The organism is Alloyangia pacifica, assembly GCF_003111685.1.
Classification (GTDB): domain Bacteria; phylum Pseudomonadota; class Alphaproteobacteria; order Rhodobacterales; family Rhodobacteraceae; genus Salipiger; species Salipiger pacificus_A.
In genome coordinates, this window is sequence record NZ_CP022194.1 from 57672 (window position 1) to 115342 (window position 57671).

At 66.4% G+C, this 57671-nt stretch carries 41 protein-coding genes and 1 pseudogene (2 of these 42 cut by a window edge); 20 read left to right on the top strand and 22 right to left on the bottom strand.

Annotated elements, in window-relative coordinates; genetic code table 11:
• Positions 1–1882, top strand: the 3' portion of a protein-coding gene (locus CEW88_RS23595) for a DUF4214 domain-containing protein (protein ID WP_108970834.1). 77 nt of this gene lie to the left of the window's left edge; 1882 of the gene's 1959 nt are visible here — the last part of the coding sequence; its start codon lies off the left edge, out of view; its stop codon occupies positions 1880–1882.
• Positions 1883–2181: 299 nt separating this feature from the next.
• On the opposite strand, the gene CEW88_RS23600 is transcribed toward CEW88_RS23595, so the two are convergent.
• A complete protein-coding gene (locus CEW88_RS23600; RefSeq protein ID WP_108970835.1) occupies positions 2182–2547 on the bottom strand; it encodes a hypothetical protein in 366 nt (121 codons plus the stop codon).
• Positions 2548–2865: 318 nt separating this feature from the next.
• On the opposite strand from CEW88_RS23600, the gene CEW88_RS23605 reads away from it, so the two are divergent.
• Positions 2866–3432: a hypothetical protein gene (locus tag CEW88_RS23605; RefSeq protein WP_108970836.1), complete on the top strand. Its 567-nt coding sequence runs from the start codon at positions 2866–2868 to the stop codon at positions 3430–3432.
• An 18-nt stretch (positions 3433–3450) separates the two neighbouring features.
• Here the strand turns inward: CEW88_RS23605 and CEW88_RS23610 are convergent, their stop codons facing one another.
• Together CEW88_RS23610 and CEW88_RS23615 are read right to left on the bottom strand one after the other, a co-directional pair.
• Positions 3451–4278 carry a sulfotransferase family 2 domain-containing protein gene (locus CEW88_RS23610; protein WP_108970837.1) on the bottom strand — a complete coding sequence of 276 codons (828 nt, stop codon included), beginning with the start codon at positions 4276–4278 and terminating at the stop codon, positions 3451–3453.
• Positions 4279–4288: 10 nt separating this feature from the next.
• A complete protein-coding gene (locus tag CEW88_RS23615) occupies positions 4289–5323 on the bottom strand; it encodes a replication initiator protein A (RefSeq protein ID WP_108970838.1) in 1035 nt (344 codons plus the stop codon).
• 428 nt (positions 5324–5751) lie between these two features.
• Between CEW88_RS23615 and CEW88_RS23620 the strand changes: the two genes are divergently transcribed.
• The 4 genes from CEW88_RS23620 (at position 5752) to CEW88_RS23635 (ending at position 11781) form a co-directional block, all read left to right on the top strand.
• On the top strand, positions 5752–7140 hold the full coding sequence (locus tag CEW88_RS23620) for an AAA family ATPase (protein ID WP_108970839.1): 1389 nt from the start codon (positions 5752–5754) through the stop codon (positions 7138–7140).
• A 105-nt stretch (positions 7141–7245) separates the two neighbouring features.
• A complete protein-coding gene (locus CEW88_RS23625; protein WP_108970840.1) occupies positions 7246–8286 on the top strand; it encodes a ParB N-terminal domain-containing protein in 1041 nt (346 codons plus the stop codon).
• Positions 8287–8410: 124 nt separating this feature from the next.
• Positions 8411–10960 (top strand): glycosyltransferase, encoded by a 2550-nt coding sequence (locus tag CEW88_RS23630; RefSeq protein WP_108970841.1) that lies wholly within the window; start codon positions 8411–8413, stop codon positions 10958–10960.
• A complete protein-coding gene (locus tag CEW88_RS23635; RefSeq protein ID WP_108970842.1) occupies positions 10957–11781 on the top strand; it encodes a Stf0 family sulfotransferase in 825 nt (274 codons plus the stop codon). The genes CEW88_RS23630 and CEW88_RS23635 overlap by 4 nt, the downstream gene beginning before the upstream one ends.
• Here CEW88_RS23635 and CEW88_RS23640 read toward each other — a convergent pair.
• Positions 11778–12605 (bottom strand): ABC transporter permease, encoded by an 828-nt coding sequence (locus CEW88_RS23640; RefSeq protein WP_108970843.1) that lies wholly within the window; start codon positions 12603–12605, stop codon positions 11778–11780. The two genes, CEW88_RS23635 and CEW88_RS23640, sit on opposite strands and share 4 nt — an antisense overlap.
• Positions 12606–12956: 351 nt before the next feature.
• On the opposite strand from CEW88_RS23640, the gene CEW88_RS23645 reads away from it, so the two are divergent.
• Positions 12957–14030 carry a hypothetical protein gene (locus CEW88_RS23645; RefSeq protein WP_254694600.1) on the top strand — a complete coding sequence of 358 codons (1074 nt, stop codon included), beginning with the start codon at positions 12957–12959 and terminating at the stop codon, positions 14028–14030.
• Between the two features lie 13 nt (positions 14031–14043).
• Complete coding sequence (locus tag CEW88_RS23650) at positions 14044–14706, top strand: ABC transporter ATP-binding protein (RefSeq protein WP_108970844.1); 663 nt, start codon at positions 14044–14046, stop codon at positions 14704–14706.
• Between the two features lie 48 nt (positions 14707–14754).
• Here the strand turns inward: CEW88_RS23650 and CEW88_RS23655 are convergent, their stop codons facing one another.
• On the bottom strand, positions 14755–15699 hold the full coding sequence (locus CEW88_RS23655; RefSeq protein WP_108970845.1) for a glycosyltransferase: 945 nt from the start codon (positions 15697–15699) through the stop codon (positions 14755–14757).
• A gap of 186 nt (positions 15700–15885) precedes the next feature.
• Between CEW88_RS23655 and CEW88_RS23660 the strand changes: the two genes are divergently transcribed.
• From CEW88_RS23660 to CEW88_RS24655, 4 genes and pseudogenes are all read left to right on the top strand, one after another.
• Complete coding sequence (locus tag CEW88_RS23660; protein WP_108970846.1) at positions 15886–18663, top strand: DUF4214 domain-containing protein; 2778 nt, start codon at positions 15886–15888, stop codon at positions 18661–18663.
• Between the two features lie 248 nt (positions 18664–18911).
• Positions 18912–19421: pseudogene (locus tag CEW88_RS25275) on the top strand (CAP domain-containing protein); the annotation flags it as partial.
• Between the two features lie 443 nt (positions 19422–19864).
• On the top strand, positions 19865–20935 hold the full coding sequence (locus CEW88_RS23670) for a DUF4214 domain-containing protein (protein ID WP_108970848.1): 1071 nt from the start codon (positions 19865–19867) through the stop codon (positions 20933–20935).
• Between the two features lie 191 nt (positions 20936–21126).
• On the top strand, positions 21127–22137 hold the full coding sequence (locus tag CEW88_RS24655; RefSeq protein ID WP_159099722.1) for a DUF2793 domain-containing protein: 1011 nt from the start codon (positions 21127–21129) through the stop codon (positions 22135–22137).
• 10 nt (positions 22138–22147) lie between these two features.
• Here CEW88_RS24655 and CEW88_RS23680 read toward each other — a convergent pair whose 3' ends face one another.
• The 4 genes from CEW88_RS23680 to CEW88_RS23695 all read right to left on the bottom strand — a co-directional run bounded on the left by CEW88_RS23680 (position 22148) and on the right by CEW88_RS23695 (position 28504).
• Entirely contained in the window at positions 22148–24715 is a 2568-nt protein-coding gene (locus tag CEW88_RS23680; RefSeq protein WP_108970849.1) for a glycosyltransferase, read from the bottom strand.
• Between the two features lie 43 nt (positions 24716–24758).
• Positions 24759–25772, bottom strand: coding sequence for a GDP-mannose 4,6-dehydratase (gene gmd, locus CEW88_RS23685; RefSeq protein WP_108970850.1), 1014 nt, complete (start codon positions 25770–25772; stop codon positions 24759–24761).
• Between the two features lie 201 nt (positions 25773–25973).
• Complete coding sequence (locus CEW88_RS23690; protein ID WP_159099723.1) at positions 25974–26462, bottom strand: hypothetical protein; 489 nt, start codon at positions 26460–26462, stop codon at positions 25974–25976.
• A 5-nt stretch (positions 26463–26467) separates the two neighbouring features.
• Positions 26468–28504: a glycosyltransferase gene (locus CEW88_RS23695; RefSeq protein WP_159099724.1), complete on the bottom strand. Its 2037-nt coding sequence runs from the start codon at positions 28502–28504 to the stop codon at positions 26468–26470.
• Positions 28505–28729: 225 nt separating this feature from the next.
• On the opposite strand from CEW88_RS23695, the gene CEW88_RS23700 reads away from it, so the two are divergent.
• Positions 28730–30643 (top strand): rhamnan synthesis F family protein, encoded by a 1914-nt coding sequence (locus CEW88_RS23700; RefSeq protein WP_159099725.1) that lies wholly within the window; start codon positions 28730–28732, stop codon positions 30641–30643.
• Positions 30644–30652: 9 nt separating this feature from the next.
• Here CEW88_RS23700 and CEW88_RS23705 read toward each other — a convergent pair whose 3' ends face one another.
• The 10 genes from CEW88_RS23705 to rfbC all read right to left on the bottom strand — a co-directional run bounded on the left by CEW88_RS23705 (position 30653) and on the right by rfbC (position 45354).
• The gene (locus CEW88_RS23705; protein WP_159099726.1) at positions 30653–33985 is read right to left on the bottom strand and encodes a hypothetical protein; all 3333 of its coding nucleotides are present in this window, start codon (positions 33983–33985) and stop codon (positions 30653–30655) included.
• A gap of 50 nt (positions 33986–34035) precedes the next feature.
• Positions 34036–36681: a rhamnan synthesis F family protein gene (locus CEW88_RS23710; protein WP_108970855.1), complete on the bottom strand. Its 2646-nt coding sequence runs from the start codon at positions 36679–36681 to the stop codon at positions 34036–34038.
• Positions 36678–37727, bottom strand: a complete 1050-nt coding sequence (locus CEW88_RS23715) for a glycosyltransferase (RefSeq protein ID WP_108970856.1) — start codon at positions 37725–37727, stop codon at positions 36678–36680. The genes CEW88_RS23710 and CEW88_RS23715 overlap by 4 nt, the downstream gene beginning before the upstream one ends.
• A gap of 193 nt (positions 37728–37920) precedes the next feature.
• Positions 37921–38727: a glycosyltransferase family 2 protein gene (locus CEW88_RS23720; protein WP_108970857.1), complete on the bottom strand. Its 807-nt coding sequence runs from the start codon at positions 38725–38727 to the stop codon at positions 37921–37923.
• The gene (locus CEW88_RS23725; protein ID WP_108970858.1) at positions 38724–40637 is read right to left on the bottom strand and encodes a glycosyltransferase; all 1914 of its coding nucleotides are present in this window, start codon (positions 40635–40637) and stop codon (positions 38724–38726) included. The genes CEW88_RS23720 and CEW88_RS23725 overlap by 4 nt, the downstream gene beginning before the upstream one ends.
• 68 nt (positions 40638–40705) lie before the next feature.
• A complete protein-coding gene (locus tag CEW88_RS23730) occupies positions 40706–41935 on the bottom strand; it encodes a hypothetical protein (protein ID WP_159099727.1) in 1230 nt (409 codons plus the stop codon).
• 22 nt (positions 41936–41957) lie between these two features.
• The gene (gene rfbA, locus CEW88_RS23735; protein ID WP_108970860.1) at positions 41958–42851 is read right to left on the bottom strand and encodes a glucose-1-phosphate thymidylyltransferase RfbA; all 894 of its coding nucleotides are present in this window, start codon (positions 42849–42851) and stop codon (positions 41958–41960) included.
• Positions 42852–42864: 13 nt separating this feature from the next.
• A complete protein-coding gene (locus tag CEW88_RS23740) occupies positions 42865–43698 on the bottom strand; it encodes a sulfotransferase family 2 domain-containing protein (protein ID WP_108970861.1) in 834 nt (277 codons plus the stop codon).
• 13 nt (positions 43699–43711) lie between these two features.
• Positions 43712–44782 (bottom strand): dTDP-glucose 4,6-dehydratase, encoded by a 1071-nt coding sequence (gene rfbB, locus CEW88_RS23745; RefSeq protein WP_108970862.1) that lies wholly within the window; start codon positions 44780–44782, stop codon positions 43712–43714.
• Positions 44779–45354: a dTDP-4-dehydrorhamnose 3,5-epimerase gene (gene rfbC / locus CEW88_RS23750; RefSeq protein ID WP_108970863.1), complete on the bottom strand. Its 576-nt coding sequence runs from the start codon at positions 45352–45354 to the stop codon at positions 44779–44781. The genes rfbB and rfbC overlap by 4 nt, the downstream gene beginning before the upstream one ends.
• Positions 45355–45566: 212 nt before the next feature.
• Between rfbC and CEW88_RS23755 the strand changes: the two genes are divergently transcribed.
• Positions 45567–46886: a UDP-glucose dehydrogenase family protein gene (locus CEW88_RS23755; RefSeq protein WP_108970864.1), complete on the top strand. Its 1320-nt coding sequence runs from the start codon at positions 45567–45569 to the stop codon at positions 46884–46886.
• A gap of 88 nt (positions 46887–46974) precedes the next feature.
• On the opposite strand, the gene CEW88_RS23760 is transcribed toward CEW88_RS23755, so the two are convergent.
• Entirely contained in the window at positions 46975–48537 is a 1563-nt protein-coding gene (locus tag CEW88_RS23760) for a DUF4214 domain-containing protein (RefSeq protein WP_108970865.1), read from the bottom strand.
• 939 nt (positions 48538–49476) lie between these two features.
• On the opposite strand from CEW88_RS23760, the gene CEW88_RS23765 reads away from it, so the two are divergent.
• The 6 genes from CEW88_RS23765 to CEW88_RS24670 all read left to right on the top strand — a co-directional run bounded on the left by CEW88_RS23765 (position 49477) and on the right by CEW88_RS24670 (position 54573).
• Complete coding sequence (locus CEW88_RS23765) at positions 49477–50448, top strand: KpsF/GutQ family sugar-phosphate isomerase (protein ID WP_108970866.1); 972 nt, start codon at positions 49477–49479, stop codon at positions 50446–50448.
• A gap of 5 nt (positions 50449–50453) precedes the next feature.
• Positions 50454–51242, top strand: a complete 789-nt coding sequence (locus CEW88_RS23770; RefSeq protein ID WP_108970867.1) for a 3-deoxy-manno-octulosonate cytidylyltransferase — start codon at positions 50454–50456, stop codon at positions 51240–51242.
• Between the two features lie 89 nt (positions 51243–51331).
• Positions 51332–52183 carry a 3-deoxy-8-phosphooctulonate synthase gene (kdsA, locus tag CEW88_RS23775; RefSeq protein WP_108970868.1) on the top strand — a complete coding sequence of 284 codons (852 nt, stop codon included), beginning with the start codon at positions 51332–51334 and terminating at the stop codon, positions 52181–52183.
• Positions 52184–53473: 1290 nt separating this feature from the next.
• Complete coding sequence (locus tag CEW88_RS24660) at positions 53474–53857, top strand: hypothetical protein (protein ID WP_159099728.1); 384 nt, start codon at positions 53474–53476, stop codon at positions 53855–53857.
• 19 nt (positions 53858–53876) lie between these two features.
• The gene (locus CEW88_RS24665) at positions 53877–54077 is read left to right on the top strand and encodes a hypothetical protein (protein ID WP_159099729.1); all 201 of its coding nucleotides are present in this window, start codon (positions 53877–53879) and stop codon (positions 54075–54077) included.
• A 352-nt stretch (positions 54078–54429) separates the two neighbouring features.
• Positions 54430–54573 (top strand): hypothetical protein, encoded by a 144-nt coding sequence (locus tag CEW88_RS24670; RefSeq protein WP_159099730.1) that lies wholly within the window; start codon positions 54430–54432, stop codon positions 54571–54573.
• 204 nt (positions 54574–54777) lie between these two features.
• On the opposite strand, the gene CEW88_RS23785 is transcribed toward CEW88_RS24670, so the two are convergent.
• Both CEW88_RS23785 and CEW88_RS23790 read right to left on the bottom strand, forming a co-directional pair.
• Complete coding sequence (locus tag CEW88_RS23785; RefSeq protein ID WP_159099731.1) at positions 54778–56157, bottom strand: hypothetical protein; 1380 nt, start codon at positions 56155–56157, stop codon at positions 54778–54780.
• Positions 56154–57671, bottom strand: the 3' portion of a protein-coding gene (locus tag CEW88_RS23790; RefSeq protein WP_108970871.1) for a hypothetical protein. Its footprint extends 351 nt past the window's final position; only the last 1518 of its 1869 coding nucleotides appear in the window; its start codon lies off the right edge, out of view — the gene reads right to left on this strand; the stop codon is at positions 56154–56156. The genes CEW88_RS23785 and CEW88_RS23790 overlap by 4 nt, the downstream gene beginning before the upstream one ends.

The following is a 57671-nucleotide window of genomic DNA, read 5'->3' on the forward strand; positions in this document are numbered from 1 at the left end:
CACCGCCCTGAACAGCTCCGGCGTCAAGGCCTCCGCGGTCCTTACCATGGCCACCGAGGAGGATGGCAGCGCCTATCTCAACGTGGCCATCGCGGCCAGCGGGATGACCCCGTCGCAGACCCATGCGCAGCATATCCACGGGCTCTTCGACGAGGGCGGCAACCCGATCGACTCGACCGCCCCCACGCTGGCCGATGACGCCGATGCCGACGGCATGGTCGAGGTGATCGAGGGGCTCGGCCAATACGGCGACGTGCTGCTGCCGCTGGTCTCGGCCGCGGATGGCGCCATGCCCATGGCCGACAGCAGCGGCATGCTGGCCTTCGTCCAGAGCTACGACTTGGGCAATGACGAGAATTTCTTCAGCCCGGTGTCGATGACCGATTACACCGCCGAGGATCTCATGCCGCTGACCCTGCGCGAGATCGTGCTGCACGGGGTGCAGGTGCCTGACGGCATCGGCGAAGGCACCGGCGGCGAGGTCGACGGCGGCACCAACGGCTATACCGGCATCCTGCCCGCCGCCGCCGGCGACATCGAGAGCGCCAGCTTCGAGGAGGCCATGGCGCTCTTCGCCGCGCAGCGCGCCATGACCTCGGGGCGCATCACCCTGACCGAGGGCGACGACAGCTTCAACGCCGGCCCCGGCGATGACTTCATCGACGCCCGCGGCGGCAACGACAGCATCGCCGCCGGTGCCGACAATGACACGGTCTCGGGCGGCACCGGCCGCGACGTGCTGCATGGCGGCGCGGGAGAGGACCTCGTCGATGCCTCGGTCGAGGACGACAACTTGGCCGATGCCGCCGATGGCGGTGCCGCGGGCGGGCTGATGCTCTCGGACTACGACAACGGCCTCGCCGGGGGCGCGGGCAATGACGTGATCCGCGGCCGCGCCGGGGACGACATCCTCACCGGGGACGACGACAGCCGCGTCGCTGACGCGCTTGGCCTGACCTTCGACGCCAGCGCCGACGGCTCCGACACGATCTACGGCGGCGCCGGCAACGACGAGATCCACACCGGCAGCTGGGCCGACGGCGACCAGGGCCTGGTCAATGCCTCGACCGGCATGATGGCCGACTGGGCCTCGGGCGGCATGGGCAACGACATCCTGCGCGGCGCGGGCGGCAATGACACGCTCTACGGCGACCAGGGCGCGGACAACATCGGCGGCGGCGGCGGCGATGACATGATCTACGGCGATTTCGCCACCACGGGCAGCGCCGAGGTGGAAAGCGGTCAGATCATCCGCCTCTACCAGGCCGCCTTCGACCGCGCCCCCGACGCGGGGGGCTTCTACAACTGGACCGAACGGCTGGAGACCGGCGAGCTCTCGCTCGGGCAGGTGGCCTCGGGCTTCACCGGCAGCGCCGAGTTCACCCGCGACTACGGCGGGCTGGACAATGCCGCCTATGTCGACGCGCTCTACATGAACGTTCTGGACCGCGGCGCCGACGCGCAGGGTCTGGCGAACTGGACCGCCCGTCTCGACGGCGGCATGAGCCGGGCCGAGGTGCTGCTCGGCTTCTCCGAAAGCCCCGAGTTCCGCATGTCGATGGCCGATGACATCACCGACTGGGTGATGGAGCAGGGCACCGACGACGTGCTGATGGGCGATGGCGGGGCAAACACGCTCTCGGGCGGGCTGCTCTCGGACCGCTTCGTCTTTGGCGCCGAGGCCGGCAGCAGCCATGATGTGACCGATCTCGAGAGCTGGGACATGCTCGACTTCAGCGCCTTCGGCTACGGCAGCGCGGAGGCGGCCATGGAGCAGATGACCGAGGTCGGCGACGATCTGGTCTTCATGGATCAGGACGTCACGGTCACGCTGCACGACACGGCGATGGCCGATCTGAACGCCGGTATGGTGCTGGTCTGAGGCGGCGGGCCCTCCGGCCCAGCTCACCCCCCTCAATCCTCCAAGGGATCGCGGCCCCGCCGCGGTCCCTTTTTCATGCCCGGCGTGGTGAAAAGCACCAGAGAGTTCTGCCCTTTTCGTCAGAGGCACTGCCTCTGGCCGGACTCCCCATGGAGACGCGGCCCCTCGCTGCCCCTGGCGCGAGTGTCCACAGTGCGGACCACAGCGGCACTGCGCTGCGGCTCCGCCAACGACAGCTTCTGGAGTCCGCCAAAAGACGACGCACGACCCACATAGAAAAATCAGGTTAAAAACTCGACTTAGAGGGCAGCTCCACAACGCCCATCTTCAATCGCGTAGGCTTCCAATACGTATCGGCCCACCACGCCTCCTGAAACTATGCGGACTGCGATGAATTCCGGTTCTTCGATGTCTGTCTGCTGCTGCACAAATGGAATGACAAACGGCGCATAGTGATTGCAAAGCCCCAGCAAAAGATCATCCAAGTTGCCACCGCCGAACAAACCTTCTGGGACTGGATCAGGTTGTATGCGCATCTCAATGCCCTTGCCGTGAGACGCGTGGTCCAAGACACCAGTATCAACCAACTTCCACTCAATATCCTGCGCTGAGGCGTTCGAGGCAGCCAGAACCAATATGCTTGCTAGAACTCTACCGATCTTCATTGGAAACCCTTCTGGTGTAAGCTACTTAGACTTCCCTGTTTAGCCACCTTGCGGTCATTGAAGCAACGCGCAGTATCCGTAGCTGTGGGCTTCCCGTGTTGCCGTTCGCCGCGCGCTGCGCGAACGGCAGTGACCTGCCCCGAATCCCTGAAACAGATCGCCATGTGGTCAAAATGGCCGCAGCCCCCCGGAAATGCCGAAGCCTCCCAGCCCTTGCTTGACCGGTGCGGGAGCGGCTTCGCATAGTTGGGGTCAGGGAGCGGCCCCGAATGTTCTGGCAGCGCCGGGGCCGGGCAGAGCAGGCAGGGAAGACAAAAGATGAAAATCGTGATGACCGCAGAAGAGATCGCTCTGCTCGAGAATTTCATGCGCCAGAGCCAGAGCTACTTCGAGTTCGGCATGGGCGGCAGCACCTGCCTCGCGGCCCGCACCGTGCAGCGGCGGATCTCGGCGATCGACAGCGACCTGCAATGGGTGGAGAACGTGCGCAGCGCGATCGGCGCCGCGGCCCCGGCGGACAAGGAGATCGTCCTGAACCAGGTCGACATCGGCCGCACCGGTGAATGGGGCACCCCCATCGGGCGCGAGTCCGAGGACAAGTTCCCCGCCTATTCCAAGGCCATCCTCGCGCAGCCCGACGATGTCGATCTCTGCCTGGTCGACGGGCGCTTCCGGGTGTCATGCTTTCTCACCAGCCTGCTGCACCTGCGTCCGGATGCGGTGCTGGCCATCCATGACTACATCCGGCCCGAGTACTTCGAGATCGAGAGCTTTGCCCGGCCGATTGCCGGCGTCGACACGCTGAAGCTCTTCGTCCGCCGGGCAGACGCGGACCTCGCGGCGCTGCAGAGCCGCGCCGAGGCAACCCGGCTCGATCCGCGCTAGGCGCGGCCGGCCCCGGCGTCATCCGCGGGACAGGCGCTTTGCCTCTTCGTAGATCACCCGGTCGAGCCGCGTCAGCCGATCGAGCTCGGCGTCGATCTCGGGGGTGATCGCCTCGCGCACCACCTCTTCCATGTCCGGCAGGGCGCCATAGCTGCGCGACGAGCGGGCCCAGGGCAGCTCCTCGGGCATGGCGAGCCCGAGCCGGGCGCTCACCCGGCGGAAGAGCCCCGGCATGTCCTCGGTGATGCCCACCGTGTCGAACTCCGCCAGGTGGCTCAGCGCCGCGCTGAGCGCCTCCTCGTCGCTCAACCGCATCTCGCCGCGGGGGCCGACCCAATGCCGGCCAAGCAAGCTGCGGGCATAATAGTTGTCGGTGTCCGAGGGCAGCCCGCCGGTGCGGTGGCGCAGGAACTCCAGCAGCCCCAACTCCTTGGCCCTCCGCGGGCCGTGCAGGCCGCGCTCTTCGATCACCCGCCAGGAATGCGCCCGCCAAAAATAGTAGAGCGACAGGATCCGCGCCTTGGGCTCGCGCAGCAAGGTGATCGCGTAGCGCGGCGCCGGGATTAGCCGGAAGCGCTCGTAATCCATGTGCGCCGAGACATAGCGGTAGGCCGCCAGCTGCGCTGGATCGAGCCGGTCGAGGTTGCGCAGCCGCTCGGGGCAGATCGTCTCGCGCAGGAAGTGCGGTACCAGGAAATCGTGCAGCGAGGTGCCGCCGGTCTTCGGGAAGTGGAACAGCACCACCCGCTCGCGGATCGGCTCGGGCGGGCGCGGCGCCCCCCTGCCCCGGCCGAGCAGCCGTCCGGCCTTGTTTCGCAGCGAAACAATTCTGTCGAAGGTCAGCATCTCTTCACCTTCACCGTTGCGCCTTCACCCAGCCAAGGAAGGCGGCGTCGGCATTGCCGAGGCGCGGGCGGCCGGTCTCTTCCCACCAGCCGCGCCAGCGGGCGGCGAGCGCGTGGACGTCGGCGCCGGGACGCAGGGCGCGGGCGGCCTCGAAGGCATCCTCCGACAGATGCGGTCCGGTGGTGGTGGCCGCGCGAGTGGCGCGCAGGCGCTCGATGACGATGAGGTCGCCCGGCAGCTCGCGCAGCACGTAGTCCGGCAGCGTCGCCTCGGCGATCATCTTGCGCAGCGCGGCGCGGAACACCCGCAGCGGCGCGGCGGAGCCGGACTTCTTGTGCAATGTGCCGACCGAGACCTGCCAGCTCGCCTGCTTGCCGCAATGCTTGCGCGCCAGCTCGTAGAGGCGCCGCTCGAGCGGCTTGCGCAGGCGGAAGTAGTCGCGGCTGAGGGTCAGTACCGATTTTGCCAGCACCGCGCGGAACAGCCATTCCGAGAGCGTCACCGTCACCGAGATCATCCGCCCGCCGCGCGAGCGGCGCACGATCTCCCAGCTCTCGATGAGGCCGAAGCCGCGGGTGGTCTCGAGGCCGCCGGTGGTCATGTTGGTGGTGATGCGGGTGCCGGCGAGCCGCTCGAAGGCGTCCTTGAGCCGGGTGTAGCCGTCGCCCGAGGTGTCGCGATTGGTGGCGACCAGCAGGTCATGCGCCTTGAGCTGCAGCGTGCGCGAGACCTCGCGGCCGGCGTTCAACGCCGCCATCAGCTGGCTGACGCAGTAGATGAGGATGTCCTTGTCGTGGATCGTGGCGCGGCCCTTGACCGAGGGGATGACGTCGATCTGCGTGCCGTTGTGCGCGTAGCTCAGCAGCCGCCGGTCGGGCCGAGTCGAGAGCGAGAAGATCGGGTGCTCCATCGAGCCGAGATCGTCCTTGGGCGCGGCATCGAAGATGTCACAGACGAAGAAGTCGGCGGTCGGATGACGGTCGGGCAGCAGCCCGCCGCCGGAGTGGTCCGCCCCCTGCGCGGGAGGCTGTGTCGCTGCGCTCATCGTCTCGTCCTGCCTGCCCGGCCCCCGGTTTTTCGCGGCGGATCTGCGCCCGCCCGCTTTCGGGGTTTCAGTGACGCTCAGCCTAGTTTTATCCACAGTCCCCGTCCAGCCCGAGTTCGGGGGATCGGAGTCGCTTTGCCGTGGGTTCAGAGTCGGCTCAACGTGGGTTCAGAGTCGGAGCTGCGCGCAGCGATGCATTTTTGCCTTTCAGTATCAGGTGCTTAGAAAAGCACTTCCAAGACCGTAACGTATAAACTAACAAAAAATAACAACACCGCAGAAAAGGGCTGCCCTGGCTCGCAGCAATCTGCCCTCTCCCAAAGCCGCGAATTTGCTGAGAAAATCTGTAGATGTGCAGCTTTTGCTTTCATGTGCGCAGTTTTTCGTTATCCTGCAAAAAACGCCACACATAAAGGCCGAGCAGGGACATGAAAGCCGAGATCAAGACCGAGCTCCCCCCCTATTTCAACATCGATCCCGATGCCGCGCTGAGCGCCCTCGGCGGGCCCTTCGAGACCTCCGGGTTCTCCGCCATCGCCCAGGCCTGCGAGGCGGGCCGGGGCGATCTTGCCGGGCGCGGTCTCGAGGAGAACGGCGGCCGCAGCTTGCGGCTCTTCTCGACCTGGGAGATCACCCGCTATCTCATCCCCGTCGCCATGGGGCATTTCCGCCGGGTGCTGAAGCAGAATCCCGAGCTGCCGCAGGGCCGCTCCGAGACCGAGGGCGGCGCCAAGTGGTTCACCTTCGAGGAGGTGCTGCGGCTGCGCGCGCATTTTGCCGCCGGCGGATCGAAGACCAAGAACTACCTGCCCTGGCGCCCCGAGGGGCTGCCCGCCAAGATGGTCGCCGTGGCGAACTTCAAGGGCGGCGTCGGCAAGACCTCGACCTGCGCGCACTTGGCGATGTCGGCCGCGCTCGACGGCTACAAGGTGCTGGTGATCGACCTCGACAGCCAAGGCTCGATGACCTCGATCTTCGGCGGCAAGGTCGAGGACGAATGGCAGACGGTCTTCCCGCTGCTGGCGCGCCACTACGGTCGTCACCTGCGCGGCGAGAACCAGCGCCGGCTCGACCGCGGCGAGGCCCCCCTGCCGCTCGACGACACGCTGACCGAGGCGCTGGAGGTCAAGGCCCCGGACCTCGTGCAGAAGACCCATTGGCCGAACATCGATCTCATCGGCGCGCAGCTCAACCTCTACTGGGCCGAGTTCCAGATCCCGGTCTGGCGCATGCAGGGCCGCGGCTGGAAGCTCTGGGACGCGCTGACCGAAAGCCTCGAGGAAGACGGCATCCTCGACCAATACGACGTGATCTTCCTCGATACGCCCCCGGCCCTTGGCTACCTGACGATCAACGGGCTCGCCGCCGCCGACATCCTGCTGGTGCCGCTCGGCGCCTCCTTCCTCGAGTTCGACTCGACGGGGCGCTTCTTCGACATGCTGCATTCGACCTTCTCCTCGATCGAGGATGCCGAAAACATGGCCGCCCGGGCCCTGGGCCGCGACGGGCTGTCGTTCCAATGGGACGCGGTGCGCGCGGTGATCACCCGCTACGACGGCACCCAGCAGGCCGAGCTCGCGGCGCTGATGCAGGCCTACCTCGGTCCGGTGCTCTCGCCGCACCGGCAGGATTTCACCGCGCTCATCGGCCAGGCCGGCGAGCAGGTGCGCGGCATCTACGAGGCGGACTACCGCGACTTCAACCGCGAGACCTACGCCCGCGGCCGCGAGACCTTCGACGCCACCTACGCGGCGCTGAAGCAGCTGCTGCTCGGCAGCTGGCGGCGCGACGAACAGGCTCTGAAGGCCGCCGAATGAGACTCTGTTTCGCTGCGAAACAATTTTCTGCGCGACGGGCTTACCCCGTCTTAACCAAGTTCGGGCCGGCTTGTCGCCGGACCCTTTCCTGACAGGAGCAGACGGATGGCCAAGCGCAAGAGACTGACCCCGCTCGAGACCGGCCCGCAAAGCAGCGAGCCCGCAGCCGCGCTCGAGACCAAATCCATGTTCACCGCCCCGCGGCGGGCGGCGCCGATCGCCGACGTTGCGGCGGGGGCCGCGGCCAGCGCCGCGCTCGAGGAGCTGTCGGAACGCTGGGAGGCCGCGCGGCGCGAGGGCAAGCTGGTGCTGGAACTGCCCCTCGAGCAGATCGAGATGACCCACCTGGTGCGCGACCGCATCGCCGAGGATCCGGAGGAGGCGCAGGCCCTGCGCGACAGCCTGCGGGCGCGCGGCCAGCAGACGCCGATCGAGGTGGTCGCCCTGCCCGGCCGCGCCGCCTACGGGCTGCTCTCGGGCTGGCGCCGCTGCCGGGCGCTGGCGGCGCTGCGGGACGAGACCGGCGAGGCGCGCTTCGGCACGGTGCAGGCGCTGCTGCGCCGCCCCGAGGACGGCCACGCGGCCTATGTCGCGATGATCGAGGAGAACGAGATCCGCGCCAACCTCAGCCATTACGAGCGCGCGCGCATCGTGGTGAAGGCCGCCGAGCGCGGCGTCTTCGCCTCGGAGAAATCCGCCTTGGCCACGCTCTTCGCCTCGGTGCCGCGGGCGCGGCGCTCGAAGATCAATTCCTTCATCGCCATCGTGAAGAGCCTCGACCGGGCGCTGCGCTTCCCCGAGGCTCTGAGCGAGCGGGCCGGACTGGAGCTGGCGCAGCAGCTGCGCGACCGTCCGGGACTCGCGCAGGAGATCGCGCAGGCGCTGAAGGCCACGCCCCCCGCCGACGCCGCGACGGAGCGCGAGATCCTGACCCGCTGCATGGCGGCGAAGCCGGTCTCCGAGCCTGCGCCGATCCAGAGCCAAACCCCCGAGGTAGAGCCGAAGCCCGCGCCCGAGACCCTGGCGCAATGGCCGGGGCTCACCCTGCGCCGCCGCGGCTCACGGCTCGAGATCGACGGGCCGGGCGCGGATGCCGAGCTGGGCGCGGATCTCGCCGCCTGGCTCTCGGCCCGGTTTGGCGGATAAACACCATGACAGGCTCTGTTCCGGCATTTGTTTCGCTGCGAAACATTTTCGCGCGGCGCCGGGCAGGGCCTGTTACAAGACGGATCGCGCTGTAAGCGGGCCGGAAGACTGAAGGAGACGACGCGTGCTGCTGGGCCGGATCTACCGCATCTTCGAGCGCTATGCCGAGATGAACATCGCGCGGGATCTCCCGGGCACCTCGCTCACCGATGAAGGCGGCGCCGCCTACGGCGAGATCACCCGCATCGCCCTGCGTCGGCACCGTATCCATGTCGAGGGCTGGGCCGAGGCCGAGCGGATCGGGCTGGCGGTGAACCGCACCCGCGCCTGGACCGTGCCCGACCTGGTGCAGGGCGGCAGCGCGCGGCGCGGCTTTGCGCTCGACATTCCCTGCGAGACCGGGCCGATCGATCTCATTGCCGAGCGCGGCGAGGGTCTGCCCAAGGCCGGCCAGAGCCTGCCCGGCTTCTCCCGGGCCTCGCTTATGCGGGCGCGGCTGCCCATGGCGCTGCGCTTCGTCGCGACGCTGGGGGCGCTCGCGCCGGTGATCTACCGCTGGAAATGGCAGGGCGATCTCGGCGCGCGCGAGGTGGTCAAGGAGCGGCTCGGGCTGGTGCCGCGCTCGGAGGCGGTGGAGATGATCTCGGCGCTGCTGCCAGAGGCGCTGCCGCCTGCCCCGCCCGAGCGCGCCGCGACGCTGATCCTACCGGTCTACAATGCCTTGCACCTTCTGCCCGAGGCGCTGGAGCGGATCGCGACACATTCCGGCACGGGCTGGCGTCTGCTGCTGATCGACGACGCCTCGCCCGACCCCGAGGTGCTGCCCTTCCTGCGCGCCTGGGCCGAGGGGCGGCCCGAGGTCACCCTGCTGGAGAACCCCGAGAACCTCGGCTTCATCGGCACGGTCAACCGCGGCTTTACCGAGGCGCTGGCGCGCTGGCCCGAGGATCCGGTGGTGCTGGTCAATTCCGATGCCATGGTGCCCGCCGGCTGGCTGCCGCGGCTGCTGGCGCCACTGGCGGAGCCCGATGTCGCCTCGGTCACGCCGATGTCCAACGACGCCGAGATCTTCACCGTGCCGGTGATCTGCCAGCGCAACGATCTGGCGCCCGGCGACGTCGATGCGCTCGACCGCGTGGCGGCGGGGTTCGACCCGCGCGCCGGGCTCGCCGAGGCGCCCACCGGGGTCGGCTTCTGCATGGCGCTGGCGTCGCGCTTCCTTGCCCGCGTGCCACAGTTCGACACGGTCTTCGGCCGCGGCTACGGCGAGGAGAACGATTGGTGCCGCAAAGTGGCCGAGCTTGGCGGGCGGCATCTCTGCGCGCCCAATCTCTTCGTCGAGCACCGCGGCGGGCAATCCTTCGGCAGCGCCGACAAGCAGCGGCTGCTCGAGCGCAACCTGCGGGTGCTCGCCGGGCGCTACCCGGGCTATGACGCCGAGGTGCAGGAGTTCATCCGCCGCGACCCGCTCAACACCCCGCGGCTGGCGCTGGGGCTGGTGCTGGCGGCGCGGCGGCAGGCCGCGCTGCAGGCGGGGCCCGTGCCGGTCTACCTCGCCCATGCGCTCGGCGGCGGTGCCGAGACCTACCTGCAGGGGCGCATCGCGCAGGAGGTGGCCGCTGGCGGCGCGGCGCTGGTGCTGCGGGTCGGGCAGGGCCATCGCTGGAAGCTCGAGCTCTACGGGGCGACGGGGCTCACCCAGGGCCTGACCAACGATTTTGCCCTTGTCGAGAGACTGGTGGCGCTGCTGCCCGAGCGGCGCATCGTCTATTCCTGCGGCGTGCATGAACGCGATGCCTCGGAGCTGCCGGACCGGCTGCTGCAGCTGGCGGACCGCGAGGACGGGCAGGGCAGGCACCCGGTCGAGATCCTGCTGCACGACTTCTTCCCGGTGAGCCCCTCCTATACGCTGCTGGGCAAGGATGGCCTCTACCGCGGCGTGCCGGTGGCAGGCGGCCCGCTCGAGGCCGACCCGGCGCATGTCTACGAGCGGCCCGGCGGCAAGCGCGCCTCGCTGCGCGACTGGCAGGAGGCCTGGGGCCGGCTGATGCAGGCCGCCGAGCGGGTGGTGGTCTTCTCCGGCTCGAGCCGGGACATCCTGCTTCAGGCCTATCCGCAGATCGCGGGGCGCATCGCCGTGGTGCCGCATGTGCTGCCCGCCACGCCGCCGCGCATCGCGCCGGGTGCGGGGGCCGACGGCGCGCCGGTGATCGGCGTGCTGGGCAATATCGGCGAGCAGAAAGGCGTGGCGCTCTTGCAGGAGCTGAGCCGCGATCTGGCGCGCTCAGGCGCCGCGCGGCTGGTGGTGCTGGGCCATATCGATCCGTCCTACAAGCTCGCCCCGCCGAGCCTCGTGCATGGCAGCTACGAGCTGCGCGACCTGCCGGGGTTGGTGGCGCGCTACGGGATCTCGGGCTGGCTGATGCCCTCGATCTGGCCCGAGACCTTCTCCTTCACCACCCACGAGATGCTGGCCACCGGCCTGCCGGTGGTGAGCTTCGATCTCGGCGCCCAGGGCGAGGCGGTGGCCCGCGCCCTGGCGCAGGGCGCGCCCGGGGCGCTCTTGCCGGTGCCGCAGGGGACGCGTATGGAACCCGCCGATCTGCTGGCGGCGCTCGAGCGTCGGGGGGAGGCGCGCGGATCGGACCGAAGCAGCTTAGGATTTGCGGGATGAAGAGCTTCCTGAAGAAACGGATCGGCAGGAGCACCACGCCGGCCACCCCGCTGGAGACCCTGTCGCGCCCTGGCGGGCACGAGCGCCGGCTGCGGGCGCTCTACGGAGAGGATGCGGCCTATCTCGAAACCGGGCCGGTCTTCGACAAGCCGCTGGTGATTGTCGGTTTCACCAACCGTTCGGGTTCGAATCTGCTGGTGGATTACGTCCGCCAGGCGGGCCGGGCGAATGGCGGCGGCGAATACCTCAATGGCGACGTGCTGGAGACCCTGCACGCGCAGCACGGGTTCAAGCGCTTCCCCGGCTACCTGCTCTTTCTCTACAAGACCCAGTGTAAGCCGGGGCAGAGCCTGATGCTCAAGGCGTCCTGGGACCAACTGGCGATGCTGGTGCGGCTCAACATTCCTGCGATGTTCCCCTCGGTGACGGTGCTGCACACTCAGCGCGGCGATCTTCTGGCGCAGGCGGTGTCCTATTCCATCGCGCTGCAGACCGGGCGCTGGACGAGCCTGCAGGGCGAGTCCGAGGTGGAGCCCACCTTCGAGTTCGACAAGATTCTGCGCGCGATGGAGGGCTTCCAGAGATCCAACCTGCTGATCGACCTGATCTGCCGCACGCATGGCTTCCCGCGCATTCCGATCGGCTACGAGCAGGACACGCACGACCCCGCGGCGGTTGGCGGGCTGCTGCAGCAGGCCGGGCTGGCGGCACCGGGCTGGCAGCCCGGTCCGCCAAAACTGAAAAAGCAGCGCGACGGGCGCAATGCCGAGTTCGAGGCCCGTTTCCTAGAGGAGTGCCGTGGGGCCTTCGGACGCGCCTAGCGGGTCAGGATCTCGGCATGGTAGCGCCAGAGCAGCAGCAACCCGAGGGTCAGGCTGATCAGCGCGATCGAGAGCACGTAGACCGGCGAGGCGTAGCTGGCGTCATAGGTCGGGTAGAAGCCTTTGCGCATGATGCCGACCACATGCACCAGCGGATTGTACCACAGGTAGCTCTGGTAGGGATCGGGGATGGTCTCGTAGAGGAAGAACACCCCCGAGACCAGGAACAGCGGCTGCATCACGATGCCCCAGGCCTTCTGCGCCAGCGGAAAGCGGGTGAAGACGTAGCAGGTCAGCGTGCCGAGCCCGAGCCCGAGCAGCGCCGCCATGGCGAAACTTTCGAAGATATGCACGAAATCCAGCGTCACCCGGGTCTCGTAGATCAGCATGATGCCGCCGAAGATCAGGTAGCTGACCAGCAGCTTGGTCATCACAGCCAAGATGAAGCGCCCGGCGATGGCATCGATGAAGGTCACGGTGGGATAGGCCAGCAGCGGCTTTGAGAAATTCAGCGCGCTGGAGATTTTGCCCTGCAGGTCGATGTACATGACGAAGGGCATCATGCCGGTGGCGTAGAACATCGGGAAGCTGACCCCGAGGCTGGGGTTGCGCAGGAAGGCCGAGAAGGCCAGCGAGAGCATCACGATGCCGCCGATCGGCTCGAGGATGGCCCAGATGTAGCCACCCGGCGAGCGGCCGTAGCTGGTGGCCATCTCGCGCAGGATCAGCGCCGCGATGGAGCGTGCCCCGGGAAACGAGCGGCGGCCCGAGACGGTGCCGCGGGCAGGGGTCTGGGGGGGCGGCGCAAAACCTTCGGTGCTCATGCGGGGGGCCTTTTGGAAACTGGTATCTTGTGCGTCTGAGGTGTATTAGCATCACGTCGAAGTAAATGACATTCCCATGGGGCCCGTTTGACACAACCCGCCAAGGATCAGACTGCGCCGCAGCCGCAGCAGGGGGGGCAGGCCCCCGCCCAGCCCACTCCAGCCCAGCCCAATTCCGCGCAGCCCGGTCCTGCAGGCGCTCCGGAGCAGAAGGCTGTGCCGCGCCCCGCCGTGGTACCCACACCGGGACCAAACCCGTCTCCGCAGCCCGGCCCGAAACCCGCGGCGCAATCGGCCCTGCCGTCCCGCCCGCCGGCGGGGGCCGCGAAACCGCGGCGTCGGCACAAGCTGATGCTGCTGAGCTTCCTGGGCTGTGTCGTGCTGCCGGGTATTCTCACCGCGCTCTACCTGTGGCTGGTGGCGGCGGATCAATACGCCTCGAAGGTCGGTTTCACCGTGCGCCAGGAGGACGCCGCCTCGGCAGTCGACTTGCTGGGGGGGCTGACGAACCTCTCGAGCTCGAGCTCCTCGGACACCGACATCCTCTACGAGTTCATCCAGAGCCAGAAGCTGGTCTCGGATATCGACAAGAAGATTGACCTGCATGCGATCTGGTCGCCCGAGGGCTGGGACCCGGTGTTCAAGCTCGAGAAGAACGCCTCGATCGAGCAGCTTCTGGCCTATTGGGGTGACATGGTCCGCATCTCCTACAGCTCGGGGCTGATCGAGATCGAGGTGCGCGCCTTCCGTCCCGAGGATGCGACGCTGATCGCCCAGACCCTGCTCGACGAGAGCGCGGACGTGATCAACGAGCTCAGCGCCGTGGCCCGGGCCGATGCGATCAGCTATTCGCGCGACGAGCTCGAAGAGGCGGTCGAGAAGCTCAAGGTGGCGCGCGAGACGGTCACCCGCTTCCGCAACGAGACCCAGATCATCGACCCGCAGATCGACCTGCAGAGCCAAGCCGGGCTGCTCAGCAACCTGCAGGCCCAGGAAGCCGAGCAGATCATCGAGCTTGACCTCTTGCGCGAGACCTCGCAGCAGAACGACCCGCGCGTCGCCCAGGCAGAGCGCCGGCTCGACGTGATCCGCGCGCGCATCTCGGCTGAGCGCCAGAAGCTCGGCTTCGAGGGCTCGGGGGCGAACGGCCAGGTCTTTGCCGATCTCGTGGGCGACTATGAGCGGCTCTCGGTCGACCGGGAGTTCGCCGAGCGGGCGTACCTCTCGGCGCTGGCTGCCTATGACAGCGCGCTCGCCGAGGCCAAGCGCAAGAGCCGCTATCTTGCCGCCTACATGAAGCCGACCAGCGCCGAGACCGCGGAATACCCGAGCCGGGGTACGCTGTTGATGGTGGTCACGCTCTTCCTCTTCCTGCTCTGGTCGACCTCGGTGCTGGTGGCCTATTCGGTCAAGGACCGCCGCTGAGGGCGCGCCGGAGATGATCCGCTTCGAGAATGTCAGCAAGACCTTCGTCATGGAAGGCAAGCGCAAGACTATCATGGAGAATGTCTCCATGATCTTCCCCACCGGTCGTTCGGTGGGGCTCTTGGGGCGCAATGGCGCGGGCAAGTCGACGCTGCTGCAAATGATTGCTGGCACCATGCCGCCCACCTCGGGCCGGATCCGATCCTCTGGCTCGATCTCCTGGCCGGTGGGCTTTGCCGGCTCCTTCCACCCGGAACTGAGCGGCGCGCAGAATTGCCGCTTCATCGGGCGGATCTACGGCGTCGACACCGACGAGCTGATTGCTTTTGTTGAGGACTTCGCCGGGCTCGGGGTGCATTTCCACCTGCCGCTGAAGACCTATTCCTCGGGGATGAAATCGCGACTCGCCTTCGGCACCTCCATGGGCATCGCCTTTGACACCTACCTCGTGGACGAGATCACCGCGGTGGGGGATGCCTCGTTTCGCGCGCGCAGCGATGCGCTCTTCAAGGAGCGTATGCGCAACGCCGGATCGGTGGTGGTGAGCCATTCGATGGGGCAAATTCGCCAGCTTTGCGACGCGGTGGTGATCCTCGAGGAGGGGCACCTGACCTTCCACGACGACGTCGACCGGGGCATCCGCGAGCACGAGGAGAACATGAAGCGGCGCGCCTGAACCTGCCCGCCGCCTGGTCATATTGCCCCTGATTAGAGCCTGTTTCGCTTACACCCGCCCCAGCGCTGCAGCGAGGTAGAGGCTCGCCGTGGTCAGCCGGGTCTGCCGGTGCAGGCCGAGTCGGCGGAAGGTCAGCATCCGTGACAGCCCCGGATGCGGACGCTCCGCGCGCAGGGTTTCGATCAGGGCGCGGTTCTCCGGTGTGAGCAGCCCTGAGACCCGGTCGAGGGCCGCGAGGTTGGCGGCCATCCAGTTCGCGTAGGTCCGCCCCAGCACCTGCCGCGCCCGCAGCAGCCGCGCCGAGAGACCCTGATGCGCGCCCATCGCGTTGCTGAGGTGCTGGCGGTAGTAGAGCACCTTGGCCGGGTCGATGACGATCTCGCCGCCGGCGCCGCTGACCAGCTGGTAGAGCCACCAGTCGTGGTAGGGGATGCCCTCGGGCACGCCCGCGCGGCGCACCAGTTCGAGCGCCCCGGCGCTGAGCGTGGCGCTGTGTCCGCTCACCACGTTCTGGGTCAGCGCATTGCCGAAACAGGGCCTGCCGCGTGGCGGGCGCGAGCCGCCGATGCGGCGCAGCGCCTGGTCGGTGTGGATGCTCTGCGCGCCGTAGAGCGCCACCGGCCCAGCATTCTTCAGCGCCGCGAGCGCCAGCGCCAGCTTGCCGGGCAGCCAGACGTCGTCCTGATCCGAGAGCGCGACCGGACCGGCGGGCAGCTCGGGGTGGCACAGCAGCGACAGGAAGTTGGCGGCATGGCCACGCCGCGGCCCCGCGACGATGCGCACCTCGCGGCGAGGCCTCTCGGCGGCGCGGAAGGCCTCGAGGATCGCCAGCGTGGCATCGCTGGAGCCGTCGTCGCTGACCCAGAGATCCCAGGCCTCATGGGTCTGCGCCCGGTAGGAGTCGAGCTGCTCCTGCAGGTGCGCGGCGCCGTTCCAGGTGGCCAGCAGGATGGTGATCCGGATCTGCCCCGAGGGGGGCTGGGGCGCGCGCATGGAGGGTCTCTTTGCCGGGGCTCTTGCCCTAGGTCATGCCGGAGCGCGGCGGGGCGCGCAACCGCGCGCGGCAGTTCGAGACAATGCGAGACATTTTGCGCGGATTTCAGGGCACGGCGTTAACCACGTGGCGAGGGTCGCGCGGGCATAGCTGGAGCTCATGCCGGTCAGGACCGAGGAGCCGAGATGGCGCAGCTCCGCCATGTGACGACGCAGTTTGCCGGGGGCGCACTCGCTCCGGCGGGCGCGGCACAGATGGTGGGGATATCGGCGCTGCGGGCGTGGCCTGCGGAGGGCGGCCTGCATCTCTACAGCGCCGGGTCCGGGCTGCTGGGCTGGTCGGCGGGGCTGGGGATCACCGCGGTCCAGGGCTATGCAGGCTCTTATTCTGGGCTTCCCGCCCCACGCCGGCTGCTGGCCGCAGAGATCGGCGGCGAAGATCTGCTGCTGGTGCCGGGCGGCGGCGCCGCGGGGATCGAGGGCTGGCGGCTCGGCGCGGGTGGCGCGCTCGCGGAGCGGGTTTCGCTGCGATACGGCGATGGCGCGGCGCGGGCGCTGGCGGATCTGGCGGTGCGTCCGGGGCAGGGCGGCGGCGCCGTTCTTCTGGTCGGCGCGGTGCTGCAGGGCAGCGGGATCGAGGTCTGGCAGGCCGGATCCGGGGGCGTGCTGCGCGCGGTGGCCGCGGCCCGGGACATCGGCCCGATCTCGGCGCTGGCGGTGGCGGAGCTTGGCGCGCAGGGCCGGGTGCTGGCGCTCTCGCCCGGGGAAAACAGTCTCTATTCCTGGGAAATATTCCCCTCCGGCGCGCTCGGCGACATGCGCCAGCTGCGGGTGTACGACGGGCTCTTTCTCGACACGCCGTCCCTGCTCGAGGTCACCCGGGTGGCCGGGCAGAGCTATGCGCTGATCGGCGCGGGTTCGGGGCACCTGGCGGTGGTGGCGCTGGCGGCGGAGGGCGGTATGCGGGTCACCGATCTTGTCGGCGACGATCTGGACACGCGCTTTGCCGGGGTCACCGCGCTGGCCAGCCTCACGGTGGACGGACAGCTCTACCTGGTGGCGGGTGGCCGCGACGACGGCCTCAGTCTGCTGACCCTGCTGCCGGGCGGGCGGTTGCTGCACCTGGCAACGCTGGCCGATGACGCGGGCATGGCGCTGAGCGATCCCGCCGCGCTGGCTCTGGCGCGCAGCGGCAGGGGGGCCGGCACCGCGCTCGAGGTCTACGTCGCCGGCGGCTGGCCCGAGGGGCCGCCGGGCGCCGGGGGCGGGATCAGCCTGCTGCGCGCCGAGCTGGGGCAGATCGGCGCAAGGCTGCAGCTTGGCGCCGGGGCGGACATCTGGCAGGGCGGCGTAGGCAACGACCAGGTCGCGGGCGGGGCAGGCGATGACACGCTGCGCGGCGGCGCCGGGGATGACGTGCTGATCGACGGGCCGGGGCGGGACCGGCTGCACGGCGGCGCCGGGGCGGATGTCTTCGTGATCGGCGGCGATGGCGAGCTTGACCGGATCGACGATTTCGAGCCGGGGGTGGATCGCATCGACCTCTCGGCCATGGGGCGGTTCTACACGGTGGCGGCGCTGACCATCACCCCCAGTTCCACCGGCGCGCGGATCAAGATCGGCGGGGATGTGCTGCAGGTGCGCAGCGCCGCGGGCACCCCGCTCTCGGCGGCGGATTTCGACATCGGGGACCTGCGCGACCTGTGGCATCTGGACACCAGCCCGATCCCCGAGCCGCAGCCGGTGGAGGAGGTGCCGGAGGAGGAAGAGCCCGGATCAGAGCCTGAACCGCCGGACGAGCCGCCAGAAGAGTCGCCGGGGGAAGGTCCGGGGGGCTCTCCGGGGGAAACTCCGGGCGGAACGCCGACCGCCGCCGGCAGCCTGCTGCTCGGCGGGCCTGGGGACGATGTGCTGAGCGGCGCGGTGAGCGATCCCGGCTTCGATGCGGTCGCGGCGTCGGTCTACCGGCTCTACCGCGCCACGCTGGACCGTGCCCCCGACGCGACCGGGCTTTGGAACTGGAGCACGCGGCTGCTCTCGGGCGAGCGCGATCTTGTCTCGGTGGCGGCGGGATTCACCGGCGCGCCCGAGTTCCGCCAGACCTATGGCGCCCCCGATGACGCCGGTTTCGTGACGCTGCTCTATCGCAACGTGCTGGGCCGGGAGCCCGAGCCGCAGGGGCTGGGCAATTGGACCGCGCGGCTCGAGGCAGGCCTGAGCCGCGAGCGGGTGGTGCTGGGGTTTTCCGAAAGCCCCGAGTTCATCGCCGCCAGTGCCGCGGGGGCGGCCGGGCACAGCCGCGAGGCGCTGCAGCAGGGCTGGGTGGATGATGTCTTCCGGCTCTACCAGGCGGTTCTGGACCGCGCCCCCGACCTGCCGGGTCTGCTGAACTGGAGCGCCCGGCTGGCGCAGGGCCGGCCGTTTCTCGAGGTGGTCGAGGGGTTCACCGCCAGCGCCGAGTTCCGCCAGAGCTACGGCGCGCTCGACGCGGCGGGCTTTGTCGCGCAGCTCTATCGCAACGTGCTGGGCCGCGAGGGCGACGCGCCGGGGCAGGCCAACTGGACCGCGCGGCTCGAGGCGGGGATGACCCGCGCCGAGGTGGTGCGCGGCTTTTCCCAGAGCGCCGAGTTCACCGCCCGCAGCGCCCCGGACCTGCTGGCTTTCCTGCGCGGGCCCGGAGAGGACGACCTGCTCGACGGCGACGGCGGCGCCAACCTGCTGGTCGGCGGCATGCTCTCGGACCGCTTCGTCTTTCGCGCCGAGGCGCGGGGCACCCATGTGGTGGCCGATCTCGAACGCTGGGACCTGCTGGTCTTCGAGGGCTTCGGTTTCGGCTCGGCGGCGGAGGTCCGGGCGCATCTGGAGCAGGGGGAGCAGGGGGTGGCGTTTTCCGCCCAAGGCAGCAGCGTCACCCTGCAGGGGGTGCTTCAATCTGATATTCACGATGACATGTTGCTGGTCTAGGGCCGGCCAGTGCCAAGCCAGTGTCGGGCCAGCGTCATGCCAGAGCCGGGCCCGTACGGGGCGCGTGCGAAACCCCGCCAAGTTTGTGGTCGATGAGGGGGGAGTGAGCTAGCTTTGGCAGGTTAGGCCTACCTGTAAGCCAGGCTTCCAGGGTTTCAGAGTTCAGAAGTTCGGAATTTCCCAAGCACCAGAGTAGAAAAACGAAGGACATCATGTCGACCCAGACCCCCACCGCCTTTGAACAGCAGATGCTGGAATACATCAACCGCGCCCGCCTCGACCCCACGGGGGAGTTCGACGCGCTGATCACTGACGCCGCCAGCGGCACCGGCGCCCAGGCCAACATCACCCAGGCGCTGGACTACTTCGGCGTCGACCTCGATCTCTTCGCCGAGCAGCTTGCCGCCTATGACCCGGTGGCGCCGCTGGCCTGGAACAGCGCCCTGGCCGATGCCGCCGACGGCCACACCCAGCTGATGATCGACACCGAGACCCAGGCGCACCAGATCGGCGACGAGCCGGTGCTGCGCGACCGGGTCGTGGCGGCGGGCTACACCGGCTGGACGCGGCTCAACGAGAACGTCTTTTCCTATGCCGAGGATCCGCTGCACAGCCACGCGGCCTTCTACATCGACTGGGGCGCCGGCCCCGGCGGCATGCAGAGCCCGGCCGGGCACCGCAACGCCATCCTCTCCTCGGGGGTGACCGAGATCGGCATCGGCGTCGCCGCGGCCTCGGGCAAAATCGGCCCCTATGCGATGACGCAGGATTTCGGCACCCGCGCGGACTACCAGTCGCAGCTGCTGGGCGTGGTGATCGACGATGCCGACGGCGATGACTTCTACGACATGGGCGAGGGGCTGGGCGGCATCACCGTCACCGCCACCGGCGCCGCGGGCACCTACACCACCACCAGCTGGGGTGCAGGCGGCTATCAGCTGGTGCTGCCGGACGGGGTCTACGAGGTCAGCTTCTCGGGCGCGGGGATTTCCGGCGACCTGAGCTACACGGTGACCATGGATGGCGAGAACCTCAAGCTCGACGCCATCGCCGACGAGGCGGCGGCAGGAGACCTCGTCTCTTCGGCGGCGCTGATCCAGGGCACGGCGGCGGACGAGCTGCTGCAGGGCACCGGCACGGTGGATCAGACCCTGATCGGGGGGGCGGGTCGGACACGCTGCTTGGCGGCGCGGGCGATGACGTGCTCTTCGGCGATCATGCTCTCGAGCGCCCGGCCGAGGGCGACACGGTCTACCGGCTCTACCTGGCGACGCTGGATCGCGCCCCCAACCTCGAGGGTTACGGCAACTGGTCGGAGCGGCTCGAGAGCGGCGAGATGACGCTCGAGCAGGTCGCGGCCGGCTTCACCGGCAGCCCCGAGTTCCAGAACACCTACGGCGCGCTCGACAACGAGGGCTTCGTCACCCTGCTCTACAACAACGTTCTGGACCGCGACCCCGATGCCACCGGGCTGGCGAACTGGACCGCGCGGCTCGACGATGGCTCCTGGAGCCGCCCCGAGGTGGTGCTGGGCTTCTCGCAGAGCCCCGAGTTCATCGGCAACACCGCGGCGGATGCGGCGGCCTACGGTATTCACCACCACGCTATGACCGGCGAGACCGTGGCCTCCTGGGGGGATGATGTCTTCCGGCTCTACCAGGCGACGCTGGACCGCGCACCGGATGTCACCGGCTTTGACAACTGGAGCGGCCGGCTGGCCGACGGGCAGTCCTATCTCGGGGTGGTCGACGGATTCGTGCAGAGCCGCGAGTTCCAGAACACTTACGGCGCGCTCGACAACGGTGATTTCGTCAACCTGCTCTACAACAACGTGCTGGGCCGCGAGGCCGATGCCACGGGGCTGGAGAACTGGACCGAGCGGCTCGACAACGGCATGAGCCGTGCCGAGGTGGTGCAGGGCTTTGCCCAGAGCGCCGAGTTCACCGCCGGTACCGAGGCCGATTACGAGGCCTGGATGCGGAGCCAGGGCACCGATGACGTGCTCGAAGGCGGCACCGGCGAGGATGTTCTGGTCGGCGGGACCCATGCGGATCTGTTCATCTTCACCAGCGGCGGCAGTGCCACGATCGCCGATTTCGAGGGCTGGGACACGCTGCGCCTCGAGGGCTTCGACTTTGCCGATGCGGCAGAGGCGGAAGCGGCCTTCGTACAGGACGGCGACGACCTGCTGCTGACCGCGGGCGGCTCGGACCTGGTGCTGCTGGGCACCGATCTCGAGCTGATGACCGGGGCGCGGCTCGAGCTGGCCTGAGGGCCGGAGCCGAAAACAGTCTCTGATCCGGGCGATCTCGCCCGGATCGATCCTTTCTCGAGGCCTCCCCAAGGGGCGCCCGGGCCGTTGCGCTTCGCGCGCGCGGCGGCGCAGGATCCGCTTAAGGGCGCTGCGCCTACCCTGCCTGCCATGAGCCTCCGCGAGGGGGGCGCCGCGCAGGGAGCCGCCGCATGTCCGATCTGTCCGCCAATCTCTCGCTGCCCTATCTCGCCCCGGCGCAGGCGCAGAAGCACGTCATCCACAACGAGGCGCTGCTGCGGCTCGATGCGCTGGTGCAGCTGGCGGTGCAGAGTCGCAACCTTTCCGAGCCGCCCGCCGCGCCCGCGCCCGGCGCGCGTTACCTGCTGCCCGCTGGGGCGAGCGGCGCCTGGTCGGGGCAGGGCGGGGCGCTGGCTTTCTGGGACGGCAGCGCCTGGCAGTTCCTTGCGCCGGGGCCGGGCTGGCGCGCTTTCGTGCTCGACGAGGCGGCGGCGCTGGTCTGGCAGGGCGGCGATTGGCAGGAGATGCCGCTGCCCGGCCGGGGCCAGATGCTCGAGCTTGGGGTGAATGCCGCGCCCGACGCGGTGAACCGGCTGGCGGTGGCTTCGGAGGCGACGCTGTTCAGCCACGCCGGCGCCGGTCACCAGCTGAAGATCAACAAGGCGGCGGCGGAGGATGCCGCCAGCCTGCTCTTCCAGTCCGGCTGGTCGGGCCGGGCCGAGATGGGCTGCGCCGGGGGGGATGATTTCGCGGTGAAGGTCTCGGACGATGGCGCGAACTGGCGGACCGGGCTGAGCGTTTCGGCGGCCACGGGGGTGGCGCATCTGCCGCAGGGCGCGCGGGTCGATGGCGCGCTCTCTGGCTCGGGTGTGCTCGGCACGGTGGCGCAGGCGGCCGGCGAGAGCACCGGCGCGCTGCTCGAGCAGGGCTCGGGCGCGGCGGGCAGCTATTTGCGGCTGGCGGACGGCACGCAGCTTTGCTGGCATAGGCTGACCAGCAGCGCGGCGGGGGTGGTCGGCTGGAACTACCCGGCGGGGTTTGCCGCGCCGCCCGTGGTGAGTGGCAGCTGTGCCTCGGGCGCGGCGCAGCTGCTCTCGGTGGGCGCCGTGGCCGCGGGCAGCGCCGAGATCTCGGCCTGGGACCTCAGCGGCGCGCGGGTCGCCACCGCCTGCGCGGTTCTGGCAGTGGGCCGCTGGGTCTGACGCCCCGGGCTCAGCGCGCCCGCGGCGCCTGCAACTCGGCGAGGATCTCCCGCAGCCGCCCGCCGTAGCGGCCGGCGATGGCGTCTACCGAGAAATTCTCCCGAATGTGGGAATAGGCCGCCTCGGCCTTGGCGCGGCTGGCCTCCGGATTGTCGCGCGCAGCGCGCAGCTGGCGGGCGGCATCGGCGACCGAGGGCTCGGCCCAGAGCGAGCCCTCGCGCACGAAGATGTAATCGCCCTGCTCGAGCGGCACCTCCTCATAGTCCACCAGCCAGGCGGTCTCGTCGGAGCAGAAGTCCATGTTGCCGGAATAGGCGGTGCAGATCACCGGCACCTTCAGCGCCATGGCCTCGATCATACCAAAGCCCCAGCCCTCGGACTTGTGCAGCGAGATGTAGCAATCCGAGCCGGCCTTGAGCTGCAGCAGGTCGCGGTAGCTCAGCGTCTCGTTCATCACCACGATGCGCGGATCGCTCTCGATGATCGCGTCGACGCGTTTCCAGAGCGCCACCTGCACCGGGTCGAAGACCTTGGTGCGGTTCTGCGTCTTCACCACCAGCCGCGCCTCGGGCACGCCCTCGAAGGCCTGCTGGAAGGCTTCGAGCACCGCCACCGGGTTCTTGCGCTGCACGAAGGAGAAGCTGTCGAAGGCGACGAGGCAGACGTGGTGGCTCGCATCGAAGCCGAAGCGCGCCTCGACGAAGCCGCGGGCGGTCTCGCGGGTGATGTCGGGGTGCTCCTCGTAGCACATGCCGACGTTGACCACCGGCTTGCCCTCGGCCCCCGGCTTGTAGATCCGCAGCCCGTAGTCGGTGGAAACCCAGATCTCATCGAGCAGCGACATGCCGAGGTAGTGGCAATAGGCCGGCATGTCGAGTTCCCAGAAGAAATAGCCGATGTTGTAGGCGCCCGAGAAGACATCGGGCTGGTAGGCATAGGCCAGCGGCACGGATTCCGCGTTGAGATGCAGCAGGTTGATCTTCGCCGGGCCGTAATCCTCGATCAGCGTCTCCGAGGAGAAGCCCTCGGGCGCCGGGTTGTCGAGGTCGAAGTCGACGCCGCGCACGTCGAGCCCGGTGGCGCGCAGGATCTCGGCCGAGAGCCGCGTGGCCTGGCCGAGGCCCGAGGCCTTGGCGAGCGGGCCGATGAGCTGCACGTCGACCTCGCGGCGGGTGGGATCGGGCAGCGGCATGGCGGCGGCCTCGAAACGGTTGCCGGCCTGGTCGAAGGTCAGGAAGGCGCGACTGCCGAGATCGAAGTACTTGCGGCGCAGCGCCGCGGCGTAGCGGGCGCGGGGCAGGGCAATGGGCTGGAGGGTGGGCTCATCACCCTCTTCGAGGAGGGCGTTGATGAAGAGTTCGAGTTCCGAGGCTCCGCCGGAAGCGCCCGGGGCGAGCAGCGCGTCGATCTGCTCCTGCGGGATGTAGCGCAGCAGGTCGGGGCGCTGCGCCGCCTGCAGCAGCAGCACCAGCATCAGGGTCTTGCGGCCCTCGGCGGTTTCGATGTCGAGGAACTTCAGCTTTGGGTTCTCGGCGTGGAAGCGCGCGGCGAACTGGCTCAGCGGGAAGGCGGCGAGCCGGCGAGCCGGGGGCACCTCGCGCAGCGCCTCGGCGACCTCCTCCGGCACCAGGCAATCCTCGAAGTAGAGCGTGGCCACGTCCTGATGCACCCACCAGAACAGCACGTCGAGATAGGCGTCGCGGTCGTTGAGGTTGAGCCGCCCCAGCATGTCGGGCCGGCCCATGAGCCGCCACCACATGACGCGGGTGAGCGTGCTGGTCTGCCCGCCCATGGTCTGCGGCGCGTTGAGATAGGCGATCTGCTGCGCCGAAAGCGGGATGCGGTGCTTCTCGCCGCTGCGGTAGGCGGTCATGTACCAGTAAAGGTAGTGGTCCTGGCACTCGAGCCCGGGCTCGACCGGGTAGCGATCATCCAGCCGGTAGCGGTAGCGCACGTAATCGAGATAGGCGGGCTGGCCGCTCTCGGGGATGTCCGGCACCAGCCGGTCGGTGGTGAAGAGGTTGCGGTGCCGGTCCAGCGCGGGGCGCGGCTCGGGCGCTGCCGGCAGGGCCTCGGCGGCAGGCGTCCCCTCCAGCAGCGCGTGCATCGCTGCCAGCTCGCGCTTCAGCGCAAAGCGGCAGCGGGTCATCAAATCGGCGCCGACGCCGGGGGTGTCTTCCTCGACCGCGAGCTGCAGCCGCCCCAGCTCGACCGCCTCCGGCCCCTCGGTGCGCAGCTGCAGCGCGCCGCCAGCCTCGGCGATCTTCTGATAATGGGTCTCGGTCAGGCCGAACTGGAAGCCGCAGGTCGCCTCGCCGCCGGTGGCGACGCGCACGTCCTCGCGTAGCTCGTCGGCGATGCGCGCATCGAGCAGGGTGGTCCCGGCATAGAGCCCGACCGGCACCCGGCCCTTCTTGCTCTCGCGGTGGATCACCCAGCCACGGATCACCCCCTCGTCGGAGAGCCCGTCGAGATTGCCGCGGAAGGCGCCGTGGTACTGGTGGCCATCGGGCGGCGGCGGCGGGCCCTTCAGCACCCGGCGGGCGGTGGAGCGGAGCTTGGAGAGCAGCGGGCTCATCGGGATTTCCTTGGGCAGAAGGGCAGTCGGTGGGTCAGGCGGCTCAGGCGAGCGCGTCGTAGTCGGACTTGGCCATCATCCGCGCCAGCGCGCGAATGTCGGTGCGCGCCTCCCAGCCGAGCTTCTCGCGGGCCTTGGTCGCATCGCCGATCAGCAGGTCGACCTCGGCGGGGCGGTAGAACTTCGGGTTCACCTTCATCACCAGCTTGCCGCTCTTGCGGTCGGTGGCGGTCTCGGCTTCTCCCTCGCCTTCCCAGGCCAGTTCCATGCCCAGCTCTTCGGCGGCATAGGTGAAGAAGTCGCGGATCGTCGTGGTCACCCCGGTGGCCAGCACGTAGTCATCGGCCTCCTCCTGCTGCAGCATGCGCCACATGCCCTCGACGTAATCGCCGGCAAAGCCCCAGTCGCGCTGCGCGTCCATGTTGCCGAGCTCCACCGCCGCCTCGCCGCCGCGGGCCAGCGCCGCCAGGCCGAGGGTGATCTTGCGGGTGACGAACTCGGCGCCGCGCAGCGGGCTTTCGTGGTTGAACAGGATCCCCGAGCTGGCGTGCAGGCCGAAGCTCTCGCGGTAGTTCTTGGTGATGTAATGGCCGTAGACCTTGGCCACGCCATAGGGCGAGCGCGGGTAGAGCGGCGTGGTCTCGCTCTGCGGCACCGCCTGCACGAGGCCGAACATCTCGGAGGTCGAGGCCTGGTAGAAGCGCACGTCCGGGCGCAGGCTGCGCAGCGTGTCGAGCACCCGCACCACGCCCATGGCATCGACGTCGGAAGTGTAGATCGGCAGGTCCCAGGAGGCGCCGACGAAGCTCTGCGCCGCGAGGTTGTAGAACTCGTCCATCTCGATCTTCTGGATGGTGCGGAAGATGTTGTTCTGCTCGGTCAGGTCGAACTCGTGCAGGGTGACCTGATCGGCGATCCCCAGCAGCTCCAGCCGGAGGGTCTCGGAATGGGAGATGCGCCGCACCCCGCCGTGGACCTCGTAGCCTTTCTCGAGCAGCAGCTTCGCGAGATAGGCGCCGTCCTGCCCGGTGATGCCGGTGATGAATGCTGTCTTCATGGGGTCCTGCCTCTGAAAGTCCCTGTCCGGGCGGTATGCGCCGCCTTCTTGGTCCCTCTCCTGCGCCCCCGTGCGGGAGGCAAGATCAGGTCCTGCGATGTGATAGAGGCCCGGTGGGGGGGGATCAAGCGCACAGGGCCCGCGCCGTGCCCCGGGGGCAGGGTGCTACATGCAAGACACGGCTTGGGGGCAGAGGCAGGCTCAGCCGCGGCGCAGCCGGGCCAGCGCGCCGCGCAAGCGCTGGTGCAGCGGCCAGCGCGGGGTGATGGCGTGCAGCGCGAGGCCGATCTGCCGTTCGTCGGATCCGGTGCCGTCCAGAAGCGGGCTGGCGAAGATGTCGATCTCGAGTGTGAGCGCGGTGCTTTCGGCCCCCGGGGCGTGGCGCGGCGAGGCAAGGCGCAGGGTCACCGGCTCGGCACTGGTGAGCACGCGTTGCAGCACCGGCTGGCCGGGGCTCAGCAGGCGCAGCGTGGCGGGCCGGTCGGGGCGGGCGGTGACGGCCTGCAGGGTCAGGCGCAGCGGCACCGGCTGCGGGAAATGCCCGGCCGAGATTTGCAGCATGGCGTGCGGGCTGCGGCTCAGGGCGGGGCCCGTGTCCCCGGGGTGCCAGCCGAGGCCAAGCCGGATTCCGGTGCCGAGCTCGCGCCCTTCCATGGGCTGCTCGAAACGGCTGTGAGGCGGCAGCAGCATGGCGTTCATCCCTCCGGCGTCAGGCTGAGGTCGAAGAGCCCGAGCCCGGCCAGGCCGCGCTCCTGCCCGAGGCCGAGAACCGCCGGGGTGGCCGAGGAGAGCGGCTCGATCAGCAGCACCGCGGGCGCGGCTTGCAGGTCGGCCGCCTGCAGTTCGAGGTCGAGCTCCACCGGGGTGCTGCTTTGCCAGCGCGGTTCGGCCAGCAGCCTGCCGTTGCAGGAGATCCGCGCGCCCGAGGGGGCCTCGGGGCTGGCCACCGGGCGCAGGCTGAGCGTGAGGCGCTGCGCTGGGGCGCCGGGCAGGATCGGCAGGAAAAGCGCCAGTTGCGGCGCGCGCGATCCGGCGCCCCAGGCGGCACTGGCCTGGAGGCCCGGGGCGAGCAGGGCGCGCTGCGCCGCGAGGCCGAGGTCGATCTCCTGCGGCAGCAGGCCAAAGCTCCAATCCTGCGGGTTGGGAAGCAGATAGAGCGGGTTGCAAAGCTCGGGGTCGAGCAGCCGCGCGAAGCCGAGACCGAGGCCGGGGGGCAGTTCGAGCACCAGCGGCAGCTCGCCCGCCCCATCGAGCGCGCTGGCGGGCAGGCGCAGCAGCAGGTCGCCGGGCAGGCCGGTGCCGGTGACCGGCGCGGCATAGAGGCAGGCCCTGCCGCACTGGACGCGCAGCTCGGCGGTCTCGCCGTCGGCGCGTGTGCCGCTGATGCCTAGGTGCAGCAGGAGCGCCTCCTGCCCGGGGCGCAGCGCGCGGTCTCCGCGCAGCCAGAGCTCGGCGCGCGGCGCGGAGGTCCGGCGCAGCCCCTCTTCCGGTGCCTGCCAGCCGGCGCCGAAGCGGATCTTCTGCTCGGTCGCCTCGCTGCCGGCCTGGGCGATCTCGCCGGCGAGCAGCGGTGGCAGGATCTGGTCGGGAGACGTCTCTGGGGGCGTTTTGGGCGGGCTCTGCAGCGCGCGCTGGTAGGCCTCGGCGGTGGCGTGGGCATAGCCCTCCCAGGACATGTGCCGGGCGACATGCGCGCGCAGCGCGTCGGCACGGTCGGCGGCGTCCGGGTCGGCCAGCGTGGCCGCGAGCGCGGCGCGCAGGCTCTCGGGGTCGGCGGGATCGCAGTAGCGCGCGAGGTCGCCGAAGTATTCGCGCTCCGAGGAACGCTCCGAGAGCACCAGCGGCACGCCCGCCGCCGCCGCCTCGAGCGCCGCGAGCGAGGCGCCCTCGGCCCAGCTCGGCAGCACGAAGGCGCGGGCGCCTGCCAGCGCCGAGCGCAGCATCTCGCCGCCGGGCTCGAGCCGCCCCGGGCGGATCAGCCGCTCCCCGAGCTCAGAGCGGATCCGCGCGGCATAGCCGGGATCGCCGTCATGGCCGACCAGCACCAGATCGAGCGGCAGGTCCCGCAGCGCCCGCGCGAGGCTGAGCTGGTTCTTGCGCGGCTCGACGCGGCCGATGCAGATCACGTAATCGCCGGCGCCCGCGGGCAGGTGGGCCTGCCGGAAAAGCGCCGGATCGCCGCCCGGCCAGAGCGCCGCATCGACCGGGTTGTGGACCAGGCTGGCGCGCTCGGGCGGCACCTCGGCGCCGAGTGCCGCCAGCGCCGCGCGCTCGGCCTCGCTGAGGAAGATCACGTGATCGCAGAGCGCCAGCATCTCGCGCACCATGGCGTGATAGCCCGGGGCGATCTCGTGGTGCTGGCCGCGGGTCTGCAGCTGGCGGCGCAGCGCGGCGCGGGTCTGCGGCGGCAGATCCGGCTGCTGCAGGGGCTCCCAGAGCGGCATCTCGCTGAAATCGAGGTAGATCGGCGAGAAAACCACCCGCTTGCCCGCGGCCCTGAGATCGCGCAGCGCCGCCAGAGCGCTCTCGGGCGGCCAGACGTTGAAGAGATGCACGGTCTCCTCGGGGATCTCCGCGGCGCTTTCGTAGAGCCCGGCCTCTGCGGGCCAGCCGATCTGCCGCAGCGCCTCGGCGCTGCGCGGCACCCGCACGCTGGGGCCGCCGAGCGTGCGGTCCTCGCCGCCATGCAGCAGCAGGCGCACGGGGGCGAGGGAGGGGTCGGTTTCGGCCATGCGTCTCTGGGGTGTCTCTTCGGGCGAGGGATGTGCCAAGGTTCTCGCAGAGCCCGCGCGCAGCGGCAAGCGCAGGGCACGGGGCGGCGCCTGTGGCGTGGCTGCCGCGGCACGCAAGGCTGGCGGCGCGGATCTGGCAAAGCCGGGGCGGGGCGGATAGCTAGGAGCAAAAGCATCCGGCGCCGCGCCTTTCGGGGGCGGAGCCGGGCGGGACGGGAGCATCTCTTGAAGCGATTTCTGGCAGCGGCGCGCATCGGACAGAGCCCCTATTTCGACCGCTCCTGGTACGTCCGGCGCTACCTGCCGGGCGCGCGCCCGGTCTTTGCGGCGCTGCACTACCTGCGCGAGGGCGCGGCCGCCGGCTTCGATCCGGGACCGGGGTTCAGCACCCGCGGCTATCTCGCCGCCCATCCCGATGTCGCCGCCGCCGGGGTGAACCCGCTCTTGCACTACGAGCGCTACGGCCGGGCCGAGGGGCGCGAACTGACGCCGCCGCTGGGGCCGGTCGCCCGCCCGGAGCGGGAGGGACAGCAGGCCGCCGAGATGGCGGTGATCGTGCATGCCTATCATCTCGAAGTCTTCAACGAGCTGCGTCGGGCCCTGGAAGCCTTCCCCGAACACGCCGATATCTATGTCAGCTACCCGCGCGGCTCGAAGGCCCATGACGAGGCGCTGATCCGCGCGAACTTTCCCGGCGCGGTGCCTGTGGCGGTGGACAACCTCGGGCAGGACGTGGGCGCCTTCCTGCAGGTGCTCGAGCGGATCGACCGGCGCGGCTACCGGGTCTTTTGCAAGCTGCATTCGAAGATGGGCGACAAGCTGCCCGCGGTCTGGCGGGAGATGCTTCTTCGCGGCACGGTCGGCTCGGCGGCGCGGGTGGCGGAGTTTGAAGCGATCTTCCGCGACCACCCCGAGGTGCTGCTCGGCGGCGCTCGCGAGCTCTTTCTGCACGGGCCGAGCTACCTGCTGGGAAATGCCGCGGCGCTGACCGGGCTGCTGGAAAGGGCCGAGGTTCCTCCCGACGTGCTCGAGAGCGATTGGGGCTTTTTCGGCGGCACCTTCTGCTGGCTGCGCGCCGAGCTGGTCGAGCGGCTGATGGCCTGCCTCGGTGCCGGGGAGTTTCATCCCGGGCCGGTGCAGCGCGATGGCCAGTTGGCGCATGCCGGCGAGCGGTTGCCGGGGCTGCTGGCGCAGGCGATGGGCGGGCAGGTGGCGCTGGCCTCCTGCCTCGATCCCGAGGCGCCGGTCACGGTGCTGCCCGGGCTGCCGCCGGAGGCGCCGCGCCGCAACATCCCGATGACCGAGCTGCTTGGCGGGCTGGGCACGCGCTGGATCACACCGGCGGTGGCGGCGATGGCCGCGGGGCAGGCGCCGGGGCTCGGCGCGGACCGGCGCTACAGCCCGGCGGCGCGGGCCGCGGCACCGGTGGGCGATTATGCCATTCTCACCCCGACCGGCGACCGGCCCGAGGCATTTGCCCAGTGCCTGCGCATGGTGGCGACCCAGAGCCTGCAGCCAAGGGAATGGATCGTGGTGGACGACGGCGCGCGCCCGCTTACCGAAGATATCGCGCTGCCGGACTGGGCGCGCTACGTACGCCGCGCCCCGGGCCCGCAGGATCCGCCGCACACGCTGCCCTGCAATGTGCTGGCGGGACTAGAGCACCTCAGCGCCGAGCGGGTGCTCATCTTCGAGGATGACGACTGGTACTCGCCGCTCTACGCCGAGTTCCTGCTGCCTTGGCTGGACAGCTTCGATCTCGTCGGGCTCAACCTGATCCGCTACTACCACCTGCAGGGGCGCGCCTGGAAACATGGCTTCCAGCCCGCCCATACCGCCTTTGCCCAGAGCGGCTTCCGCCGCGGCCCGGCCTCGGAATGCCTGGCGCGGGTCTGCCGCTCGGAGAACGACGAGCTCCGCCGGCAGGGGCTGGTCGACCGCCACTGGTGGCACGGCTTCGAGGGGCCCAAGTACCTCATCCAGGACCACCCGGCCCTGCATCTGGGGCTGAAGGGCGGCTCTGGCCGTCCCGGGCTCGCCTCGGGCCATGACCGCGCCGAGGTGGATTACATCCCTGACCCGGAGGGGGCGTATCTCGCCGGGGTGCTGGGCCCGGATAGGGTGTATTACGAGGGCTGAGCGGGGCGCCTACTGCGCAGGTTGGATGGGAGCAGTGCAGTCTTCTCGAGTGAAGCCGAGCTTCTGTAGGAACTCTCGTGCAAATGCGGAGCGGGGTGACGTCATCGCCCGCCACGCCTCGAAGAACGCCGGATCCTCGCGCAAGTTCGGTCCGCCCTGCAGTTCGGTGTACAGCGAGAAGGCATGCGCGTCGCTGTCAGCAGTCACCCGGGCGAGATATCTTTCCGCGTTGCCGGTAAAGATGATGTCGGGCGCGACGAGCTCGACGATCTCGGGGTGCAGGAAGGGCGTTCTGAGATGGACAACTCTGCTAAACACGGCACTCAGCTGCTTCAGCATCATGCGGAAGAAAGAATCTCCGAACATGAGGACAGTCCCGTCGTGTTCGGCCCCGGGATTGAACAGAAGGTCAATCATCCCGTTGTTGAATCCCCCCGGGCTGCGCAATTCGGTTACCGGCCAGTTGGCGTCTAGAACCACCCCCTCCTGAAACAGCCGGGGAGTGAACTTGTTGCCCAGATCGCCGCTCCAGCGCTGGGGCTTCATAATCCGGGCTTCGATCTGTGTGAGCGCACGTTCTGCCTGTATGTCCACGCGGGCCAGCATCAGGCGCAGCACGGCAAGCGAGCCGTGATCCGTCAGATGCGTGTCGAGCTTCTGGAAGGCTGGCTCAGGGGCGTCGTGCAACTGATCGGCGGGGTAGAGGACAAGGGGGCGGGTCCGATCGCCCAAGTGCGCCGTGTAGAGATCTCCAAGCCGCGTCACCGGCTGATAGGGAAAGGCCTCGGTCATCACCGATTGCTTGTCGGGAAAGATCACATGTGCAAAGCGGGCCCCTGCAGCGGATGCGATCTTGCCGCGCGAGGCGATATTTCTTTCGAAATTCGCCAGCGAGTCCGGGCCGGGCCGCCAAGCCCCGGTGGCATATTTCAGCACCGAATGATTGCCGCCGATGAGGAAGGCGACGCCGTCCTCCGTCAATAGAGCGTCGCCCTCGATGGTGATGCCAGATGTGGCGACCGGGTTTGAAACCTCGACTTTCTGGGCGGGTGGCTTGGTCGCCGGAGCTCCTGTGGCGATGCGTTCGAGAACATGGCGGATCCCTGCCCAGGACGGCATGCCGAGGGGCCCCTGCTCCACCATCGAAGAGACCAGTCTCAGCTCTGCAGTTTTGCTCGCCTTGGGGCTACCGGTCGGTTTGTAGCGATGTCTCGGGGTCTCGTTGCGCGCGGTGATCGGCGTCTCGGTCGCGGTTTCCCAGTCGATCACTTCTGCGCTTTGCCAGAATTCGGGTTTCGTCCCAAAGCGGGTGGCAAGCTGCGGCGAGAGATCCGCGCCACCAGCAGCCAGGATGATCGGGTGACAGCTTTCCACGGTATGTTGCCTGAGACAGTCCTCGAGTGGCGGTTGCCCGGGGGCGGGATCGAGTGGCATGACGATCAGCCCCGCATCGGCCAGCTTTCTGCTGCCGGTGGCTCCGAGCAATGTGACCAAGATATCCAGCCAGACCGAACGCCCGGTCAGCACAACAGGCCTTCCGGCGCTGTTCCTGATCTTCTTAGCGAGGGCGACCATATCCGCCTCGACCGTCGCCACTGCACGCTCGTATGCGGTCAACGCGTCGAGCCCATCGAACAGCATGCCGCTCAATAGCAAATAGCCGATCTGGGAAGGGTTGGAGGAGGGATCAATGAAGAGGCGGCGGACATCATGCATCGGCCTTCTGAGCAGCGGCGCCAGATCGACAACATCAAGATCGGGAAGCCGTGCAACGATCTCCTCATAGGTGAAGACCGGATGCTGGTAGCGGCCGTCCGTGATGTGCTTGCCCGCCATACGGTCATGCACCTGCCGTCCGAACAGGCACCAGAAAACATAGCGTGCTCGGTTCCCGAACCGGTCGTGCCAAGCCTGCAGGGCCGCCATGCTGCGGTCAAGCATGGCCCTGTCGTGCTCCGGGGTCAGCGCCTCCGGGGCGATCGCAAGAAATCCATCCTGCAGCAGTGGCCCGGACTTGGCTTCGGCATCAAGAAGGATGCCGTTGCCAAAGCGGAAGTCCGGAACGAGAAGGGCGAGGTGGCCATGTTCGCCAAGCGTGGCAGTTGCCCGGTCGAACAACATGCGGGACCAGACAGGCGCGCCGCCAAGGCCGCAGAACTTCTCGGGAGGCAGCGGGCCGGGAACCACGCCGTCCCGCAGGTGCCATTGCCAGCGGATCGCATGTGACGGGCCAACCACCATGTCTGGCTTTCGGGGCGTCTTGCCCAGCTGTGCCAGTTGTTCGGGTGAAAAGAACTTGTTCTTCATGCATCCGACCATGGCGGTTTGCCAAGGACCTGTCATCTGCCCATTGCGCTGACGTTTCGAAAACAGCCGCGCCGCTTCCTGCCGGTCACCGCTGGCGAAAGCTAGTTGCAGGAGTTGCCAATCATGATCGGCAGAGATCAGGGGCTCGTCCCTCAAATGGCGCAGATAATTGGCGGCGCCGTCCCTGTTCCGGGCGCGCACAAGATTTATTGCATGACCATGCATGGCTACGACCGTGGTCGCGGGGTCGAGAGAATGCCCGGCCTGCTTGGCTTGCGCCAAAAGCGTGACCGCTGCATTGGAAAAACGGCAGGCCAATAGCAGCTTGCCACGGCGCGCCAAGGCATTGGCTGCACCGGTCAGGGCCACGGGCGAACGGTGCCGCTCGCGACGTATTGCACTCCGGAAGGCTTGTAGCTCAAAGGTACCATCAAAGATGCTGCGGATTGTTGCAGACAGCATTCCGCATTCCAGCAACATGCGCATGCAGGAATGCTCGGAGAAATCGAGCGGTACCAGGTGAATACCGTCATGGTCCTTCGTGATCATGTCGATATGCTGCTGGTCCAGAGAAAATCTCGGGTCCGAAAGTAGCCAGGTGTTCGCAGTCGGCGCGTGATCCAGCCAGCTGTCGTCATATCGCGCAATGCGCTGGCGGTCGTCCATCCAGCGAGGGTCGAAGCTGGCGCGCGTCAGATCGACACTGGCCTGAGGGTAGAGTGCCAGAACGCCGGTCGCCCCCAAGGGTCTGGCAAACATCAGCGCTCCGGTGCCGCCCATGCTGGCACCATATGTCCAGACCTCGCGACCGGGAGGGATATGGCGCCGGATCGTTTCGATGGCCTGAGCCATATCCTCACTCTGCCACCAGTGGTTCCACTTCGGCACGACATGGAACGCCGAGATCCCGGCTTTCGTGAAATACTCGCGGCCAAACCCTTCCTGTCCGCTAACCGGATGGCGCTGAGGGCCGGGCAGGCGTGGCGTGAACGTGACCACCACTTGCCGGCTGTTCGGGCCGGGCACCAGGATCACGGCGACATCCTCTGTTTCGAACAGGATGTCGGCGCCGGAAGGGGGATGGCTTACCAAGTCAAAGCGTCCCTTGATTTTGCTTGTGCGATTTGGGTTTCCTGCTGCTCTCTCAATGCCTGTTCGATCCGGTCGTGCATCTTCACCGCCAAGGGTTGCGGGGCGTGGTTCAACGGCGCCTCGGGATCGATGGGAGCACCGAGCGGCTTGCCAGCGACCTCTGCGGCATGGCCGAACAGGCGTTCGACGACATGCGCCAAGGCGCCGTCATTGGCGCCGGTCTCGGCTGCGAAGGACGTCATCGACAGCCCGAGCGAGGCAACCAGCGGCCGCAGGCAGGCCGGACGCACCCAGAACATCGTGCCTGCAAAGAAGCCCTCGGCCTCGGCCTCGTCAAAGGCCATGTGGGCGAGCACGCCGCGATCGTGGTAGGGATACTGCACCAGACCAAGGTAATGCGGCTCGGGGCCGACCATCGTCACGTCTGGACCGCGCCGGAAGGCGGCGAGGATCTCGCTCACCCGCTCCCGGCTGCCCAGAAGCGCCGCGAAGGCCTCGTCGCGCCACAGATCGCCAAGTTCCGGCCGCAGCCGCCCGGCCAGATAATAGCCGCGCTTGGTCTGTATCTTCAGCACCGCATCGTAGGCTTTATCCAGCAGGGTCGGCAGCAGATCGACAAACGGCCCGATGTCGCGGCCGCGATTGGCCGCGTGGTAGAACTGGGCCTGGGGATAGGCCTCGCGCACCATGGCCTCGATCCGCCGGCTGCCCCAGTCCGGCAGGGTTACGATCAGGTCGAACGCTTCGGGGATCGCCTCGAGACGGCTCAGGAGCTCGGGTACCAGGTCGCGGTAATAGAGGTGTGCAACCACCGCCACGCGGCTGCTGCTGCGGGCCAGCCCCTGGCGGATCGCGCCAAGGTCCGCCTTTCGCCGCGCTGCCTCCGATGGCGTCAGCGCATGCTCCGGCAGGATGCCGGAGGTGGTGTCGAGCACAAGCCGGGCCGCGGCTGTCAGGTGCTCTTCCAGCCGTTCCTTGGAGACCCCCGGAAGCCGCTTGCGCGGGACCCGGCGTTCGATCAGGCCGCGCGAGCGGTAATGCGCGAGCGGCGCGGCGCCAACCGCTTTCACGTCGGGATATTTGTCCAGGTAGAAGGCTGGGTCGAGAATTTGGCCTTCGGATGCGATGGTCGCGACACCTTCCGGCGTGGCCAAGGCGCCCCGCAGCCAAGTGCTGAACCCCTCGATATCGGACTTGCCGGAATGCGTCAGGAGCCGACGGGCCGCCGGCACCCAGGCAGTGCTGTCCTGATCGCCCGCCTGTCCTGTCGTGCCCGGGACGACCGGCGCGATGACCGGCGTGCCGAACTCCTGTTGGCCAGCAATCGACTGGCCGGAAAAAGCCCAGGATTCCGCGTAGCGCTGTGTCGAGGCCGAGGTGATCCGCCAGAAGCCCTTGGCCACGGCTGCCGCATCATCGCCGTGCTGGCGGTAGAGCCGGTCGATGATGCCGATGCGGCGTTCGAAGGAGGAGATGTCGGAGCGGATCTTTGCGGATTGCAGGTAGCCGCCGAGGAAGAAGCGGCGCAGCAGGCCGATGCCGTCTAGATAGGCTTCGCGATCGAAGCGGCCGGCGAGGAACTCGTCGAGTGTCGGGAACAGGTCGCGCGGCTTGTAGATGGCGTCTCCGAGCACGACCACGGGCTTGTCGAAGTAGAGCGCTTCGAAGCCGACCGAGCTGTTCACGGTGACGGTGAGATCCGCCAGCGAGATGAGCTGCGGGTTCGAGGGCCGGGTCTCGCCGGGTTCGAGCCAGATGACCTGATCCGCCCATTGCCGCAGCTCGACCTTTGCGACGCTTTCCGCCATCGCTCCCTGCGGCCGATGCTTGGTCGCGGGATGGGGGGTGATGATTGTGGTATAGCCCGCGGCCGCCAGCTTCGGGACCGCATCCAGAACGACATCCCGCAGCGACTGGTAGGGCGAAAAGCGCAGAAGATTGGCGTCGTCGAAGAGTTGCAGCGGCAGGAACGCAAGCTTCTCCACACCCGCAACCCGCGCCAGAAGATCGCCGGGCATCGGAGCAACCTGCAGCTCGTATGGCATGGCCTCGATGTTCTGGGAATAGGCCAGCATCGCCTCAGCGCGCGACATCGGAACGTCTTCAACGATCTCACGCAGGTCGGCAACCGTCAGCTTCGGCACGATCCCCGAGCCGTTGGTGCCGTAGGGGTCCATGACCAGCGAGTCGAAGAACGGCGGCCGGGTGCAGCCGAGCTCCATACCGATCCGGGTGATCTCCCGGTCCTTGATGAAATTGGTCACCGCGCCATTCTCGCCCCAATGTATGATGACGTCGAAGGGGAAGCGCCGCCAGATGCGCTCGAGGACGGCTTCGTAGTCCTTGGCGATTTGGCCAGTGCCTGCCATCAGGTTCAGCCAGTGAGGAAACCCCTGACCGACCCAAGGCACGTTGTAACGCGAGAAGATCGCCTCATCTTCCTTGGTGGACCTGATCAGGCGCAGATCGGCGGTCGTGAGGGCGTCCTTCAGTAGATCGAAGGTTGCGGCGTTTGCGTAGATCCGAGTGTCGAGCCGGGGGCCGGTCTCTAGCAGCGGTGCAAAGCTCTGCGCAACATCCTTGAAATGCGTGAATACGTTCCGGATCGGATGCGGTTCGACGTAGAACAGAACTCTCATTGCAAATCTCCCAGAGAAATCAGCTCGTCCACGGAATAGGTGTCTTTCAGGAAATTCATGTTCCGCTCCGCCATGCTGCGCTGGTCAGAAGGACTGAGGGGTTCCGACAGGGCCTCGTGCCAGTCGTTGGGATCGGCGGCCAAGGTCAGGTGTTCCGCTCCAATGGCCTGCATGTCCGGAATCGGGCTGGCGACGAGGCGGCATCCCGAAAGCGCCGCCTCAAGGAATTTCACGCGTGACTTGCAGGCATTGAATGCACTGTCTTCCAGCGGAGCGATCACCGTGGCGCACATGGTCATCAGGCTTGGTAGACGGAGATAGTTGACGACCTGGGCCGTCATCACATTGGGCAGCGCCGCGATGCCGCCCGGGACGAGGACCGGTCCGACGACCAGCAGGGTTATGTCGCTGTTTTCCGACAGCACCCGATGCAGCGCGGCCTCGACGACCGGGAAATCCCGGTCATGGCTCTTGGTGCCTGCAAAATAGCCGATCATTCGTGGCGATCGCTTCCTGTATGCGGTCCCGAGATCGTCATGGAAGGTCAGCATGGTCTCTGACACGATGTTTGGAACTACCCGCACATCGGCACCGGGGTTGAATTCGCGCGCCCGGGCCGCGAGCGGCTCGGTCGAGGCAGTGACCTTGTCGAAAACCTGCAGTGCCTCGAGATTGTTGGCAAAGGCCGCAGAGGCGCGATCCGGGGTCAGCGTGCCGTTCTTCACCGCCGAGGAAATCATCGCGATCTCCTCGGTGCCGAAGATTAGGTCGTCGTAATCGGCGATCAGGCAGCGTCCGAGCCGGCGCAGCGTGCTGATGACCTCGAGAAATCCACCACGGGATATATTGGGGCGGTGGAAGATATAGACGTCATAATCGAAGGAGGGGTTCTTGTAGAACTGGTTGGCGGAATAGACAGCGCAGAAATGGCCGCTCTTCTTTAGCGCCTCGCTCGGATGGTAGGCCCGGTAGCGCACGGAAGGATCGAGAAGCGGCCTGTCCGCCCGGCCGGTTTCGGAGACAAAGCAGATCGTCTTGCGTTTCATAAATGACCTATTTTGAAGTCGCGTTGATTACCTGGCACTTGCATAAGGACGCAGGGGGGAGATTTCCGCAAAAGAAATGCCCTATGGCTCTTGCGCCGTGCCGCTGCGGTGGCAGGGAGGAGCCCATACGGCATGGCGTGGCTGGTGGTTTTGTGGGCCGCTCCGGGGCCGGGCATGAGCATGCCTAGACCGCTCACTTGCCCTCGAGCTCCGCCAGAGGCTTTCTGTAGCGCTCTTCCATGATCTCGCGGATGCGCCCGGCGTGCCGCGCGTCGGCGATCTCCAGCACCATCTGCCGGGTCTCCAGCCCCGAGCGCAGCTGCGCCTCGCGCGAGATGCCGGTCCAGACGCCGCCTGCGTGCTGATGATAGACGCTCATCTCTTCTTTCAGAAAGCCGATCGGGCCGAAGCGCTCGAAGAAGAAGGCCATGGCGATCTCGTTGAAGCGCTCGCGGAAGAGTCGGTCGGGCAACTCGGGCAGCAGCTTCGTCCTCAGCATGCAGGAGGAGAAATTGGCGATCAGGTTCATCGACGGATCGGCGAGGAAATCCTCGCCGCGCAGCTTGGTCGTGGTAAGCCCGGTCTGCCGGTCTAGGAAGGACTCCTTGCCCGAGGGCAATTGCCGTACTCGGATCATCGAGAAGACCATCGAGCAGTCGTCGTTCTGCTGAAGGAAGCGCGCCTGCTTTTCCAGCTTGCAGGGATCCGTCCAGAGATCGTCGCCCTCGAGAATGGCCAGGTAGTCGCCGCTGGCGGCCTGGAAGAGGTGGCGGAAATTGCCCGAGATGCCGAGGTTCCGCTCGGGGCTCACGTCACGTACCAGCATCGGGAAGCGCTTCTGCCAAGCGCGGATCCGCTCCCGCGTGCCATCGGTCGAGCCATCGGAGGAGACGAGGATCTCGTGCCGGAAAGCGCCCAGTTGCGCGACCGCGCTGGCGATGGTGGCGTCGATATAGGCCTCCTGGTTGTAGGCCGGGATCATGGTGGTGATGCGGATCATGCGCCGTGCAGCCTCTTCATTGTCTGGGACACGCCTTCGAGCGAACAGGCCTCGCCAAGCGCGGTCTCGGAGATCTCGCCCTGCATCGACACCAGCGCGACCCGGTTGTCCGGGTCCTGCCAGAGCGCAAGACCAAGCGCCCGCTCAAGGCCGTGCTCGATCGCGCCGTCGCGCAGGAACTGCACGCTGTAGCCCTCGGAGTCGCACATGTGGCGCGCCAGCTGCAGGTAGATCTGCGGCCGCACCCAGAACATCGTCCCGGCGACGAAGGCCCAGTCGCTCTCTAGGTGATCTGAAAGCCCGGTTTCGCCGGCGAGCAGCGTCAGCTGATCGAGGCTGGCGGGGATCGAGTTGCGGATGCCGTGCTTGTAGAAATCGCCGCTGCAGGCCATGGCAAGATGCGCGTCCGCGCGAAAGCGCTCGACGATCTCGTCCACCAGATCTGCCGAGCCGAGCAGTGGCTCGAGCAGGCCGCGCCGCCAGGCATCGCCCCAGGGCTCGACGTCCCGCTTGGTATGGATCTTGAGCAGCAGCTGGTAGCTCTTGAAGGTCGAGATCAGCTCGAGGAAGGGGCCGATGTCCGCGCCGGCATTGGCATAGCGCAGCACCCTGGCGTGCGGATAAACCTCGCGGATCAGCGCCAGCGCGGCGTGGTCCTCGTCGAGCGAGGTGGTGACGAAGAGGTCGAAGTCGAAACGGATGTTGCGCAGGTACTCAAGGCATTCCGGCACCCGGTCAGGGTGGAAGACATGCAGTTGCACTGCCACCCGGTAGGCCGAGGAATCGAGGATCGTCTCAGCCTCGAGCGTGGCCGGACGCGCCTTGGCGCGCACCTGCTCGAGCAGATCCTGCAGCGACTCGCGTGAGACATGCTCCTTGTTGGTGATCCGCTCGGCGCTGCCGTCATCGTAGGTGACGCCGACATAGGGCAGCCCGACCACCCGGGTGCGCGTGGCGACATTCAGGATGAAATCCCAATCGACCAGCCGACGCAGGTTCTCGTCGAAGCGCAGATCCCGGAACGGGCCGGACCAGCGCAGGAAGAAGCAGTTCAGGTCTATGAAGTTCTCCTGGAGGCAGGATTCATAGTCGAACTCGGCATAGAGTATGAATTTCGACTGCCCGGCATCATCCTGGATATCGGCGGCGCAATAGCCGGCGGAAGTCTCTGCCCGCGTCGCGTGCTTGAGCATGAATTCGATCATGCGCGGGTGCCAGGAATTGTCGGAGTCGAGGAAGAAGATCCAGTCGCCACCGGCCAGGTCGAGCCCGGTGTTGCGCGCGCCTGAGACCCCCTTCTGATACCCGTTGACGGCCCGTACAAGGCGTGGATCGTCGATGTCGCGCAGGATCTCGGCGGTGTTGTCGCTGCTGTGGTCGTCGACGACGATTAGCTCGAAGTTTGCATGAGTCTGCGCCAGCACCGACGCGATGGCCGCCGGCAGCAGCGCGCCGCGGTTGTACGTGGGCATGACGATCGAGACCTTGGTCCCGGCGTGGTCATGCGGTAGGGCCTCCAGCTCCCCGGTCATCGCGTCATGCGCTGCCCAGTCCCACTCGCGGTTGCGGCGTCTGAAAATCCGGCCACACTTCTGCCGAAGGTGCTGCGTGCCGTCGTCTATGACCGGATAGGTGGGGCGACGCTCGGACTGTCCGGCGCGGAGGTAATGCAGGAGCGGGTCCATGCCCGACGATCGGATGTCGCGGTTGGCGTTGCGGTAGCTCGGGGCGCAGAAGCCCGGCGAGGGGCTGCGTCCCATGCGGTGACCGATCCAGAGATAGTGCTCGACCGGATCGACGCCGAGTAGGGACACGTCCTTGTAGCGCTCAAGATACCAGGCCGCGTCGAAAAGCCCTGAGGCCTTCACCAGGTCTATATCCGCTTGAGAGACGCGTTGCTTGAGGTCCATTGTCGGCTCCGGGAAAGGATGTGCCGGCGCGGCGCCGGCGAAGGGCAGGGGGGCTCAGCGGCTAGGACTCAAGAGGTTCGGCCTCCGCGCAGGAAGTCGATGGTCCGCCGCAGCGGGCTGGTCAGTTTCCAGGCGGTGCTGGAGAGCACCGCGTCGATCACTCCCTGCGCCTGCTGCTCGCGCTGCCGCGCCTCAGCGAGCTGCTGCGCCAGAGCGTTTTGCTGGGTCTCAGCTTCGAAAAGCAGGCTGCTCAGGCTGGCCAGTTCCTCGAAGCGCTGCTCGAGGCGAAACTCTAATGTGCGGATCCGCGCGCTGTCGTCCACTTCGCCCTCCTCCGCCTCCGATGCGGGGGCATTGTCCTGCCAGGGCTCCGACAATGCCACGCCTGTCTTTCGGCGGGCGAAGGAAGGATTGTGCCGCGCCGCCTCGATGAAGACGTCGAGCAGGGCCGCGGCGCGCTGGAACTCCGCGTCGAGCTGGTCGAGTGCGGCATGGTCCGCTGTCTCCTCGCCGGTCTCCTGCCAGCGGCGCAGGATTGCATCGGCCTGCTGTAGCCAGCCCGCCTCATGGAGGGCGGCGCCTGCGGCGCTGTATGGGATCGTTTGGAAGAGAGTTTCGGGGGCATTCTCAAGCGCTGCATCCACCTGCCGCCCCGCCTTGGCGGTATTGCGCGGGAATGAAAAGCCTAGGGTCTTCTCGAGCGCCGTGAGCTCCGCCCGCCAGTCGCTCTGCAGCCTTTCGCTGCAGACGTGAGCTCTTAGCTGTCCGCGGGTGGCGCGCTCGCTGGTCAGCGCCGCGCGCAGCCAGGCGAGCTGCGACGCCTCGGGGGGTAGCGTTGCGTCAGCCTTAATGTCGCGGGCGCTGCCGGGGATGTGCAGATAGGCCAGATCGTAGCCGCAGCGGCGCAACGCCGCGCTCCAGAAGGGCACCAGCAGCGCCAGCCGCGGCTCCCAGAGCAGCGGCATCCGGGCGCCGTGGAATTGCTGGCGCAGCAGCGCTTCGGCCTCGCTGAGAAAGCCGTCGTAGACCGGGGAGTCCTGCCAGGAGACGGGCAGCGGGGCTAGATCGCTCCGGTCCCGATCAAGGCAGGCGAAAATCTGATCATGCAGCGCCACGATCTCGGGAGCGACCGCGGCGGGCTCCGTGGCGGAAGCGCCTGCGGGCAGGTTGCAACCGAGGCGCTGCAGGATGCCGCACAGCTGCTCGGCGCCCGCGGGCCGAGAGCCGAGCACCACCAGGCAAAGTGGCCTTTGGCTGCCAGGGGTTTCGGTCGGGGATTGGGTTTTGGACTTGGTCATGCGGCCTCGCGGTCCGTTAGGCTCATGCCTTGAGGCCCGTGGTATCGCGCAGTAGCCCCATCAGATACCGCCCGTAGTCGTTCTTGCGGAATTTCTCGGCCCGCGCCGCGAGCTGCTCGCGGTCGATCCAGCCTTGGTCGAAGGCGATCTCCTCGGGGCAGCCGGCCTGCTGGCCCTGACGCTTCTCCAGAGTACGCACGAAGTTGCCCGCGTCGAGCAGCGAGCCATGGGTGCCGGTATCGAGCCAAGCGTAGCCGCGGCCCATGCGCTTCACGTCGAGCTGGCCCTCGTGCAGGTACATTTCCAGCAGCGTGGTGATCTCCAGTTCGCCGCGCGGCGAAGGCTCGACCTTCTTGGCGCGCTCCGGTGCTGATCCGTCGAGGAAGTAGAGCCCGGTCACCGCGTAGTTCGAGGGCGGCACCTCGGGCTTCTCGATGATCGAGGTGGCGCGGCCGTCCGCATCGAAATCCACCACGCCGTAGCGCTCGGGATCGGCGACGCGGTAGCCGAAGACTGTGCCGCCGCTCTCGCGAGCATCGGCCTGGGCCATCATCTCGGGCAGCCCGTGGCCGTAGAAGATATTGTCCCCCAGCACCAGCGCCGAGGGGGCACCGGCGAGGAACTCCTCGGCCAGGATAAAGGCCTGCGCCAGCCCGTCGGGGCTCGGCTGGACAACATAGGTGAGCGAGATGCCCCACTGGCTGCCGTCGCCGAGGGTGCGCTGGAACTGCTCCTGGTCCTGCGGCGTGGTGATCAGGCAGATCTCGCGGATGCCGGCGAGCATCAGCACCGAGAGCGGGTAGTAGATCATCGGCTTGTCGTAGATTGGCAGCAGCTGCTTCGACACGCCGAGGGTGATCGGGTAGAGCCGGGTCCCGGAGCCCCCTGCGAGGATGATGCCTTTACGCTTGGTCATTTTACACGTTGCCTCAAGTCGGGAGTAGGTCTGGGAAGGAGAGCATTCGCGGGTCAAGATGCCCCGCGTAGAGCGCCAGGTCGGCGGCGTAGAGATCGGCGACGCGCCGGGCCAAATCGGCATCGTAGAGCCGGTCATGGGCAGGCAGGCGGCCACCGCGCTTCAGATCGGCGAGCTTGATCAGCGGCAGGTCGGCAAAATCGCCCGTCTCGATCTGCGTCAGCCGGTCGGTGCCATGGCCGGTGAGCGCGCGGGCATCCTGCACCTCGAACCCGATCTCGTCGCGCAGCACAGGGATAGCCTCGGCGAAGCGCTCGAGCGCGAAAACCCGGCTGTAGCGGTCGTAGACCAGGAAATCCTGCTGCGGACGCCAGTGGATATTGCTGCTCAGCAGGTTTGGCTGTTCCAGCAGTTGCACGAAGTCGCGAAAGCTCAGCCGATCGGGATCGAAACCGTCGCGGGTCAGCCGGTGGAGTTGCCAGAGTTCGGGGGTTTTGTCGACGATCTTGTCGAGAAAGACGCTGGCCAGCCGGGCATGTGGGCAGCGCAAAACCGTGAAGCTGAAAGGCGCGCGCACCAGCTCGGAGAGGCTAGCGGCGAATGTGCCGTTGTTGAGGTGGATCCAAGTCCAGTCCTCGGCGCCGGCGATGCAGTTGTTCGCCAGCGCCAGCGAGTAGCGCAGCGTTGAGCAGGCGTTTTTTGGAATGAAGCTGTAGATCGCCCCCGAGGGGTAGTGGGTCAGCGCGTGACGCGCAGCAAGGCCATGCGCCGCGTTCTGCGACAGCGTCACATCCTCGGTCCGGGCGTATCTTAGTAATCCCGTCACGTGGCTGCGGTCCTCCGGCATGCGCGTCGCCCGGTCATGCCGGGGTCTTCGGCGCCGAGTTTCCGGTGCCGAGCCGCTGGCCGACCCCCGCGCGGGCCTGCAGCGGGCGCCACCAGGCCTCGTTGTCGAGGTACCATTGCACGGTCTTCTCAAGGCCTTCCTCGACGGTCACCGAGGGGCGCCAGCCGAGCTCTTCGCGGATTCGGCTCGGGTCGATGGCGTAGCGCGCGTCATGGCCCGGACGGTCGGTGACGAAAGTGATCTGGTCGGCGTAGGAGCCGCTCTGCTTCGGGCGCTTGGCATCGAGGATGGCGCAGAGGGTCTTCACCAGCTCGAGGTTGGTGCGCTCGTTCTCGCCGCCGATGTTGTAGCTGCGCCCGAGCGCGCCCTTTTCCACAACCAAAAGCAGCGCATCGGCGTGGTCCTCGACGTAGAGCCAGTCGCGGATGTTCTCGCCAGTGCCGTAGATCGGGAGCGGTTTTCCGGCCAGCGCGTTCAGGATCACCACCGGGATCAGCTTTTCCGGGAAGTGGTAGGGCCCGTAGTTGTTCGAGCAGTTGGTCAGCACCACCGGCAGCCCGTAGGTCTCGTACCAGGCGCGCACCAGGTGGTCGGAGCTGGCCTTGGAGGCGGAATAGGGCGAGCGCGGATCGTAGGAGGTCTCTTCGGTGAACTGCACCAAAGGATCGGCGGGCAGCGAGCCGAAGACCTCGTCGGTAGAGATGTGGTGGAAGCGGAAGCTCTCGGGCTTGCCCTGCGCTGTCCAGTAGGCGCGCGCCGCTTCGAGCATGTTGTAGGTGCCGGTGATATTGGTCTCGATGAAATCGCCGGGCCCGTCGATCGAGCGATCGACATGGCTTTCCGCCGCCAGATGCATCACCGCGTCGGGTTTATGGGCGGCGAAGATCCGGTCAAGCGCGGCGCGGTCGCGGATGTCGGCCTGCTCGAAGGCGTAGAGCGGACTGCCGGAAACCGAGGCGACGTTGTCGAGGCAGGCGGCATAGGTGAGCGCGTCGAGGTTCACCACCTCGTGGCCGCGGGCGATGGCGAGGCGCACCACCGCCGATCCGATGAAGCCGGCGCCGCCGGTGACCAGGAGTTTCATCGCTGGAAGTCCTCAAAGGTGAAGGGGCTGTCGAAATCCTTCAGCAGGGGGGCCGCGGCGTCTTTTTCCGACAGCACCGCGTTGCTGGTGTCCGTGCCCCAGTCGATGCCGATCCCGGGGTCGTTGAAACGCACCGCGCCGTCGCACTCAGGGGCGTAGTAATCGGTGCATTTGTAGATGATCTCGGTGTCGTCCTGCAGCGTGGCAAACCCGTGCAGGAAGCCTTCGGGGATCAGCAGCTGGCGGCCGTTTTCGAAGCTGAGCTCATAGCCCACCCATTTGCCATAGGTCGGCGAGCCCTTGCGGATGTCCACCGCCACGTCGAAGAGCCGCCCGCGGCCGCAGCGCACCAGTTTGGCCTGGGCATGCGGCGGCGCCTGAAAGTGCAGGCCCCGCACCGTGCCGGTCTTCGCCGAGAGCGAATGGTTGTCCTGCACGAACTCATAGTCGAGCCCCTGCTCGGCCATCCGCGCCTTGTTCCAGCTCTCGGAAAAGAACCCGCGATTGTCACCGAACCGGCGGGGGGTGAGGAGTTTCACCCCGGGGAGGGCGGTTTCTTCTATTTCCAGCATAAACCTTAACTTTTTCGCTTCCGCTGCAGTCTCTTGGTTTGTCTACAGAGGAAAGCGCCGCGGAAAAAGGGGCGATCCGCCCTGAGCGCTTATTCCATGAGCGAAGTGCTGCTTCCGTGGGCGCGTGAGGCAGGAGGAGCATTGCCCTTACTCTTGCAAATACCGCGGTGGGCAGCCCATAAACCGGCAAAAGGAATTGTGGGACGACCCTTATGAAAATTGCAGTTATCGGCACCGGTTACGTCGGCCTTGTTTCCGGGGTCTGTTTCTCCGACTTCGGTCACGAGGTGGTGTGCGTCGACAAGGACCCGCGCAAGATCGAGATGCTCGAGCGCGGCGAGGTGCCGATCTACGAGCCGGGGCTCGACACGCTGATGGCCAAGAACGTTGAGGCCGGGCGGCTCTCGTTTACCCTCGACCTGCACGCGGCCATCGACGGTGCCGAGGCGGTGTTCATCGCGGTTGGCACGCCCACGCGGCGCGGCGATGGCCATGCGGATCTCACCTACGTGATGGCCGCCGCCGAGGAGATCGCCAAGGCCGCCGATCACTATATCGTCGTGGTCACGAAATCGACCGTGCCGGTGGGCACCAACCGCAAGGTGCAGGAGGTGGTTGCCACCGCCAATCCCGCGCTCGACTTCGACGTTGCCTCGAACCCCGAGTTCCTGCGCGAAGGCGCGGCGATCGACGATTTCATGAAGCCCGACCGGGTCGTGGTCGGCGTCGAGAATGACCGCGCGGCCAAGGTCATGGAAGACATCTACCGCCCGCTCTACCTGCGCGACTTCCCGATCGTCACCACCGATCTCGAGTCCGCCGAGATGATCAAATACGCCGCCAACGCCTTCCTCGCGACGAAGATCACCTTCATCAACGAGATCGCGGCGCTCTGCGAGAAGGTCGGCGCGGACGTGAAGAGCGTGTCCAAGGGCATGGGGCTCGACGGGCGCATCGGCAACAAGTTCCTGCACGCCGGGCCGGGCTACGGCGGCTCGTGTTTCCCGAAAGATACCAAGGCCCTGGCCCGCATCGGCCAGGAACATGCCGCGCCGATCTCCATTGTCGAGACGGTGATCAAGGTCAATGAAGACACCAAGCGGCGGATGACCGACAAGCTGCTCGACCTCTGCGGTGGCAGCTTCAACGGCAAGAAGGTCGCCGTGCTGGGCGTCACCTTCAAGCCCAACACCGACGACATGCGCGACGCGCCTTCGCTGACCATCGTCCCGTCGCTGGTGGGCGGTGGGGCCTCGGTCTCGGTGGTCGACCCGCAGGGCAAGCGTGAGGGCGAAGCGCTGCTGCCGGGCGTGGCCTGGGAGGACGATCCCTATGTCGCTGCCAAGGACGCGGATCTGCTGGTCATCCTCACCGAGTGGAATGAGTTCCGCGCGCTCGATCTGAAGCGGCTCGCAGCGGGCATGACCACCGCGCGCCTTGCCGACCTGCGCAACATCTACGCGCTCGAGGACGTGAAGGCGGCGGGCTTTGCCGCCTATGAGAGCATCGGCCGGGCCGGCTTCCCGGGCTGAGCCGCCAGCGCGCCAGACAAGAGAGACATTGCACGAAGGCCCCGGATTTTTCCGGGGCCTTCTTCAGTTTCAGCAGGCTGGCAGGGGCTCAGATCAGGATCATGTCGTCGGTGATCTCGGCCAGCAGGGTCTGGCTGAAGGTGATGCTCACCCCCTGGTCCTCGAAGCTCACGTCGCTGCCGGCCTGGGTCATGTGGCTCAGCGCCGCGGCGGCATCGGCATAGCCGAAGCCCTCGAGTGAGATGTAGTCCCAGGGCTCGAGATCGAGCACCCGGTGGCTGCCGCCCTCGGCCTGGGCGAACTCGAAGGCATCGGCGCCAATGCCCCCCGCCAGCAGGTTGTCGCCCGCGCCGGGGTGCAGCAGGTCGTGGTAGATCGAGCCGCTGCCGTAATCGACGTCGCGCAGCCATTCCTTGAGAGCGTCGGCGGTGGCCGCCTTGAACTCGGTGCTCTGCGAGAAGCCCTCGACCACTTGGGCGCGGGACATGCCGCCGTCGAGCCGCGCGGTCCAGTTGGTCAGCCCCGTGGCATCGGGGTCGCGGCCCAGCACGTTGTTGTAGAGCAGGGTGACGAAATCGCCGTTGTCGAGCGCGCCGTAGGTGGCCTTGAACTCGGCGCTCTGCACGAAGCCGTCGATCACCTTGCCCAGCTCCATGCCGTCCGCGAGTCGTCCGGACCAGTTGAGAAAGCCGTTGATGTCCGGCGCGCGGTCGAGCGTCGCCTGGTAGAGCCGGTAGACATCGTCGCCCCAGGTGGCGGCGGAGCTGTCCTCGGCGAAGGCATAGGTATAGGCGAAGGCGGCCCCGGCGGTGCCGGCCTTGAACTCGGCGCTTTCCGAGAAGCCCTTGACCACCTCGGCGCGGGACATGCCGCCGTCGAGCCGCGCGGTCCAGTTGGTCAGCCCCGTGGCGTCAGGGGCGCGGTCGAGCACGTTGTTGTAGAGCAGGGTGACGAAGCTCTGGTTGTCGAGATTGCCGTAGGTGGCCTTGAACTCCGGGCTGCCGGTGAAGCCGTTGATCACCTCCTGCAGGCTCATGGTGCCGGTGAGCAGACGCTCGGTCCAGTTGTGATGCCCGGTAAGGTCCGGCGCCCGGTCGAGCGTCGCCTGGTAGAGCCGGTAGACCTGCCCCGAGGCCTCCTCGGCATAGCTGCCGGCGAAGCCGTCGCCGAAGAGCCGGTCGTCGCCGCTGCCGGTGGTGATCTCGTCGAGCAGCTTGCTGCCGAGATAGGTGACCGGGGCGGTGACCTGATCGAGCAGGAAGGTGCTGTTGGTGTTCGAGCTCGAGGCGTCCACGGTCAGCGGCGCGCTGCTCAGCAGGGCCATGAGCGCGGCGTCGTCGTCGCTGTCGAAGAGCTGCTCGAGCGCGGTGTAGAGCGCGGGCAGATCCCAATTCAGCCCGGTGAAGCTGGCGATCACCCCCGTCGGGCTGCTGATCTCGAGCCCGGTCAGCGTGCCGGCGAGATCCGCCGGATCGTCGCTGGCCGCCAGCCCGGTGCCGGTGAGCCTGGTGGTATAGCCGGTCTCCTCGTTGCGGACGGTGACTTGGGTGCTGCTCGTGCTCAGCAGCGCGATGTCGAAGCCGCCCTCGGCGCTGTTGTAGAATGCATCGTCGAAGATATCGCGATCATTACCGAAATAAGTCAAAAGCATTCGTCTGTACCTTCAGTAAGTTTATGAAATCATTTTGGGATTGATACCCCGGACGGGGCGGGTGGCGGCGTGCCGGAAAATGCCGGATCGGGCCGCGGGGCTCTCGGCTCAGCGCTCCTCCTTCATGCGCGGGCCCTGGGGCGCCCGGCCCTGTGCAGGACAGGCGGCGCCGGTAAGGATGACAAGAGCGGGAGAGCCGGGGCACGGCCCTGTGGCGGATGTCTGGACAACACGGGATGTTCGAGGGTCAGGCCTCGATGCGGGCCGCCGGGCGCGCTGCCCTTGCATGCCTGTCGTGATGCGCCTGTCCCGGGAGCGGCAAATGAATGGCGAAGCAGCTGAAAGACAGGGGAAATACTTGGAAGAAACCTGGGGAACCACCATTTCAAATTCCTTCACCATGAAACGACTTATCAGGGCGCCGTGCCAAAAAAGGGTCCGGCAAAACGCGCGTTGCCTAAAATTGTTCCGCTAACGTAACACAGCTGTCACGGCGCGGGGAACGGTTTTGACCCGCATGCGCTGCGCAGATGGGCCAGGTTTCGGCAGGAGGATGGGGCTTGGCGCCGATTGTGGCCAGTGGCCACGTCTTGGAGTGGGGAGTGACCTAATGCTGGGGAGGGACCTAATGCAGGATAGCGTATGCGCTGGCATTGTAATACAAATCCGCTCCTTTCCGGCTTGCAGCTCTGCCACGGACAGCCTCGCCGAGGGCGAGACAACAGCTTTTGACCCTCAAGGGAGCACAAGAGGTGGGGCAGGAACAGAAATGTGCCGACAGTCGGGGCCAGACCCGGCGGGCCAAGAGTTTGAGTGCCATGTCTTTCTGTGGATCAGGCAGTCGCTCTCTCGGTATGGCTGTGCTAAGTATTTTGCACATGCAGAAATGCGGTCCTACTTTGAATGGCCGTCCAAGAACTACTCGTGAGGTCCGCGCAGATGCCGTCTCTACCCCTCGTCCTCGAGGAGACCCTCGCCTCGGCGCGACGGGTGCTGAAAACCGAGGCCGATGCACTGGCCTTCATGTCCGACAACCTGCCCGAGGACTTTGCCGCGGCGCTCGACCGAATCTACAGCACCGAGGGTCGGCTCATCGTGTCCGGGATCGGCAAGTCCGGCCATATCGGTCGCAAGATGGCCGCCACCTTCGCTTCGACCGGCACCACCTCCTTCTTCGTGCATGCCAGCGAAGCCAGCCACGGGGATCTGGGCATGGTCACGCAGCAGGACGTGGTGATCCTGATCTCCAATTCCGGCGAGACCTCCGAGCTGCGCGATATGGTCTATCACACGCAGCGCTTCTCGATCCCGATGATCGCGATCACCTCCAATCCCGAGAGCACCCTGGCCAGGGCGGCTGACTACCTACTGCTGCTGCCCAAGTGGCCCGAGGCCTGCCCGATCGGCAAGGCGCCGACCACTTCCACCACGCTGACCCTGGCGCTCGGCGACGCGATGGCGGTGGCGCTGATGGAGCGCCGCGGCTTCCTGGCAGACGATTTCGGCGTCTTCCATCCGGGCGGCAAGCTTGGCGCACAGATGCGCAAGGTGTCCGATCTGATGCATACCGGCGCGGCAGTGCCCGCGTTGGCGCATGACGCGCCGATGCATGACGTGCTGCTGACCATGACCTCGAAAGGCTTCGGCATCGCCGCGCTGACCAGAGAGGGTCGCCTGTTCGGGGTGATCACCGACGGCGACTTGCGCCGCAACATGGACAATCTCATGCAGCACGCACCGGCGTCGATTGCCAATCGCGCACCGGTCACCGTCCCGGCTGATTATCTGGCGGCCGAAGCCCTCGCCCTTCTCAATGATCGCAAGGTCAGTGCCCTGTTGGTGGTCGATCCGGATGATCGCCTCATCGGGGTGCTGCACATGCACGACTTCCTACGCGCCGGAGTGATGTAAGACCTATGAGAACCGTCATTTTTATCCCTGCCCGCTATGCCTCGACTCGCTATCCGGGAAAGCCTCTCGCGACGCTGCGCCAGCCTGACGGCAGCGAGAAGACGCTGATCCAGATGAGCTGGGAGGCGGCCTGTCAGATCTCCGGGATCGACGCGGTCTACGTGGCTACCGACGACGAGCGCATCGCCGAGGCCACGCGCGGCTTCGGCGGTAAGGTGGTGATGACCTCGGAGGCCTGCGAGAACGGCACCGCGCGCTGCGCCGATGCGCTTGAGCGGCTAGGGATCGAGCCCGAGCTGGTGGTGAACTTCCAGGGGGACGCACCGCTCACCCCGCCTTGGTTCGTCGAGGAGCTAATCGCCGCCATGCGCGCCGAGCCCGAGATGGCCATGGCTACGCCGGTGCTGCGCTGTGATCGCGAGACCTACGAGGCCTTTGTTGAGGACCGCAAGAACGGCCGAGTGGGGGGCACCACGGCGATCTTCGATGCGCAGATGCGGGCGCAGTACTTCTCCAAGGAAGTGCTGCCATATATCGACCTTGGCAAGCTGCCCGAGCCGATCCCAGTGTTCCACCACGTCGGCGTCTACGCCTACCGACCCTCGGCGCTGCGCGATTACGTTGCCCGCCCGGTGAGCCAGATCGAGACGCTTGAAGGACTCGAGCAGCTGCGTTTTCTGAATGCCGGGATTCCGGTGCGCTGCGTAGAGGTCTCGGCCCGCGGCCGGGTGTTCTGGGAACTCAACAACCCCACCGACGTCGCCCGCATCGAGGCCGCCCTGACCACCATGTGAGGCCCCTTCATTCTGGGCTGCTGCGCCATCAGCCGCCCGGAGCGACATAACCTTCATCCGACGTACTTGCGCGAGACAGATCGGCAGCCATGACCAAAACCCTCACCATCCGCGACATTGCCATCGGTGGCAGAAACCCCATCGCCCTTATCACTGGCCCGTGCCAGCTCGAAAGCCTTGCACACGCCCGGATGATGGCCGAGAAAATCGCCGAAGCCTGCGCCGCTACCGGCACCAAGTTCATCTTCAAGGCCAGCTACGACAAGGCGAACCGCTCATCGATCTCCACCCAGCGAGGTCTGGGCATGGAGGAGGGGCTGACCATCCTCTCCAAGATCCGTGACGAGTTCGGCGTGCCGGTGCTCACCGATGTGCATGATGCTGCGCAATGCGCTCCTGCCGGCGAGGTGGTGGATGTGATCCAGATCCCTGCCTTCCTGTGCCGACAGACGGACCTGCTGCTCGCCGCGGGCGACGCTGGCTGCGCGATCAATGTCAAGAAAGGCCAGTTCCTTGCCCCTTGGGACATGAAGAACGTCGCCGCCAAGATCGCCTCGACCGGAAACGACAGCATCATGCTCTGCGACCGAGGCACCTCCTTCGGTTACAACACACTGGTCAGCGATTTCCGCGGGCTCCCGATCATGGCGCAGACCGGTTATCCCGTAATCTTCGATGCCACCCACTCGGTGCAGCAACCCGGCGGGCAGGGCACCACCTCGGGCGGCCAGCGCGAGTTCGCGCCTGTTCTGGCACGGGCCGCGGTGGCGGTTGGCGTGGCTGGCCTCTTCATCGAAACCCATGAAGATCCGGACAATGCGCCCTCCGATGGGCCGAACATGATCCCGGTCGACCTGATGGGTGCGCTGATCGGACAACTGCGTGCGCTGGATGACCTGACCAAATCGCAGGAGCCCGTCCTGCCGCTGCAGAAGGGATAAGCGTCTCGTGGAGGTTGCGGGGTTCTGGCACTGCGACATCGGCACGTAACCCGGTCTGCCCCGCGGACTGCATATCCGTGGCACCATCGCTTTGAAAAACAGCGCGCCCGCTAGTGCAGCGCGCCTGCGACAATCAACGCCGTGACGACGAGCGCGGCTAGTGCGCAGAGCCAGAAGCCGTAGCGATTGATCCAGGGTGTCGCCTGATAGCAGGCACCACAGTCGCGCTGACCAAACCGCAGCCTGTGGCCGCAATGAGTGCATCGGAACAGTCGGCGTTTCAGAAATGGGGTCACAGGGAACCTTCTCTCAGTATTGAGTGTGAAACTTCGGACTCGACGGGAGACGGGTCCTTGGTTGTTTCCGGCGTAGACGTGCCGCCGGAGGCCACACACGCAGTGGCCATTGCGCGACTTTTTTCGAGTCACGCATCTTTGGATTTTCTGGGAACGCGCATAGTTTATTTCTCTCGCGCGTACATCCTGCTAGCTGATTGATTCTCGTATATCTTCGTCCTGCCACGCAAAACATATGTTCGGCAAGAGGTAGTTTTAAAATCCAGCTTCAGAAATTCGCGTCATATATACGCTTGCGCACTATCGAAGAGCTGCCGGGCGTGTGCTGACAAATCAGCGCGTATAGTGATATAAATTCAATCTTGCGAATTTAACATCACACGCATGATATTCGTATTCTGGGATGCGATTTTGTCTCTTATGCGACAGAAAAGCAGTCAAAATTTAGGAAGCCTCACCGTTCACGGGAACGTGATAATTTTCTTTGAAACTCCATCGCTGTCGAAACTTGGGCAGAGATTCTGAAGGCGCGCGCAGGTGGGGCGTGGTGCTTTCTGCAAGGCAAATGCGTTGAATTTGGCTGACGGATTACGAAACCCCTTAGTTAACGAATGGTTAACGTGACGCGACGTGAGGTGGGCCTCCGGTGGACGCTGGCCATATCTGCGAGGCGTGACAGGGTTGAGATCTATTTAAGACAATTTTGCGCCGCAAATGGGTTTGGAATGTGTCGCGATATCCAAATAATCTTTGAAGCTCATTGGGTTGCCTTCGTCTTTTTTGGACATACTACAAATGCTAACAGTCGAATCCTCCCCTCTGGCGGCCAAAATCGGGCGCAAAGTTAAGCGGTAAAGACATGAGAACGAGTCCTCTCGAAGTGCGTTGCCGGCACTGTGGCGGTTGTGCGCTGTTTCACGAACCCTTCAGATTCTCCAACGCTCGGAGGTTTGAGAGCGCTCCCGAAGGCGCCCATCTTTGGGGCAAGGTCATCGTGGAAGAGCTCTACCCGGAGTATTTCCCATGGGAGCCGCCCCCGATTGACCAGAAGGCGGTGAGCAAATTTCGCCAGGGCGCTTTGCCCGGCTACGAGTTCAACCGGCTCGGTATGGTCGAATGCCCCCGGTGCGGCGATATCTCACCATCGGAAATATCATGGCCAGAGGATGCCTATTGGCAATGGCAGGTCATGGATGAAACGATTATCGCGAGAAACGCGAAGCATGCCAAATTGATTGCTGAATTTCTTTCCGAGTCTAGTCGTCCTGTTACCGTAAAGCCGTCGCTGAGAAATATTCCCTCAAAGATTCTTGTCGGAAACAGATCCGACGAACTTATTAATCAGATTTTCAGTGATCTGAAAAAAGCCTTTGCTTAGGTCATCAGGAGTGAATGAGATGTCCTCGGAGGGAGCCGGCACGGGATATACACGGGACACGGCAGAGAGAAATGCCGCCGCGCTGGCCCGAAGCCGGAACCAGTACGCTGCGGCGATGGAAGCCGCCTGCATCCTCGATGTGATCGCGGGAATTGCCCCGGAAACCAGCCGTGAGGAGGCGTCGTTCTGGCGCTCGCGGCAGCGCCGCGCCGCCGACTGAGCGAGGCGGCCCTGCGCTGGGAAGACTTCGGTCCCCGCCTGCGATCCGTCGCGGGCCGCCTGCCGTCTCGCCGTGATCCCGCACCCGTGGTTCGTCACCGAGGATTCCGCGCACAGCCACGCCGGCGGCCTCGCGGCGCTGGCCGAATTCTCGGCCCGCATGCAGCCGGTCATCTACGCGCGCTCCTGGCACCTCGCCCACCAAGGGCTACGACTAGGCCCGGGAAGACGCGCTGCTCGCCGAGGCGAACTGGCAGGACGACGGCTACCGGCTCTTCGATATCTCGACGCTGGCGCAATCCTCGGCGAGGGCGTCTTCCAAGATCCATGGCGGCGTCGCCACGAATGTACCGATGAAGCAGCATCCCATCGGTCTCTACCGGCAGGAATATGCGGATATCATCGGCGCGGAATTCGCTGTGCTGCTGGTGGCGGTGAGCGCCCAGACCCACCTCGGCTGCCTGTCCGAGCCGGCCCGGAGATTCCCGCAGGGCTGACCGGCGCGGGGGCTGTGCAGGCAGGTGGTCAGTCGGCGCGGGGTGGGCGCCAGCACATAGACTGACCCATCTTGCGCGGCGGGCGGCTGAGCCGGTTAAGGGCGTCCCCCCGGAACCGGGTCGGTTAAGGGCGGTCGGGACAAGTCCGCATTCTCACCGCGGCAGATGTATCGCCCGGGACTTCGGAGGTCAGGATGACGAGTATCAGGGAGTCCTGATGATACCATTGGTCCGCTCAATTTCTCGCGAAATCCTGTTCAGATCAATCAGCTGTCCTGTCGGCAATCGAAATACTCCATCGTCGGACAAGGCTTCACGAAGGTGATCGACAACTAGAAGCGTCCGCTTCCTCTGGTGGGCGTCTGCGCGGACAGCGTAGTGCTTTCGCGACGTTGCGATATTTTTATGGCCCAACAGGTCCAGGACATCTTCGGGAGCGGCTCCGATCTCGGCAAGATAGTCCGTCATCGCATTGCGAGCAGCGTGAGGACCGTGACCGCTGCGCTCTTTTGTCAGCTCGAAAATGCGACCACCGCTGTAAGGATCTACGAGGTTGATTTTGGCAAAGAGGGGACTCCCTAGACTGACACGGTGCTTATAGAGCCTGGCCAAGTCGCATCCTCGTGCCCCTGGTTCGGCGCCGAGAAGGATCAAATCGTCCAGGAAAGGTGTCAGCTGGTCTGGGAGATGCTCGAAGGTCCTGTCGACATTGCTCTTTCTGGAAAAATACTCGGAAGACCAACCACGCGCGTCACGGGTCACGTCCTTGCCGACTACCGCGCCCAGAATGTCCGAAACTCTCTCAGGGATGAAAGAGAGAAGCGCCAGAGCCGCCGCCGTGATGAACAGCTTTTGCACTGTTTGCCGGTTGCCAGAGGTCGAAAAAGCTTCCTTCGATGCGACGTGCGCAAGACGGGCGTAATCCAGGGGAGAGAGAGGCGCTGCACGAAACGCCGCGTGCCGCTTAGAAGGTTCGTGCTTGCCCGCCAGGTTGGCACCCTGCAGCTCTCTCTCGATGAGGATCTGGATAGATGCCTCGAGCGCAAAGAGCTCTCCAAGGCTTCGCACATCCTTAAGTTTCCGCTCCAGGGTCTTGGCCGAGATGTCCCGAGTTTCAAGTTCCGACAGATAGGCCGAGAGTGCATCACGAGTCAGCTCTTCAGGCATACCCGATCGTCTGGCAGCACCGAGGATTTCGCGCAGTGCATATGTGAGATCCCGTCGAAGCCGATCGCCGTGGCGACTGTTCCCGATACAGTTCAGAAGTCTCTCCGGAACCTCTTCCAGAGGAAGTGAGTAGACAGGTTTTCTCCCTTTTCCAGGCCCGGCTCCTCCAGAGCGGGTCGAAGATGACTGCGCCAGCTGGTGGTAGACCGCATGGATGATTGGCAGGTCAGGATCTCCGGGGGAAACCTTGGCCAAGCCCGCCGCCACGCGCCTGAGGATCTCGGGCGTACCATCAGCGAAGATCAGGAGAAGCTCGGGTGTCATCTGCCCAACCTTGGAACGTTCCGTCAGGAACTCATCTGTGACCTGGCGGGTATAGCGCTGCGAATTGCTCTCCGGCCTCTGTCCCATGATCAAGTCCTTCTCCGTCGTCCAGGGTGCTGGGTGTCGGCAAGCTCGGTCCGATAGCTTTCCAGCTTGCGCAGCGTCTCTCCCCGCCGGCGCATCAGATCTTGGAATGCATACTGACGCTGCGTGACGGCCACCGTGTTGCCGAGCATCCGTGCGGCGTCCTCCAAGGGGCATCCGCAGCAGTTAATAAGGACCGAGGCCAAGGCATGACGGAACATGTGCGTCGTCATCCGCAACCCGATCTCTTCGGTCCAATCTGACAGCACACGGTTGTAGCGAGCACGGCCGATCCCGCAGAACAGCCGATCTTCGCGCCTGTTCTTTACTGGCAGCAGGTTGGGGTCCCGCAGAAGCTCCCGGCGCGGCCCCGCAATGAACCAGTCCAGGATCTGTCGAGGGCGGCTAAGTCGGGTGTCCTCGAGCACGGCGTCGAAGACCTTCGGAACCTTCATACGCTCCGGGGCGATGTGGAGTTCGATCAACTGTTTCTTCTGGGGCAGAGACAGATCGGCGCCATTTCCTGTCACCAGCAAGGACGTCACGGTCCGGGCGCGAAGAGGAATGTTCACAACGATGGCGAGAATGGCGGCCAGGATGCAGAGGTTCATCGTCTGCATCCGTTCATGGTAAGATTGATCCCCATAGGTTTTCCAACGCGCATGTGCCTCGGACCAGCAGATCATGTGCATGTTCAGAAGCACCCGTTGCCGTTCCCGATCAAGAATGATTCCGCGGCAGAATGCCCGGTGAGCATCCGTCATCTCCTTCCTGAAATGCCCCTTGAGAATTTTCTGAAGCCCGGTCGGCGTCAGTGTTTCGGCAACGGCAGAGGTCGGGTCCTGCAGCATGGTTTGCTGTGCGAGGAACGCTGGGTGGAGAGCCCCGAACATGGTGATGAGGCTTGAGGTACGGTTGTAGATGGTCTCCGGCACGATCGGCTTCCAGGGAAACGTCTGGACTTCATCTTCATCGCTCTGCGTATCAGCCAACGCCTCGAAGGCGACCACGCCAAGCCAGTCGAGCCGCGCCAGATCCTTCAAGCCGATGTCCTCATCCGGATTTGCCTTGCCCAAATGGCACAGGCTGTCGAAGAGCCAGCCAACCGATTGCCGATAGATATTCGTGCTTTCTGACCTCTTGATCCCGGCCTGAACGGTGATGGTCCGGTTGAACCCCTCTACCGTCGTTCCTGCCACGCGCCGATCGATATAGGCTTCCAGGTCTTGTGAGACTCGGCGAGGAAGCGGCAAGCTTCGACGTTTTCCGGACGTGATCTCGAGCCGCCCGAAGCGCGCTTCAGGGCGCAGGTCTGGCGGGACATCCGACCACAGCTCGTCGAAGATGCGGGCCCCGGTCTTCAAACTGTCGCGACGCTTCCGGCTGACCGTTTCGAGCACATTCGCCAGCCAGCTCCTGGTCAACTCGGCAGGATCCAAGCCGGCGGAAACGGCTTCCGCGCGAAGGGAGCTGGTCAGAGGGATGAGCCCTTGTTCGCTCCATCCGCGGGAAGCTCCAAGAGA

Coding starts and splice junctions, on each gene's coding strand:
- CEW88_RS23650 (WP_108970844.1), top strand. CDS start 14,044: ATGATCCGCTTCGAGAATGTCAGCAAGACCTTCGTCATGGAAGGCAAG.
- CEW88_RS23600 (WP_108970835.1), bottom strand. CDS start 2,547: ATGAAGATCGGTAGAGTTCTAGCAAGCATATTGGTTCTGGCTGCCTCG.
- CEW88_RS23695 (WP_159099724.1), bottom strand. CDS start 28,504: ATGGCCGAAACCGACCCCTCCCTCGCCCCCGTGCGCCTGCTGCTGCAT.
- CEW88_RS23690 (WP_159099723.1), bottom strand. CDS start 26,462: ATGCTGCTGCCGCCTCACAGCCGTTTCGAGCAGCCCATGGAAGGGCGC.
- CEW88_RS23725 (WP_108970858.1), bottom strand. CDS start 40,637: ATGGACCTCAAGCAACGCGTCTCTCAAGCGGATATAGACCTGGTGAAG.
- CEW88_RS23640 (WP_108970843.1), bottom strand. CDS start 12,605: ATGAGCACCGAAGGTTTTGCGCCGCCCCCCCAGACCCCTGCCCGCGGC.
- CEW88_RS23755 (WP_108970864.1), top strand. CDS start 45,567: ATGAAAATTGCAGTTATCGGCACCGGTTACGTCGGCCTTGTTTCCGGG.
- CEW88_RS24670 (WP_159099730.1), top strand. CDS start 54,430: ATGAAGCAGCATCCCATCGGTCTCTACCGGCAGGAATATGCGGATATC.
- CEW88_RS23660 (WP_108970846.1), top strand. CDS start 15,886: ATGGCGCAGCTCCGCCATGTGACGACGCAGTTTGCCGGGGGCGCACTC.
- rfbB (WP_108970862.1), bottom strand. CDS start 44,782: ATGAAACTCCTGGTCACCGGCGGCGCCGGCTTCATCGGATCGGCGGTG.
- CEW88_RS23605 (WP_108970836.1), top strand. CDS start 2,866: ATGAAAATCGTGATGACCGCAGAAGAGATCGCTCTGCTCGAGAATTTC.
- CEW88_RS23765 (WP_108970866.1), top strand. CDS start 49,477: ATGCCGTCTCTACCCCTCGTCCTCGAGGAGACCCTCGCCTCGGCGCGA.
- CEW88_RS23760 (WP_108970865.1), bottom strand. CDS start 48,537: ATGCTTTTGACTTATTTCGGTAATGATCGCGATATCTTCGACGATGCA.
- CEW88_RS23680 (WP_108970849.1), bottom strand. CDS start 24,715: ATGAGCCCGCTGCTCTCCAAGCTCCGCTCCACCGCCCGCCGGGTGCTG.
- CEW88_RS23625 (WP_108970840.1), top strand. CDS start 7,246: ATGGCCAAGCGCAAGAGACTGACCCCGCTCGAGACCGGCCCGCAAAGC.
- rfbC (WP_108970863.1), bottom strand. CDS start 45,354: ATGCTGGAAATAGAAGAAACCGCCCTCCCCGGGGTGAAACTCCTCACC.
- CEW88_RS23770 (WP_108970867.1), top strand. CDS start 50,454: ATGAGAACCGTCATTTTTATCCCTGCCCGCTATGCCTCGACTCGCTAT.
- CEW88_RS23720 (WP_108970857.1), bottom strand. CDS start 38,727: ATGATCCGCATCACCACCATGATCCCGGCCTACAACCAGGAGGCCTAT.
- CEW88_RS23635 (WP_108970842.1), top strand. CDS start 10,957: ATGAAGAGCTTCCTGAAGAAACGGATCGGCAGGAGCACCACGCCGGCC.
- kdsA (WP_108970868.1), top strand. CDS start 51,332: ATGACCAAAACCCTCACCATCCGCGACATTGCCATCGGTGGCAGAAAC.
- CEW88_RS23730 (WP_159099727.1), bottom strand. CDS start 41,935: ATGACCAAGTCCAAAACCCAATCCCCGACCGAAACCCCTGGCAGCCAA.
- CEW88_RS23740 (WP_108970861.1), bottom strand. CDS start 43,698: ATGCCGGAGGACCGCAGCCACGTGACGGGATTACTAAGATACGCCCGG.
- CEW88_RS23715 (WP_108970856.1), bottom strand. CDS start 37,727: ATGAAACGCAAGACGATCTGCTTTGTCTCCGAAACCGGCCGGGCGGAC.
- CEW88_RS24655 (WP_159099722.1), top strand. CDS start 21,127: ATGTCCGATCTGTCCGCCAATCTCTCGCTGCCCTATCTCGCCCCGGCG.
- CEW88_RS23655 (WP_108970845.1), bottom strand. CDS start 15,699: ATGCGCGCGCCCCAGCCCCCCTCGGGGCAGATCCGGATCACCATCCTG.
- CEW88_RS23710 (WP_108970855.1), bottom strand. CDS start 36,681: ATGAGAGTTCTGTTCTACGTCGAACCGCATCCGATCCGGAACGTATTC.
- CEW88_RS24665 (WP_159099729.1), top strand. CDS start 53,877: ATGTCCTCGGAGGGAGCCGGCACGGGATATACACGGGACACGGCAGAG.
- CEW88_RS23615 (WP_108970838.1), bottom strand. CDS start 5,323: ATGAGCGCAGCGACACAGCCTCCCGCGCAGGGGGCGGACCACTCCGGC.
- CEW88_RS23610 (WP_108970837.1), bottom strand. CDS start 4,278: ATGCTGACCTTCGACAGAATTGTTTCGCTGCGAAACAAGGCCGGACGG.
- CEW88_RS23645 (WP_254694600.1), top strand. CDS start 12,957: ATGCTGCTGAGCTTCCTGGGCTGTGTCGTGCTGCCGGGTATTCTCACC.
- gmd (WP_108970850.1), bottom strand. CDS start 25,772: ATGAAGACAGCATTCATCACCGGCATCACCGGGCAGGACGGCGCCTAT.
- CEW88_RS23620 (WP_108970839.1), top strand. CDS start 5,752: ATGAAAGCCGAGATCAAGACCGAGCTCCCCCCCTATTTCAACATCGAT.
- rfbA (WP_108970860.1), bottom strand. CDS start 42,851: ATGACCAAGCGTAAAGGCATCATCCTCGCAGGGGGCTCCGGGACCCGG.